Here is a 52,656-nt window from a genome sequence, read left to right as displayed (position 1 = left end):
CCTCCCGGCCCTCTGCCGCCTCTCTCACCTCTGCCGCCTCTTCGGCCCCTTCCGCCCCTTCCGCCCCTTCCGTCACGGCCGCGGCGCCGGGGGTGGCCGCCGCCACGGTCACGGCCGCGGGGGCCGCCACCGGACCGAACAGGACCGCCGTCCAGCGCAGGTAGTAGTACAGCGCGACGGCGACGTTGGCCGCCATCACCACCGCCAGCACGCCGAGGTCCGCGTCCACCGCCGCCTCGAAGACCGCCACCTTGGCGAAGAGCCCGACCACCCCCGGCGGCAGCCCCGCCAGGCAGAGCAGGAAGAACGCCAGCGCCAGCGCCGCGAACGGCTGCCGCGCCCACAACCCCCGGTAGTCCGCGATCCGGTGGGCCTCCGCGTGCCGGGCCACATGAGCCGCCACGCCGAACGCGCCGAGGTTCACCACCCCGTACATCAGCGCGTACGCCACCGCCGCGCCGACCGCGCCCTCGCCCGTGTACGCGGCGGCGGCCAGCGGCACCAGCAGATAGCCCGCCTGCCCGACCGAGGACCAGGCCAGCAGCCTGACCGCGCTGTGCGGCGCCTCCGGGTCGGTCGCCAGCGCCGCGACGTTGCCCACGGTCATGGTCAGCCCGGCCAGCACCGCGAGGACCGGGCCCCACAGGTCGCCGTAGCCCGGGAACGCCTCGGTGGTGACCAGCGCGAGCCCGGCCAGCCCCGCCGTCTTGCCGACCACCGACAGGTACCCGGCGACCGGCAGCGGCGCGCCCAGGTAGGTCTCCGGCACCCAGAAGTGGAACGGCACCGCCGCCACCTTGAACGCGAACGCCACCAGGGTCAGCGCCACCCCCGCCTCGGCCAGCGTGGCCAGCCGGGGATCGGCCTCGGGCAGCGCCTCGGCGATCGCCGTCAGGTGGAGGCTGCCCGCGCCCGCGTAGACGAAGCTGATGCCCAGCAGCCCCACCGCCGTCGCCGTCACCGACGACAGGAAGAACTTGAGCGCCGCCTCGGGCCCGGCGTTCCCCCCGCCGCCCGCGCCCGCGCGAGCGCCGGGGCCCGCGCCCCGGCGCAGGCCCACCAGCGCGTACGCGGGGAGCGTGGTCACCTCCAGCGCGATCACGAGGGTGGCCAGGTCCCTGGCGGCGGGCAGCAGCGCCGCCCCGGACGCCGAGGACAGCAGCAGGAACCAGAACTCCCCGCTCGGCGGTGTCCTCCCGTCCTCGCCGCCCGGCAGGGAGAGCAGGGCCACCAGGAACGCCCCGCCCAGCACGAGCAGTTGAAAGATCACGGCGAACCGGTCCGCGCTGTACGAGCAGAGCGCCGCGTCGCCCGCCGCGCCCCCCGGCAGGCAGAACGTGGCGCGGTCCCCGTTCCGCAGCGGCAGCAGCGCCAGCGCGGACAGGGCCAGGCCGCCCGCGGCCAGCAGGCCCAGCACGGCCTTGCGCCCCGCGGGCAGGAACAGGTCGGCGACCAGCACGGCCACCGCGGCCACCGCGGCGATCAGCGGGGGCGCGATGACGGCCCACTCGACGGATTGGATGACGTTCATCGGACGGCTCCCGGCAGGAGGTTCTGCACGGCGGGATCGGTCAGGTCGAGCAGCACCGCGGGCCAGAGCCCGGCCAGCAGCGTCAGCGCCACCAGGGGCGCGAAGGCGGCGTACTCGTGCGCGCGCAGGTCGGGCAGCGCGGCGTCCGCGCCCGGCGCGTCCCCCATGCACACCCGGCGCACAACCAGCAGCAGATAGGCGGCGGTCAGCAGCGTGCCGAACCCGGCGACCGCCAGATAGGTGAGGAACGCCGGGCGGCTGAGCCCGTCGGCGGGGTGGAAGGCGCCCATCATCGTGAGGAGTTCACCCCAGAACCCGGCGAGCCCCGGCAGCCCGAGCGAGGCCACCGCGGCGAACGCCAGCACCCCGCCGAACCGCGGCGAGCGCCCGTACAGCGCCGCGCCGCCCGCCCCCGCGAGCCGGTCGAGGTCGGTGGACCCCGTCCGTTCCTTCAGGGCCCCCACCAGGAAGAACAGCAGGCCCGTGATGAGGCCGTGCGCGACGTTCGCGAACAGCGCCCCGTTGACGCCGGTCGCCGTCAGCGTGGATATGCCCAGCAGCACGAAGCCCATGTGGCCGACGGAGGAGTACGCGATCAGCCGCTTGAGGTCGCCGCCCGCGCCCCGCCGCCCGAGCGCCAGGCAGGCGAGCGACCCGTAGACGATGCCGGTGACGGCGAACGCGCCGAGGTAGGGCGCGAACGTCTCCATCCCCTCGGGCGCCATGGGCACGGCGATGCGCACCAGGCCGTAGGTGCCCATCTTCAGCAGCACCCCGGCCAGCAGCACCGACCCGGCCGTGGGCGCCGCGGTGTGGGCGTCCGGCAGCCAGCTGTGCAGCGGCCACATCGGCGTCTTGACGGCGAGCCCGAGGCCGATGGCCAGGACGGCGATCAGCTGCGTGGTGTGGCCGATGCCCTCCCCGTTCGCCCGCGCGAGCTCCACCATGTCGAACGTGCCGCCCTCCAGGCCGATCAGCAGCAGCCCGAGCAGCATCACCACCGAGCCGGTGACCGTGTAGAGCACGAAGCGCCAGGCCGCCGCCTCCCGTCCCGCGCCGCCCCAGCGGGCGATGAGGAAGTACATCGGGATGAGCACCATCTCGAACGCCAGGAAGAACAGCACCAGGTCGAGCACCGCGAAGGTGGCCAGCGTCCCGCCCTCCAGCAGCAGCAGGAACGCGGTGAACGCCGCGGGGCGCGGCCCCTCGGGCGGCCGGACGAGGGTGTGCAGCGCGCACAGGAACGTCAGCAGCGCGGTCAGCACCAGCAGCGGCAGCGAGATGCCGTCGACGCCCAGGTGCATCCGGACGTCCAGCGCCGGTATCCAGCTGACGTCCGTCTCGGCCTGGACGGCGCCCGGGTGGTCGTGGTCGAACGCGGCGGCCAGCACCAGCGTTCCCGCGAGGGTCGCGCCGCTCACGGCCACGCCGGCCCAGGCCGGGACCCTCGGCAGCAGCACCGCCACGGCTCCGAGCAGCGGGAGCGCCACGATGGCGACGAGGAGGAGCTGCGTCGTGGTGTCGTTCAGCGTGATCACGGATCACCCTCCGGCGGCGACGAGGACGGCGGCGACGGCCAGCACGAGGGCCCCGGCGACCAGGGCGCTGAGATAGGTCTGGACGTTGCCGGTCTGGGCGCGGCGGGTGAGGGCGCCGAGCAGCCCCGGGGTGCCACCGGCGCCGCGCACGTAGGTCTCGATGACGGCCGCGTCGAGGAAACGGACCAGGCGGGCCGCCCCCCGCACGGGCCGGACGAACGCCGCCGCGTAGGCCGCGTCCAGGTGGAACCCGTCCGCCGCGTGCCGGTGCAGCCGCCCGAGCAGCGCGGGCGCGGGGTCCACGGGCCCGTCGGACTCGTAGGCGCGGCGCCAGCCCGCGTAGGCGACGACCCCGCCGAGGACGGCGGCGCCGGTGGCCAGCACCGAGGTGGTGAGCGTCGGCGCGAGGTCGCCGCCGTCGAACCAGTCGGGCAGCACCCGGTAGCCGAGGCCCAGGACCAGGGCGGGCACGGCCAGCAGCCAGAGCACCGCGGACATCTGCGGGGGCGTGCCCTCGCCGGGCGGCACCGGCTCGGCGCGGGCGCCGACGGGGTCGTGGAAGGCGACCAGCCAGAGCCTCGCGGCGTAGGCGGCGGTCAGCAGCGCGGTCGCCAGACCGGCGGCGAGCACGATCCAGCCCGCGGCGGCGGGGATGCCGTGGCCCGGATCGAGCGCGGCGTGCTCGGCCGCGCCGATGATGGCCTCCTTGGAGAAGAACCCGGAGAACGGGGGGATCGCGGCCAGCGCCAGCAGTCCGATCGTCATGGTCCAGTAGGCGTCGGGCACGCGCTGCTTGAGCCCGCGCATCCGCGAGAGGGCGGCCAGGGAGCCGGTGCCCGCGCCGTGGATGAGCACGCCCGCGGCGAGGAAGAGCAGCGCCTTGAACGCGCCGTGCGTGAGCAGGTGGAAGACGGCCGCCTCGCGGTCGGCGACGGCCAAGGCGCCGGTCATGAAGCCGAGCTGGCCGATGGTCGAGTAGGCCAGGACCCGTTTGACGTCGTCCTGGGCGAGGGCGGCGACGGCGGATCCGAGCATGGTGAGCGCGGCCACGACCGCCAGCACCACCAGGGCGGCGGCGGAGGCGGCGAAGACGGGCAGCAGGCGGGCGATGAAGTAGACGCCCGCGGCGACCATGGTGGCGGCGTGGATCAGGGCGGAGACCGGCGTGGGGCCCGCCATGGCGTCCGGCAGCCAGGTGTGGAGCGGCACCTGCGCGGACTTGCCGGCCACCCCGGCGAGCAGGAGCAGCGCGATGAGCGTGGGGTGGTCGAGCTCGGTGGGCGCCAGCGTGGAGGTGAGCCGGGTCGCGATGGTGGAGATGCGGAACGTTCCCGCGTCGGCGGCCAGGGCCAGGATGCCGATGAGGAACGGGACGTCGCCGAGTTTGGTGACGAGGAACGCCTTGAGCGACGCGGCGCGGGCGGCCGGGGTCTCCCAGTAGTGGCCCACCAGGAAGTAGGAGCAGATGCCCATGGTCTCCCAGCCGACGAGCAGCACCACCAGGTCGTCGGTGTAGACGACGAGCAGCATCGCGGCGGTGAAGAGGGAGACCAGCGCCGCGTACGAGGTGTAGCGGGGGTCGTCGCGCAGGTAGCCGGTGGAGTAGAGCTGGACGCAGCCGGCGACGACGGTGACGAGCACCGCGACCAGGACGGCGAACCCGTCGAGGTGCAGGGCGAGTTCGATCGGGAGCGCGTCGTTGCCCGTGGGGGCGAGGGGCGTCGCCGCCCTGAGGGGCTCGCCGCCGTCCTGCCGCACCGCGACCAGGACGGCCAGCGCGGCCGAGGCCAGCGTGGGCAGCACGGCCAGCGGCCTGACGAAGCCGGGTGCGCGCCGCCCGCCCAGCAGGATCAGCGCCGCGGCGGCGAAGGGCAGCAGCGGGACGAGAACGGCTGCGGTCGTGGTGTTCACGGTCTCTCCTGGGCTTCCCCGCTCGCGCGTGAGTCGGTCACGTGACGGTGTTCTCGCGGCGCTCCGGCTCCCCGCCCGGGCGAGCGCCGTCCCCGGCGTGCTCGCGCAGCTCGGTGAGCCGGTCGACCGCGGAGACGCCGCGGTTGCGGTAGATGAGCAGCACGATGGCCAGGCCGATGCCGATCTCCGCGGCGGAGAGCGCGATCAGGAAGAGCGTGAAGACCTGCCCCGAGTGCAGGGTGTCGCGCAGCCAGACGTCGAACGCGACGAGGTTGAGGCTGACGGCGGCGAGCATCAGCTCGACCGACATCAGCAGCAGGATGGCGTTCCTGCGGGCCAGCACGCCGTAGACGCCGACGCAGAACAGCAGCGCGGACAGCACGGCGGGGTACACCAGATGCATCAGGACTCACCATCCCCGCGTCGGCGCGACAGCACGATCGCGCCCACCAGCGCGGCGAGCAGCAGCACGGACAGGGCCTCGAAGGGCAGCACCCAGACGCGGAACAGGCTGTCGCCGATCTGCTCCGAGGTGCCGTGCGGGGTGTCGAGGTCGATCCACGCCGTGCGGAACGCGTCCACCACGAGCGTGACCAGGACGGCGGCCGAGGCGAGCGCGATGCCCAGCGCGACCGGCCGGTTCTTCGAGTCGGCCTCGGGCGAGGGCCCGATGGGCGCCTTGGTGAGCATCAGCCCGAACAGCAGCAGCACCACGACCGAGCCCAGGTAGATCAGGACCTGCACCCAGGCGACGAACTCGGCGGTGAGCAGCAGGTACTGGACGGCGAGCCCGCCGAGGGCGACGACCAGCCACAGCGCGGCGTGCACCAGCTGCTTGCTGGTGACGCACAGCACCGCGGCGCCGAGTATGACCAGGCCGGTCAGGAGGAAGACGACCTCCTGGCCCGAGGGCGAGAGGTAGCCGTTGCCACCGCTCACGCGTCCTCCCGCCCGGCGGACCGCTCGGACGCCTTCCTCGCGGCGGCGACCTCCTTGGGCTCCTCGGCCGCCGGGTCGAGCGGCGGCGGCTCGGGGACGGTCCACATCCACTCCCGCAGCCGGTCGCGTTCGTGGGTGAGGTCGAGGATGTCGGTCTCGGCGTACTCGAACTCCGGGCTCCAGAAGAGCGCGTCGAACGGGCAGACGTCGATGCAGATCCCGCAGTACATGCAGAGCGAGAAGTCGATGGCGAACCGGTCCAGCACGTTCCGCGTGCGCTCCCGGCCGCCGGGGACGGCGGGCGGCTGGGTCTCCTTGTGGGAGTCGATGTAGACGCACCAGTCGGGGCACTCGCGGGCGCAGAGCATGCAGACGGTGCAGTTCTCCTCGAAGAGCGCGATGACGCCGCGGCTGCGCGAGGGCAGTTCGGGCTGGCGCTCGGGGTACTGCCGGGTGACCGCGCGCCGCGTCATCGCGCGGAAGGTGACGGCGAGGCCCTTGGCGAGCCCGGATCCCAGAGTCATCAGATCACCACCTTGAGGGTTCCGGTCAGCGCGATCTGCGCGAGAGCGAGCGGCACGAGCACGGTCCAGGCGAACTTCTGTATCTGGTCGGCGCGCAGCCGCGGCCAGGCGACCCGCGCCCAGATGACGAGGAAGCACAGCGCCGCGGTCTTCAGCAGCATCCACAGCCAGCCGAACTGGTCGGCGAACGGGCCGTGCCAGCCGCCGAGGAACAGCACGGCGGTCAGCGCGGAGAGGACGACGATGCCGGCGTACTCGGCGAGCAGGAAGAACGCGAACCGCAGCCCCGAGTACTCGGTGTACGCGCCGAAGACGATCTCCTCGGCGGCGATCGGGGCGTCGAACGGCGGGCGTTGCAGCTCGGCGAGGCCCGCGGTGAAGAAGACGAACGCGCCCACCAGCTGCCAGGGCACCCACCACCAGCTGAACTCGGCCAGGATGCCGGTGAGGGAGAGCGTTCCGGCGGCCATCGCGACGGAGGCGGCGGCGAGCAGGAGCGGCAGCTCGTAGGCCATCAGCTGGGCGGCGGTGCGCAGGCCGCCCAGGAGCGAGTACTTGTTGGCCGAGGCCCAGCCGCCCATCAGCGAGCCGAGGACGACGACGCCCAGGACGGCGAGGACGAAGAAGATCCCGGCGTCGAGGACCTGCCCGACCATGCCGTCGGGGCCGATGGGGATGGCGACGAGGACGACCAGGTACGGGATGAGCGCGACCGCGGGCGCCAGCTGGAAGACGCGGCGGTCGGCGCCGGCCGGGACGGTGTCCTCCTTCTGGACGAACTTCACGCCGTCCGCGACCAGTTGGGCCCAGCCGTGGAAACCGCCCGCGTGCATGGGGCCGACGCGGCCCTGCATGTGCGCCATGACCTTGTGCTCGCTCTGCCCGACGAGCAGCGGCAGCAGCAGGAACGCCAGCAGCACCGCGAGCAGCCGGACGGCGACGTCGAGCGGGTCCATCAACGTTCCCCCCCCTCGCCGGACCCCGGCGCCTCCCGCGACGCGGACGCCTCGGACGAGGCTTCGGGCGTTGCCGCCTCGGGCGATGCCTCCGGCGGCGCCTCCGGCGAGGCTTCGGGCGTTGCCCCGGACGGCGCCTCGGGCGATGCTTCGCGGGACGCTCCAGACGACGCCCCGGACGGCGCCTCCGGCGGCGACGGCTTCTCCGCCGCGCGCCGGCTCGCCGAGCCGTCGCCCGCGGTGCGGGCCCTGCGCGGCGGGCGGGCCTCGGCCGCGGCTTCGAATGGCGCCCCGGACGACGCCTCGGACGGCACTCCAGGCGGCGCTTCGAACGACATCTCGGGCGGTGCCTCGGGCGTTGCCCCGGACGGCGCCTCCGGCGAGGCATCGAGGGACGCTTCAGACGACGCCCCGGGCGGCGTCTCCGGCGGCGATGGCGTCTCCGCCGCGCGCCGGCTCGCCGAGCCGTCGCCCGCGGTGCGGGGCCTGCGCGGCGGGCGGGCCTCGGTCGCGGCTTCGAGGGACGCCTCCGGCGGCGACGGCTTCTCCGGCGTGCGCTGGCTCGTCGAGGCGGCGTCCGTGGTGCGGGTCCTGCGCGGGGGGCGGGCCTCGGTCGCCTTCCGGGCGCGCCGGGCGGGGCCGGCGGGCAACTGGCCCTTGAGCGGGCCCCACTCGTTCGGGTCGGGCACCCCGGGCGGCAGGATCCTGCGGCGCGCGGGGCCGCCGTGCCCGGACTCGCCCGGCTCCTTGGCGCCCGGCCACGCCTTCGCGACCCGGGCCGCCAGCACGAAGTCCTTGCGCAGCGGGTGGCCCTCGAACGCGTCGGGCAGCAGCAGCCGCGTCAGCCCCGGGTGGCCGGGGAAGTCGACGCCGAACATCTCGTGCGTCTCCCGCTCGTGCCACGAGGCGCCCGCGTACACGCCCGTCGCGGTCGGCAGCGAGGGCGCCTCGTGCGGCACGGTGGCGCGCAGCAGCAGCCGGCGCGGCGGCGTGCCGACGGCCACCACGTGCGCGCAGATCCTGAAGCCGGTGTCCGGCTCGTCCACCGCGCTCAGCCAGTCGAAATAGGTGCAGCCCAACGTGTCGCGCGCCGTGGTCAGCGCGGCCTGCCAGGCGGCGGCCGGCACGTCGACGGTCAGCACCTCGTAGGCCACGGCCGCCTCGGCGCCCTCCCCGAAGAGTTCCGCCGGCTCCCCCGGCAGCCAGCCCACCGTCACCGGCCGCCCTCCTCGGGCGCGACGAGCGGGCTGGTCAGCGCCGCGGGCGGGGCGGACGGGGCGTATCGCCCGGGGACCGACTCCTCGGCGATCTTCTCCTGGAGCTTGAGGATGCCGTGGAGCAGCGCCTCCGGGCGCGGCGGGCAGCCGGGCACGTAGACGTCCACGGGGATGATCTGGTCGACGCCCTTGGTGACCGCGTAGGAGTCCCAGTAGGGGCCGCCGCAGTTGGAGCAGGCGCCGAAGGAGATCACGTACTTGGGCTCGGGCATCTGCTCGTAGAGCCGCTTGACCGCGGGCGCCATCTTGTCGGTCACCGTGCCGGAGACGACCATCAGGTCGGCCTGCCTCGGCCCCGGCGCGAACGGGATCACGCCCAGCCTGATGAAGTCGTGGCGCGCCATCGAGGCCGCGATGAACTCGATGGCGCAGCAGGCGAGGCCGAAGTTGAACACCCACAGGCTGTAGCGGCGGCCCCAGTTCAGGACGACCTTCATGGGCTCGGGCGCCAGGCGGGCCAGCGGCCCCAGTTTCGCGGCGGGCCGCGCGGGTCTCACGTCCATGTCAGAACGCCCTTCTTCCAGGCGTAGAGCAGTCCCACGGTCAGGAATCCGAGGAAGACGAACATCTCCACCAGCGTGGTCGCGCCGAAGCCGTCCGCGTCGAAGACCGTGGCCCAGGGGAAGAGGAACACCGAGTCCACGGCGAAGATCACGTACAGGAACGCGTACACGTAGTACCGCACCTGGGTGTGCGCCCACCCCTCGCCGACCGGGTCCACCCCGCACTCGTAGGTGAGCAGCTTCTCCTCGGTGGGCACCGAGGGCCGCAGCAGCGCCGCGGCACCGAACGCGACCGTGACGAACAGCACACCGACCACCGCGACCAGACCGACGACCGCGTAGCCGTGGAAATAGTCGGGCACGATCGGCCTCCGGCGACCAAAGGGGCGGGCAGGGGGGCGGGATGGAACGACTGGACGGGAGTCTAGGGGGTGCCGGGCCCGTTGTGACCACTGCGCCCGCGCTGGAACTGGTGGGGATAGCCCTACCGTCGTTCACCGACCCACCCCATGGCGGCCACCTCCGCACCCCGGCACTCTTGGGGCCATGACCAGCAGTCCCATCCTCGCGCCGCCCCCGGAGCCGGAGCCGCTGCCGCCTCCCCGGCCGCCGCTGTCCCGGCAGACGTGGCGCGAGTGCGCGTACCTGGTGGGGAGCTGGCCGCTGAGCCTGCTCGCGTTCGTGTACATCATGGTCTGGCTCTACGTCGGCGTTCTGCTGTCGGTCACCGTCGTCGGCCTGCCCGTGCTCGCCCTCGGCCTGCTCGGCTGCCGCCGCCTCGGGGCGTGGGAACGGGCCCGCGCCCGCCGCCGGCTGCGGGTCACCGTGGACGAGCCCAGCCCGTTGCCTGGCCGCGGGGGCGCCGGGTTCTTCGGCTGGCTCTGGGCGCGGCTGAGGGACCCGGTGGGGTGGCGCTCGGCGCTGTTCTTCGTGCTGCGGCTGCCGCTGACCACGCTGACGTGCTGGCTGACGGTGATCTGCCTGCTGACCTTCCTCTGGCCCGCGCTGCCGTGGCTCGCGCGCTGGATGACCAACGTGGACCGGGCGCTGGTCGTGGGCCTGCTGTCGCCCTCGGACGAGATGGAGCGGCGCATCGCCGAGCTGGAGACGGACCGCGCGTCGGTCACCGACACCGCCAGCGCCGATCTGCGGCGGATCGAGCGGGATCTGCACGACGGGGCGCAGGCGCGGCTGGTCGCGCTCGCCATGGATCTCGGGCTGGCCAAGGAGAAGCTCACCGAGGACCCGGAGACCGCGGCCAGGATGGTCGACGAGGCCCACGGCGAGGTCAAGCTCGCCCTCCAGGAGCTCCGCGACCTCGCCCGCGGCATCCACCCCGCCATCCTCACCGACCGGGGCCTGGGCCCCGCCCTCTCCTCCGTCGCCTCCCGCTGCACCGTCCCCGTCCGGGTCACCGCCGAGTTGCCGGCCCGCCCGGCGCCCGCCATCGAGGGCATCGCCTACTACACCGTCTCCGAGCTCCTCCAGAACGTGAGCAAGCACAGCGGCGCCCGGCGGGCCGCGGTGGAGGCGTGGCGGGCCGGGGACCGGCTGATGCTCCAGATCACCGACGACGGCCACGGCGGCGCCGACGCCACCGCGGGCTCCGGACTCGCGGGCCTGGCCGAACGCCTCACCGCCGTCGACGGCGTCCTCGTCGTCACCTCCCCCGCCGGGGGCCCGACCACCATCACCGCCGAGCTTCCCTGGCGGGACCGCACGCATCGCCCGACCCGAGAGAAGGGGGCTCCCCGATGAACGTCCTGCGCCTGCCGTTCGCGGCCCGTACCTGGCGCGAGGGCCTGCACCTGCTGCTGAACCTCCCGCTCGGGATCGCGGGCTTCGTGGTGGCCGTGACCGGCATCTCGGTCAGCGCCGGGCTGCTGGTCACCTTCGTGGGGCTGCCGCTGATGGCGGTGGTGCTCCTGCTGCTGCGGTTCTTCGGCCGCTTCGAGCGGGGCAGGGCCAGGCTCCTGCTCGGCGCCGAGGTACCCGAACCGGAGCCGCTGCGGCTGCGCGAGGGCCGCAGCGGGCCGCTGGCCTGGATGGGCGCGATGCTGCGGAGCAACGTCTCGTGGCGCTCCACCGCCTACGCGCTGCTGCGCCTGCCCTGGGGCGTTCTCACCTTCTCCGCGGTGACGGCGCTGTGGGCGGCGGGCTGGGGCGCGCTGACCCTGCCGCTGTGGTCGTGGACCATCCCCCGGTACACGGACGATCCGGGGGTGGGGATCAACACCGACGGCGAGGGCGGCGGGTGGATCTGGGACGCGCCGTGGGAGCTGGCCCTGGTCGCCGTGGTCGGCCTGCTGCTGCTGATCCTGGGCGCCTGGGTGGTCAGGGGTCTCGCGGTGGTGGACCGGGTGCTGGTCGGCGGCCTCCTGGGCCCCTCGTCCGCGGCGACGCGGATGTGGCAGCTGGAGTCGGACCGTTCGGTCGTGGTCGACGCCTCGGCCGCCGATCTGCGGCGGATCGAGCGGGATCTGCACGACGGGGCGCAGGCGCGGCTGGTCGCGCTCGCCATGGATCTCGGGCTGGCCAAGGAGAAGCTCACCGAGGACCCGGAGACCGCGGCCAGGATGGTCGACGAGGCCCACGGCGAGGTCAAGCTCGCCCTCCAGGAGCTCCGCGACCTCGCCCGCGGCATCCACCCCGCCATCCTCACCGACCGGGGCCTGGGCCCCGCCCTCTCCTCCGTCGCCTCCCGCTGCACCGTCCCCGTGGCGGTGGACGTGGAGCTGGCGCACCGGCCGGCCCAGGCGATCGAGGGGATCGCGTACTTCACCGCCTCGGAGCTCCTCCAGAACGTGAGCAAGCACAGCGGCGCCCGGCACGCGAACGTGGACGTGTGGCGGGCGGGGGACCGGCTGATGCTCCAGATCACCGACGACGGCCACGGCGGCGCCGACGCCACCGCGGGCTCCGGTCTCGCGGGCCTGGCCGAACGCCTCGCCGCCGTCGACGGCCTGCTCGCGATCACCTCCCCCGCCGGGGGCCCGACCACCGTCACCGCCGCCCTCCCCTGGCGCGACCGGAGTGCCACCGCGGCGCCCGCGAGGTGAGATCCTTCAGGTGCCTTCCCGGAAGGGAACGCGCGGCGGTATGCGAACGGGCAGAAGGCGACGGGGAGTAGAGCGTGCGGGTAGTCATCGCGGAGGACTCGGTACTGCTGCGGGAGGGCCTGACCCGGCTGCTGAACGACCGGGGGCACGAGGTCGTGGCCGGTGTCGGGGACGGGGAGGCGCTGATCGCGGCGGTGGGCGAACTCGCCGACGGCGGCGCGCTGCCCGACGTGGTGGTGGCGGACGTCCGGATGCCGCCCACCCACACCGACGAGGGCGTGCGGGCCGCGGTCAGGCTGCGGGAGCGGTTCCCGGCGCTCGGCGTGCTGGTGCTGTCGCAGTACGTGGAGGAGCAGTACGCCACGGAGCTGATCGCCGGGTCCTCGCGCGGGGTCGGCTATCTGCTGAAGGACCGGGTCGCCGACGTCAGCGAGTTCGTGGAGGCGGTGACCCGCGTCGCCTCGGGCGGCACCGCGCTGGACCCCGAGGTGGTGGCCCAGTTGCTCGGCCGCAGCAGAAAACAGGACGTTCTCGTCGGTCTCACCCCAAGAGAAAGGGAAGTCCTAGGACTAATGGCGGAGGGCCGCACCAACTCGGCGATCGCGCGGCAACTCGTCGTGAGTCACGGCGCCGTCGAAAAACATGTCAGCAACATCTTTATGAAGCTCGGCTTGGCGCAGAGTGACACAGATCACCGGCGCGTTCTGGCGGTTCTGACCTATCTCAATTCCTAGCCCACCTGACACTCTGGGGCGAGGGGGGCTTCAGGCGTCACAAAGCACGCTGTGGAAGCGTGCGGCTGGGCGGCACCGTCCATGATGCGATCAGCATCAGGAAGGTAAGCCTTACCCGCGTACCATGGCAGGCAGGAGTCGCCTCGAAGGAGGGCCAAAGCAGTGACCACTGAGGTCAACCAAGCGAGCCTGGACAATAAGGACGTCAGGCGTCTGGACCGGGTGATCATCCGGTTCGCGGGGGATTCCGGCGACGGAATGCAGCTGACGGGAGACCGCTTCACCTCGGAGACCGCCTCTCTGGGCAATGACCTGTCCACTCTGCCGAACTTCCCGGCCGAAATCCGCGCTCCCGCCGGCACGCTGCCGGGAGTCTCCTCCTTCCAGGTGCACTTCGCCGACCACGACATCCTCACTCCGGGTGACGCCCCCGATGTGCTCGTCGCCATGAACCCGGCGGCCCTCAAGGCCAATCTGGCGGACGTCCCGCGCGGCGCGGAGATCATCGTCAACACCGACGAGTTCACCCCCCGTGCCCTGGCCAAGGTCGGCTACGCGGCCAACCCGCTGGAGGACGGCTCCCTCGACGGGTACAGCGTCCACCGGGTGCCGCTGACCACGCTGACGGTCGAGGCGCTCAAGAGCTTCGGCCTGTCCCGCAAGGACGCCGACCGCTCGAAGAACATGTTCGCGCTCGGCCTGCTCTCGTGGATGTACCACCGGCCCACGGCGAACACCGAGCGCTTCCTGCGGACGAAGTTCGCCAAGCGGCCGGAGATCGCGGAGGCGAACATCACGGCGTTCCGCGCCGGGTGGAACTTCGGGGAGACCACCGAGGACTTCGCCGTCTCCTACGAGGTGGCGCCCGCCTCCTCGGCGTTCCCCGCGGGCACCTACCGCAACATCTCGGGGAACCTGGCGCTCGCCTACGGCCTGATCGCCTCGGCGCACTGCGCCGACCTGCCGCTGTTCCTCGGCTCCTACCCCATCACGCCCGCCTCCGACGTGCTGCACGAGCTGTCCCGTCACAAGAACTTCGACGTGCGCACGTTCCAGGCGGAGGACGAGATCGCCGGCATCGGCGCCGCCCTGGGCGCGGCCTTCGGCGGCGCGCTCGGCGTGACCACCACCTCGGGCCCCGGCGTCGCGCTGAAGTCGGAGACGATCGGCCTCGCCGTCTCGCTCGAACTGCCGCTCCTCATCATCGACATCCAGCGCGGCGGCCCCTCCACCGGGCTGCCCACCAAGACGGAGCAGGCCGACCTGCTCCAGGCGATGTACGGCCGCAACGGCGAGGCCCCGGTGCCGATCGTGGCGCCCGCGACCCCCGCCGACTGCTTCACCGCCGCCCTGGACGCGGTCCGCATCGCGCTGACCTACCGCACCCCGGTCTTCCTGCTCTCCGACGGGTACCTGGCCAACGGCTCCGAGCCCTGGCGCATCCCCGAGGTGGAGGAACTGCCGGACCTCCGCGTCCAGTTCGCCACCGGGCCGAACCACACGCTCGACGACGGCACCGAGGTCTTCTGGCCCTACAAGCGGGACGAGGCCACCCTCGCCCGCCCCTGGGCCGTGCCCGGCACGCCGGGGCTCGAACACCGCATCGGCGGCATCGAGAAGCAGGACGGCACGGGCAACATCAGCTACGACCCGGCCAACCACGAGCTGATGGTCCGCACCCGCCAGGCCAAGACCGACGGCGTCGCCGTCCCCGACCTCGTCGTCGACGACCCCTCGGGGGCGCCGGGCGAGGGCGCCAAGGTGCTGGTCCTCGGCTGGGGTTCGACCTACGGGCCGATCACCGCGGCCGTCCGCAGGATCCGCCGCGCCGGCGGCTCCATCGCCCAGACGCACCTGCGCAACCTCAACCCCTTCCCCCGGAACCTCGGGGAGGTGCTGCGCGCCTACGACCGGGTCGTCGTCCCCGAGATGAACCTCGGTCAGCTCGCCACGCTGCTCCGCGCGAGGTACCTGGTGGACATCCGGTCCATCACCCAGGTCACCGGCCTGCCGTACAAGGCCGAGCAGCTCGCATCCGCTTTCAAGGAGGCTCTCGACGATGCCCACTGAGGCTCCCCTTCAGCCCCGTACAGCGCTGTCGCTCGTCCCCACCGCGGAATCGCCCCAGACCGCCAAGGACTTCAAGTCGGACCAGGAGGTCCGCTGGTGCCCCGGCTGCGGCGACTACGCCGTGCTGGCCGCCGTCCAGGGCTTCATGCCCCAGCTGGGTCTGGCGAAGGAGAACATCGTCTTCGTCTCCGGCATCGGCTGCTCCTCCCGCTTCCCGTACTACATGAACACCTACGGGATGCACTCGATCCACGGCCGCGCCCCGGCGATCGCCGCCAGCGCGGCCGCCACCCGCCGCGACCTGTCGGTGTGGGTCGTCACCGGCGACGGCGACGCGCTGTCCATCGGCGGCAACCACCTGATCCACGCCCTGCGCCGCAATGTGAACCTCAAGATCCTGCTGTTCAACAACCGGATCTACGGCCTCACCAAGGGCCAGTACTCGCCGACCTCCGAGCCGGGCAAGATCACCAAGTCCACGCCCATGGGCTCCCTGGACACCCCGTTCAACCCGCTCTCGCTCGCGCTCGGCGCCGAGGCGTCCTTCGTGGCCCGCACGATCGACTCCGACCGCAAGCACCTCACCTCGGTGCTGCGCGCCGCCGCCGACCACCACGGCTCCGCGCTGGTCGAGATCTACCAGAACTGCAACATCTTCAACGACCACGCCTTCGAGGCCGTCAAGGACAAGCAGCGCGCCCAGGAGGCCGTGATCCGCCTGGAGCACGGGCAGCAGCTGCGCTTCGGCGCCCCGGCCGAGGACGGGCTCGGCAGCAAGGGCGTCGTCCGCGACCCGGCGACCGGCGACCTCACGGTGGTCGACGTGGCCGAGGCGGGCACCGACGGGCTCGTCGTCCACGACGCCCACGCCGCCTCCCCCACCACGGCGTTCGCCCTGAGCCGCCTGGCCGACCCGGTCACCCTGCACCGGACGCCGATCGGCGTCTTCCGCAGCGTCCAGCGGCCCGCCTACGAGGACCTGATGGCCGAGCAGCTGGAGGGCGCCGTCGAGCAGCGGGGCAAGGGCGACCTGGCCGCGCTCCTCGCCGGCAACGACACCTGGACCGTCGCCGGCTGACCCGGCCGGCCCATCCCGCCCGCCGGCCCCACCTGTCAGGACCGTAACGCTGAAACGGGAATGACAACGCACCCGCCCGGCGCTACCTTCGTGGTGGCGTCGGCGGGGCAGCGGGAGGCAGTGATGGCGGCAGGCGGGGGCACGGCGAGCCGGGCCGGACTGGTCTACGGCTTCGCGGCGTTCGGCATGTGGGGGCTGATCCCGCTCTACTGGGACCTGCTGGCCTCCACCGGCGCCTCCGAGGTGCTGGCCCACCGCATGGCGTGGTCGCTCCCCACGGCCCTCCTGCTGCTGGCCCTGGCGCGCAGCTGGTCGTGGATACGGCCGCTGCTGCGCCGGCCCGGGCGTCTGGCGCTGGTCGGGCTCTCGGCGACGCTGATAGCGGTCAACTGGTGGGTCTTCATCTGGGCCGTCTCCGAGGACCGCGTGCTGGAGGCGTCCCTCGGATACTTCGCCAACCCGCTGCTGAGCATCGCCCTGGCCGTCGTCCTGCTCAAGGAGCGGCTGCGGCCCGTCCAGTGGGTGGCCGTCGGCATCGGCGCCGTCGCGGTGCTGGTGATGAGCCTCGCCTACGGCAAGGTGCCCTGGGTCGCCCTCGTCCTGAGCGTCAGCTTCGCGCTCTACGGCCTGGTGAAGAAGCAGACCGGGCTCGACGGACTCCAGGGCTTCTCGGCCGACTCGGCGCTCCAGTTCCTCCCCGCGCTCGGCTTCCTCGTCGTCCTCACGGCCCGCGGCGACTCCACGTTCGCCTCGGAGGGAACGAGCCACACGCTGCTGCTGATGCTCAGCGGGCTCGCCACCGCGCTGCCGCTCATCCTCTTCGGCGCCGCCGCCGTGCGCATGCCGCTGTCCACCCTGGGGCTCCTCCAGTACCTCGCGCCGACGACGATGTTCGTCCTCGGACTCACCGTCTTCCACGAGGAGATGCCGCCCGAGCGCTGGGCCGGGTTCCTGCTCGTGTGGACCGCCCTCTCCCTCCTGACCTGGGACGCGCTGCGCCAGGCCGCCAGGAGGCGGCGGACCGTGGCCCGCCACACCCCCGCCCCCCGCGAGACCTCGGCCGCCCTCACCGACTGAGCCCGGCCCCGGGACGCCGGACCCGGGTTGCGGCTCACCCGAGCGGCGGCGTACGTTGGGAGCGGATTTGGAACGGAACAGTCTCGTTCAATAAGTACGCTCGTCGCACTCGTATGACTGGAGGCCCGCCATGGCCGGCGCCGACGACACCCCGGTCCGCCGCCCGCGGATGACACCGGACCGCGAGGCCGAAGTGCTGTCGGCCGTCGTGGAGTCGCTGCGCGAGACCGGCTACGAGGCGCTGACCATGGACGCCGTCGCCGCCCGCGCCCGGTGCGGCAAGGCCACCCTCTACCGCCAGTGGCACGGCAAGCACGAGCTGGTCGCCGCCGCCCTCCTCGCCCACCGCCCGCTGCCCGCCGACGCCATCGACACCGGCTCGCTCCGCGGCGACCTCCACACGATGTTCGCCCGCGTCTCGGAACAGGCCCGCGAGGACACCGCCCTGATGGCGGGGCTCGCCCGCGCCACGCTGGAGGACCCGCAGCTCGCCCGCGCCCTGCGCCAGACCCTGGTCGAGCCGGAGATCCGGGAGTTCACGGCGTTCATAGACCGCGCCGTGGAGCGCGGCGAGCTGGCCCGGCGCCCCGCCGCGATGGCCTTCCTGCCCCAGATGCTCTTCGCCACCGTCCTGAGCCGCCCCCTCTTCGAGGACGAGTACGCCGACGCCCAGTACCTCTTCCGCTTCCTCGACAGCGCCCTGCTGCCCGCCCTGCTGCACAGCTGACCGGAGCCCGACCGACATGTCCCAGTTCCCGACAGCCACCGAGCGCCCCACCCCGCGGCCGGCGAGTCCGGCCGGGGCCCGGCGCCCCGACCGCCGCTGGTGGATCCTCGCCGTCATCGCGGTCGCCCAGCTGATGGTGGTCCTCGACGCCACCATCGTGAACATCGCCCTCCCCAGCGCCCAGGAGGACCTGGACTTCTCCAACGGCGACCGCCAGTGGATCGTCACCAGCTACGCGCTCGCCTTCGGCAGCCTGCTGCTCCTCGGCGGCCGGATCGCCGACCTCTTCGGCCGCAAGGTCACCTTCCTGACCGGGCTGACCGGCTTCGCCGCCGCCTCGGCGCTCGGCGGCGCGGCGCCCACGTTCGAGGTCCTGGTCACGGCGCGGGCCCTCCAGGGCGTGTTCGGCGCGCTCCTGGCCCCGGCCGCGCTCTCCCTGCTCACCACGACGTTCACCGACGCCAGGGAACGCGCCAAGGCGTTCAGCGTGTACGGCGCGGTCGCGGGCGCGGGGGGCGCGATCGGCCTGCTGCTGGGCGGGGTGCTCACCGAGCAGCTCACCTGGCGCTGGACCCTCTACGTCAACCTGGTGTTCGCCCTGGCCGCCTTCGCCGGCGGCGCCCTCCTGCTGGCGCGCACCGCCCGCGACCGCGGGGCCACCCTCGACATCCCCGGCACCGTCCTGGTCTCGGCCGGGCTCTTCGGCCTGGTCTACGGGTTCTCCAACGCAGAGACCCACGACTGGGACCACCCCGCCACCTGGGGCTGGCTGCTGGCGGGCACGGCGCTGCTGGCCGCGTTCGTCGGGTGGCAGACCAGAGCCGCGCACCCCCTGCTGCCGATGCGCGTCCTGCTGGACCGCGACCGCGGCGCCTCGCACGCCGCGGTGCTGCTGAGCGGCGTCGGCCTCTTCGGCGTCTTCCTCTTCCTGACCTACTACCTCCAGGGGTCGCTGGCGTATTCGCCGATCGAGACCGGGCTCGCGTTCCTGCCGATGATCGGCGCGCTGATGCTCAGCGCCACGGTCCTCGCCACCTCGCTGCTCCCCCGCGTCGGCCCGAGGCCGCTGGTCTCCGCGGGGATGGGCCTGGCCGCGGCGGGCCTCGCCTGGCTCACGGGGCTCGGCCTGGACAGCGGCTACGCGGCCGACGTGATGCCGCCGACGATCGTCGCCGGTCTCGGCATCGGCCTGGTGATCGCCCCCGCGATGAACCTGGCGACCGCCGGGATCGCCCCCGAGGACGCGGGCGTCGCCTCCGCCACGGTCAACACCATGCAGCAGATCGGGGGTTCGATCGGCACCGCCGTCCTCAACACCCTGGCGGCGAGCGCCGCGCGGGACCACCTGGCGAGCGGGGACCCGACCGACCCGGCGGTACAGGCCCAGGCGGCGCTGGAGAGCTATGCCACGGCGTACTGGTGGTCGGCCGGGTTCTTCGCCGCGGGCCTGGTCGTCTCGTTCGCCCTCTACCGGCGCGGGGTCCCCCGGGCCGCGCTCCAGGACGGGCCGGGCGCCGTGCACCTGTGAGAGGCCGTTCCTCCGCCCTCCTCAGCCGGGCCGCCGCTCCGGGCGCTGCCCCGGCTCCTCCCGGGGGGCGCGGCGGGCGCGCAGGGTACGGACCTTGTGGACGTTGCCGCAGTGCTCCATCGAGCACCAGCGGCGGCGGCCGGGGCGCGAGGTGTCCACGTAGATCAGGAGGCACCGCTCCCCCTCGCACTGGCGGATCCGGCCCGCCAGCGGCCCCGTGAACAGCTCGACGGCGTCCCGCGCCACCGTGGCGACCAGGGCCGCGCCCGTCGGGGAGCCCGCCCAGACCCGGGTGGAGTCGGGGGCGATGGCCGGGGCCAGCGGTTCCCTGGCCGCGGCCCCGTTCACCGTGGCCAGATCCTCCGGCGCGGGCGGCGCGCCCTCCGTGTGGGCGCGCGCCAGGCGCCAGAGCGCGTCGCGCAGCGCCCTGGCCGCGCGCACGTCGTCCTCGGACACGGCGAGGGACGGGGTGGGGGCCAGCCGCGAGCGGCCGGCCCAGTCGGTCAGGTCGGCGGGCGTGTGCAGGCTCTGATAGCGCGGTGGCGCGCCGGGCCCTCCCGTGGTCAGCAGTTCGAGACAGAGCGCGCCGGGGTCGAAACGGTAGGACGCTCCCGTGTGCGACCGCAGGACGAGCCCTGGACTTGCCTCAGAGGCCATGTAACTACTATAACCAGTTACATGGCACTGAACTGGAAGCTGGTCATCGACACCCAGGACGCGTTCACGCTCGCCGACTTCTGGGCGGAGGCGCTGGGTTACGAGCCCGAGGACCAGGCGACGCTGATCAAGGGGCTGCTGGCGGCCGGGCACCTGACGGAGGACCAGGTGGCCGAGCACCGCGGCCGCACCCTCTTCCGGGGCTTCGCGGGGATCAGGCACCCCGACGACCCGTACGACGAGCGGTCGGGCATCGGCCTGGGCCGCAGGCTCCTCTTCCAGGACGTCCCCGAGGGCAAGACGGTCAAGAACCGCCTGCACATCGACATCCACGGCGAGTCCGGCGACCTGGAGGGGCTCGTGTCCCGCCTGGAGGCGCTGGGCGCGAGCCGCGTCACCGAGCAGGACCAGGGCCCCGCGGGCCACTGGTGGGTCATGCGGGACCCCGAGGGGAACGAGTTCTGCGCGAGCTGAGCGCGCGGGCCCCCGGGCGCCCGACGGCGAACGGGCGGGCGGGCACCGTGGCCCGTCCCGCCCGCTACGCGCGCTGTCGCGCTACCGCCTTCCGGGGATCACCTGAAGACGTCGGGGAGCATCTCCGGCAGCGCGCCGCCGAAGGGGTCCCGCGGGTCGATCTCCAGCACCTCGGCGTCGCTGGGCGGCGTGAAGTCGAAGACCGCGCCCGGCGGCTGCGCGTAGTCGATCTGCGAGAACGCCACGTCCAGCGCCCTCCCGTCGGGGCCGTCGGCCGTGATCGCCAGCGGCACGCCGGTCTCGCCGTCCACCGATATGCGGGTCTCGCCGACCTGGCCGTCCTCCGCCTTCGGCGTCACGACCAACTGGTAGGCGCTGCGCCCGGCCACCTGGGCCGTGCCGTCCACCGAGATGTCCGCGTGCTCCCCGGCCGCCTCCAGCAGCCGCTCGGCCAGCTCGTGCGGCGTCAGCGTGGACGTCCAGCCCTCCGCGCCCCCGTCCCCGTGTGCGGCGTCCCGCGCCTCCTCGGGCACCTGGGCCTCGTACACCGTGTTGGTCTCGGAGTCGTACGCCCACACCCGGTCACCGTTGCGGATCACGCTGAACTCATCCGAGCCGCTCTCCACGCTCACCCGCTGCCGGTCCTGGCCGTCGACCGCGACCTCCAGCGTGCTGTCCCCGGTGGCCAGCTCCGCGAGCCGCCCCGCGGGCCCCTCGATCCCGCTCAGCACGCCGTCCAGCATGCCTCCCAGGTCGGGAACGCCGAGGTCGGCGTCCACCTGCACGGTCCCGGACAGCTGCGCCGTGTCCGCCTCCGCGATCCGGACGATCAGCTCCTCGGCCGTGACCTCCGGCAGATCCGGGCTCCCGTCGCTCGCCAGAGCGGGCCACAGGCCCGCCCCCACCGCGGCGATTCCCGCCACGATCGCCGTCGGCACGACCGCCCGCCGGATAGTGCTGTTCCCTGCCATCGCATGCCCCTCCACTCGGCTTCAGCACCACCAATTGCACCAGGCCGGGCGCAATCCGGCATCCGCCCACGGGAGTCCCCCGGCCTACACCCACGGGATGACCGCACCCACCACGCGGCCCCGCCATCCCGTAGGGGTTGTACCCACCGCGAAGGCAGGGTTCACCCGCGGGTCACTAGGCGGTACGGTCCGCGACCGCGTCGCACAGCTCGGCCAGCGCCGACTTCGCCGGGCCCGCGGGGAGCGGCGCCAGCGTTCTCCTGGCCTGCTCCGCGAACGACAGCGCGTCGCGCTGCGCCGCCCTCAGCGCCGGGTGGGCGCGCATCGCCGCCAGCGCCTCCGCGTGCCGCCCGTCGTCCGTCAGGTCGCCCTCCAGGAGCGCGCACAGCGCCAGGTCCTCCGGTGAGCCGCCCTTGGCCGCCATCTCCCGCAGCCGCAGCACCGGCAGCGTGGCGACGCCCTCGCGCAGATCGGTCCCCGGCGTCTTCCCCGACTCCCCGCCGTCGCTGACGATGTCCAGCACGTCGTCGGCGAGCTGGAAGGCGATGCCGATCCGTTCGCCGTACTGGGCCAGCACGCTCACCATGGAGTCCGGGGCCCCCGACATCAGCGCGCCCATCCGGCCGGCCACGGCGATCAGCGAGCCGGTCTTGCCGGCCAGCACGTCCAGGTGGTGGGCGATGGGGTCCTCCCCCTCGCGCGGCCCCGCCGTCTCCAGGATCTGACCGGTCACCAGCCGCTCGAACGCCTCGGCCTGGATGCGCACCGCGGCCGGGCCCAGGTCCGCCACTATCGTCGAGGCCCTGGCGAAGAGGAAGTCGCCGGTGAGCACCGCCACGGAGTTGTTCCAACGGGCGTTGGCGCTGGGCACCCCGCGCCTGATCTCGGCCTGGTCCATGATGTCGTCGTGATACAGCGTCGCGAGGTGCGTCAGCTCGACGACCACCGCCGAGGGCACCACGCCGGGCGCGTGCGGGTCGCCGAACTGCGAGGCCAGGAGCAGCAACAGCGGCCGGAAACGCTTCCCTCCGGCCCGTGCCAGGTGCCGGGCCGCCTCCGTCATGAAGGGGACATCGCTCTTGGTGGCCTCGGCGAGACCCGCCTCCACAGCCGCGAGACCGGCCTGAACATCGGCCTCCATGGCCTGGTCCCGCACGCTCACCCCGAAGGGCCCCACGACGGTCACGAGCGTTCTCCCTGTCTCACGTGCGTTGTCTTTCGGCAGCGTAGCCGGTCGCCAGTGGATCACAGCCGAAGGGCCGCCCACCCGGGGCCCGTCACCTAGGGTGTGGGCCATGCCCGACCCCAGCCTGTTCGGCATCGACAACCTGCCCTACGGCGTCTTCAGCACGGCCGGTGACCCCGGCACGCGCCGCATCGGCGTCCGCTACCACGACCGGGTCCTCGACGCCGCGGGGGCCGCCCGCGCCCTCGGCTCCCGGCACGCCCAACTGCTCGCCGCCCCGGGGCTCGACCCGCTGCTCGCCGCGGGCCGCCCGGTGTGGCGCGCGGTCCGCGCCGAGCTGCGCGCCTGGCTCGGCTCCCCCGAGCACCGCGAGGCCGTCGAGCCGCTGCTCCTCCCGCTGGCCTCCGTCACGCCGCACCTGCCGTTCGAGGTCGCCGACTACGTCGACTTCTACGCCAGCGAGCACCACGCGGCGGCCGTGGGCCGGATCTTCCGCCCCGAGACGCCGCCGCTGCCGCCCAACTGGAAGCACCTGCCGATCGGTTACCACGGCCGCGCGGGCACGGTCGTCGTCTCCGGCACCCCCGTCGTCCGGCCGAACGGCCAGCGCCGCCCCTCCGCGCCCGGCGAGGCGCCCCGGTTCGGGCCCTCCCTGCGGCTGGACATCGAGGCCGAGGTCGGCTTCGTCGTCGGCACCCCGTCCCCGCTCGGCACCCCCGTGCCCCAAGGGGCGTTCCGCGACCACGTCTTCGGTCTCTGCCTGCTCAACGACTGGTCCGCGCGCGACATCCAGGCATGGGAGTACGTGCCGCTCGGCCCGTTCCTCGGCAAGTCCTTCGCCACCTCGGTCTCGCCGTGGATCACCCCGATCGACGCCCTGGACGCCGCGCGGACCGCGCCGCCCCCGCGCGACGAACCGCTGCTCCCCTATCTGGACGACGGCCCCGGAACCGGCGTCGAACCCGGCGGGTTCGACCTGCGCATCGAGGTGCGACTGGGGGGCAGGGTGATCTCCGAGCCGCCGTTCTCCGCCATGTACTGGACGGCCGCACAGCAGTTGGCCCACCTCACGGTCAACGGGGCACGGCTGCGCACCGGCGACCTGTACGCCTCGGGAACGGTCAGCGGCCCCGGCGCGCACGAGCGCGGCTCCCTGCTCGAACTGACCTGGGGCGGCCGGGACCCCCTCCCCCTGCCGGGCGGCCCGCGCACGTTCCTGGAGGACGGCGACGAGGTGGAGATCACCGCGTGGGCGCCGGGTCCCGCCCCCGGCTCGCGCATCGGCCTGGGCGCGGTGACGGGCCGGATCGAACCGGCCGTCCCCCTGACGCACTGACGCACTGACGCACCGGGAGGCCGGTTGGTGCCCGAGCGCGGCAGAGGAGGTATCAGTCCCGTGGCGAATGCCACATAGGCGTAACACTTCGGACTACCCCACTATCCGCCGGGATAACCTGCCACGACCACGTTCGACATTTGAGGGGAACCCATGCGTAGGTCCATACGGCTCGTCGCCCCGGCAGCCGCGGCGGCAGCCGCGCTGCTGTTGAGCGGCTGCGGCGGCGACAAGGAAGGCAGCCCGTTCGGGAGCGGCGCATTCGACCCGGAGGATGTTCCCGAAGCCCCCGAGATGCCCGAGTTCGACGAGAGCGTCGAGGGTGCCGACGGCGGCGAGATCGAGGTCCCCCCGCCCTCCGGCGACAGCGGCGGTGACAGCGGCGGCGACTCGGGCGGTGACAGCGGTGGCGCCACCGGCGGCGGTGGCGGCGACGGCTCGTACGACGGGATGTGGATCACCACGGCCGCCGACGGCGGCGAGGCCACGTTCATCATCTCGGCCGGGAGCGTCTCCTTCGAGGAGAGCGACAGCATGGAGGGTGACCTGTGCTCGGGCACCCTCTCGGGCGACGCCCTGACCATGACCTGTACGCAGATCGGCGACAGCGCGTTCACCGAGACCTCGGCGACGTTCGCCATGAACGGCGAGACGCTCAACGTGGCCTGGGGCTCGGGCGCCTCCCAGGAGTACACGTCCGCGTACTGACGCGGAAGGGGTGCCGACGGCACCGAGGAGGCAAGGCAACGCAAGGCCGGAGGGCCGGACCCGCGGGTCCGGCCCTCCGGCCTTGCGCGTGCGGGCGTGCGCGCGTCAGCGCACGAACACCCCGGCGTCGCTCGCCAGATCGAGGAAGTACTGCGGGGCCACGCCCAGCACCACCGTGACCGCCGCCGCGAGGCCCACCACGGACATCGTCAGCGGGGACGGGATGACGACCGAGGGCCCGTCGGGCTTGGGCTCGCTGAAGAACATCAGCACGATCACCCGGATGTAGAAGAACGCGGCGATGGCCGAGGCCAGCACGCCCACGATCACCAGGCCCATCGCGCCCGCGTCGGCCGCCGCCCTGAAGACCGCGAACTTCCCCGAGAAGCCGGAGGTCAGCGGAATCCCGGCGAACGCCAGCAGGAACAGCGCGAAGACCGCCGCCAGCAGCGGCGAACGCCGCCCGAGCCCGGCCCACTTCGACAGGTGGGTCGCCTCGCCCCCCGCGTCCCGCACCAGCGTCACCACGGCGAAGGCGCCCAGCGTCACGAACGAGTACGCCGCCAGGTAGAACAGCACCGAGGACACGCCGTCCTCGGTCACCGCCACCACACCGGCCAGGATGAACCCGGCGTGCGCGATGGAGGAGTACGCCAGCAGCCGCTTCACATCGGTCTGCGTGATGGCGATGACGGCGCCCGCCACCATGGAGGCGATGGCCACGCCCCACAGCACCGGCTCCCAGTCCCAGCGCAGCCCCGGCAGCACCACGTACAGCAGCCGCAGCAGCGCCCCGAAGGCCGCCACCTTGGTGGCCGCGGCCATGAACCCGGTGACCGGCGTCGGCGCGCCCTGGTAGACGTCGGGCGTCCACATGTGGAACGGCACCGCGCCCACCTTGAACAGCAGCCCCATCGAGATCATCGCGCCGCCGATCAGCAGCAGCGCGTCGTTGCCCATGGTGGAGGCGAGCCCCGCGTTCACGGCGGCGGGCTGGCCGCTGACCACGTCCGCGATGCCCGAGTAGCTCACCGTGCCCGCGTAGCCGTAGATCATCGCGATGCCGAAGAGCAGGAACGCCGAGGCGAACGCGCCCAGCAGGAAGTACTTCAGGGCCGCCTCCTGCGACAGCAGCCGCCGGCGGCGGGCCAGCGCGCAGAGCAGGTAGAGCGGCAGCGACAGGACCTCCAGCGCGATGAACAGCACCAGCAGGTCGTTGGCCATCGGGAAGAGCAGCATGCCGCCGATGGCGAAGAGCAGCAGCGGGAAGATCTCGGTGGTGGTGTGCCCCGCCTTGGTCGCCTCGAACTCGGCCGGGCCGCCGGGGACCGCCGCGGGCTGCGCCGCGAACGAGTCCACGAGGGCGCCGTGCGCGGCGGGTTCGAGCCGCCGCTCGGCGAAGAGGAACACCGACGCCAGGCCGACCAGCAGGATCAGGCCCTGGAGGAACAGCGCCGGGCCGTCCACGGCCAGCGATCCCATGCCCGCGATCTGCGCCTCGCTCGTCGCGTGCCCGTCGGAGGCGAGCACCACCACGGCGGCGAACGCGGCCACCAGCGCAGCCGCGCCCAGCACCACCTCGGCGGTGTGCCGGACGGCGCGCGGCGCGAACGCCTCGATCAGGACGCCGATGACGGCCGCGCCGAACACGATCAGGCTCGGTGACAGCGCGGCCCACTCAATGACCGGAGCCTCAAGCTCCCCCGGATTCATACTGCGCCGCCTCCGTTCGCTTCTCCGCCCGCGCGGCAGCGTGCGGCCATCGTACGAGTCTGCGGCTCGGCAGCCGCACTGGGGGAACCACCCGGACGAAGTCTGGGGGAGTCGCTCACCGACCCGCCTCCACTTCGTCTGCGTCCGCGATCTGCGGTTCCGGATCCGTCTGGTCGACGTCCGACAGGGTGTGCTCCACCGCCGGGTTGACGATGTCGGTCAGCGGCTGCGGGTAGACGCCGAGGAAGATCAGCAGCGCGATCAGCGGCGCCACCACGGCGAGCTCCCGCACCCGGAGGTCGGGCAGCTTCTCCAGACCCGGCTTCACCGGCCCCGTCATCGTCCGCTGGTACAGCACCAGGACATACAGCGCCGCCAGCACTATGCCGGCGCTCGCGATGATCCCGGCCACCTCATACCGGCTGAACGTGCCGACCAGCACGAGGAATTCACTGATGAACGGGCCCGTGCCCGGCAGCGAGAGCGTCGCGAGCCCGCCGATGAGGAACGTCCCGGCCAGCATCGGCGCCGTCTTCTGCACGCCCCCGTAGTCCGAGATCAGGCGCGAGCCGCGGCGGGAGATCAGGAACCCGGCCACCAGCATCAGCGCCGCCGTGGCGATGCCGTGGTTGACCATGTAGAGCGTCGCGCCGCCCTGGCCCTGGCTGGTCATCGCGAAGATGCCCAGCACGATGAACCCGAAGTGGCTGATCGACGCGTAGGCGATCAGCCGCTTCATGTCCCGCTGGCCGAGGGCCAGCAGCGCGCCGTACAGGATGCTGACCAGCGCGAGCGTGATCACCACCGGCGTCGCCCACTCGCTGGCCTCGGGGAAGAGCCCGAGGCAGAAGCGGAGCATGGCGAACGTGCCGACCTTGTCGACCACGGCCGTGATCAGCACGGCCACCGGCGCCGTCGACTCGCCCATGGCGTTGGGCAGCCAGGTGTGCACCGGCCACAGCGGCGCCTTGATGGCGAACGCCACGAAGAAGCCGAGGAAGAGCCAGCGCTCGGTCCCGGTGGCCAGCTCCAGATCGCCCGAGGCGCGCGCCTCCAGGATTGCCTGGAGCGAGAACGTTCCCGTCTCCAGCTGGTCGGAGGTGGCGACGAACAGGCCGATCACCGCGGCCAGCATCACCAGGCCGCCGACCAGGTTGTACAGGAGGAACTTGACGGCCGCGTACGACCGCTGGCGCGCCTGCCCCTCCTCGCCCTGCTCCCCGGCCCGGTCCCCGAAGCCGCCGATGAGGAAGTACATCGGGATGAGCATGGCTTCGAAGAAGATGTAGAAGAGGAAGATGTCCGTGGCCGCGAAGGACACGATGACCATCGCCTCGACCGCGAGGATCAGCGCGAAGAAGCCCTGGGTGGGCCGCCACCGCCGGCTCGCCGGGGCCTCGTCGCCCTCCCTGGGGTCGGCGTCGTTCCAGCCGGCGCCGATGAGGAACGGGATCAGCACGGCCGTCAGCGCGATCATCGCGACGCCGATGCCGTCCACGCCCAGCTCGTACCGGACCCCGAAGTCCTCGATCCAGCTGCGGGACTCGGTGAGCTGGTAGCGGTCGGCGCCGTCGCCGGTGTCGAACCGCAGCAGCACGGCGGCGGCGAAGCCGACCGTGGCCAGCGAGAACAGCAGCGCCAGCCACTTGGCCGCGCCGGTCCGCGCCGCGGGCACCGCGGCCGTGAGGACGGCGCCGATGGCGGGGGTGAGGGCCGTGGCCGTCAGCAAGGGAAATGACATATCAGACTCCTCAGACCGCCCTCATCAGCAGGGTCGCGGCGACGAGCAGAGCCGCGCCGCCGAACATGGAGACCGCGTAGGAGCGGGCGAAGCCGTTCTGGACCCGGCGCAGCCGCCCGGACAGACCGCCGAACGAGGCGGCGGTGCCGTTGACCACCCCGTCCACCAGCTTGTGGTCGACGTAGACGAGGCCGCGGGTCAGGTAGTTGCCCGGCTGGACGAAGGCGGCGTGGTTGAAGTCGTCCTGGAGCAGGTCGCGCCGGGCGGCGCGGGTCAGGAACCGGCCCCGCGGCGCCACCACGGGCACCGGGCGGCGGCCGTACTGGAACCAGGCCCCGGCGACGCCGACCACCATCACCGCGGTGGCGGCGAGGCCGACCGTGCCGTGGCTGACGGGCGAGTCGCCGTGTTCGAGGCCGGTCACCGGCTCCAGCCAGTGCACGAAGTTCTCGTTGAAGTCGAAGAAGTAGCCCGCCCCGACCGAGCCGATCGCCAGCACGACCATGGGGATCGTCATGCTCAGCGGGGACTCGTGCGGGTGCGGCTCGTGCCCGTGGGCGTCCGGCTGCCACCGCTTCTCGCCGAAGAACGTCAGCAGCATGATCCGCGTCATGTAATACGCGGTCAGCGCGGCGCCGAGCAGCATCACGCCGCCGAGGATCCAGCCCTCGGTGCCGCCCTTGCTGAACCCGGCGTAGATGATCTCGTCCTTCGAGAAGAAGCCCGACAGGTACGGGAAGCCGATGATGGCCAGATAGGCGAGGCCGAAGGTGACGAACGTGACGGGCATGTACCTCCGCAGCCCGCCGTAACGCCTCATGTCCACCTCGTCGTTCATGCCGTGCATGACCGAGCCCGCGCCCAGGAAGAGACCGGCCTTGAAGAAGCCGTGGGTGACCAGGTGCATGATCGCGAAGACGTAGCCGATCGGGCCGAGCCCGGCGGCCAGCATCATGTAGCCGATCTGCGACATGGTCGAGCCGGCCAGCGCCTTCTTGATGTCGTCCTTGGCGCAACCGACGATCGCACCGAAGAGCAGCGTCACCGCGCCCACGACGATCACCACGGTCTGCGCGTCGGGCGCCGCGTTGAAGACGGCGCCGGAGCGGGTGATGAGGTAGACGCCCGCGGTCACCATCGTCGCCGCGTGGATCAGCGCGGAGACCGGGGTCGGGCCCTCCATCGCGTCGCCCAGCCAGGACTGGAGCGGCACCTGGGCCGACTTGCCGCAGGCCGCCAGCAGCAGCATCAGGCCGATGCCGGTCAGCGTGGCCTCGCTCGCGCCCGTGGCCTCGGCGAACACCGGCTCGAACGCGAACGTGCCGAACGTGGTGAACATCAGCAGGATCGCGATGGACAGGCCCACATCGCCGACCCGGTTGACGATGAACGCCTTCTTCGCCGCCGTCGCCGCGCTCGGCTTGTGCTGCCAGAAGCCGATCAGCAGGAACGAGGCGAGGCCCACGCCCTCCCAGCCGACGTACAGCAGCAGGTAGTTGTCGGCGAGGACGAGCAGCAGCATCGCGCCGAGGAACAGGTTGAGGTAGGCGAAGAAGCGCCGCCGCCGCTCGTCGTGCTCCATGTAGCCGACCGAGTAGAGGTGGATCAGCGTGCCCACGCTCGTGATCAGCAGCACGAAGGTCATCGACAGCTGGTCGAGCTGGAACGCGACATCCGCCTGGAAGTCGGCGACCGGCACCCAGCTGAAGAGGTGCTGGTGGAGCGCGCGGTCCTCGCCCTCCTTGCCCAGCAGGTCGAAGAAGAGCACCGCGGCCAGGACGAAGGACACGGCGGCGAGCAGCGTCGCCAGCCAGTGCCCCACACGGTCGAGACGCCGCCCGCCCACCAGCAGCACGGCGGCGCCGAGCAGCGGCGCGCCGACGAGCAGTCCGATCAATGACTCCACTGGTTTCGTCCCCTTACAGCTTCATCAGGCTGGCGTCGTCGACCGAGGCCGAGTGGCGGGAGCGGTAGACCGTCACGATGATGGCGAGCCCGACCACGACCTCGGCGGCGGCCACGACCATCACGAAGAACGCCACGATCTGCCCGTCCAGGTTGCCGTGCATCCGGGAGAAGGTGACCAGCGCCAGGTTGGCGGCGTTCAGCATCAGCTCGACGCACATGAAGACGACGATCGCGTTCCGCCGCAGCAGGACCCCGCAGGCGCCCAGCGTGAACAGCAGGGCGGCGAGGTAGAGGTAGTTCTCGGGGCTCACGGACGGTCCTTCCCGGCCTCGTCGCCGTTCTCGGCGGGGCTGCCGTCGGCGCCGTTCCCGTTGGCGTTCGCGCCCAGCGCCTTCTTCTCGTCCACGTACTCCTGGCCGTGGTACCGGGCCACGCGGCTTTCGAGCGTCGCCACGTCGGCCACGGACTCGCGGTGCACCTCGCGGACCTGGCCGCGGCTGCGGAGCGTGGCGTTGACCGTCAGTTCGGACGGCGTCCCGTCGGGCAGCAGGCCGGGCAGGTCGACCGCGTTGTGCCGGGCGTAGACGCCCGGCGCGGGCAGCGGCGGGAGCTGCTTGCCGCCCCGCACCCGCTCCTCGGCCTGCTCCCGCTGCGTCTTGATGCGCTCGACGCGCTCGCGGTGGGTGAGCAGCGTGGCGCCCACGGCGGCGATCGTCAGCAGGATGCCGGTGACCTCGAACGCCACCACGTAGCGGGTGAACAGCAGCGAGGCCAGGCCCTGGACGTTGCCCCCGGAGTTGGCCTGCGTCAGGCCGGTGAAGGAGCCCACGGACGTCTGGCCGATCCCGGCGATCAGCAGGATGCCGAGGCCGAGCCCGCAGGCGGCGGCCAGCCAGCGCTGGCCCTTGAGGGTCTCCTTCAGGGAGTCCGTGCTGCTGACGCCGACGAGCATCAGGACGAACAGGAAGAGCATCATCACGGCGCCGGTGTAGACGACGATCTGCACCATGCCGAGGAAGTAGGCGCCGTTGGCGAGGTAGAACAGCGCCAGGATCACCATCGTTCCGGCCAGGCAGAGCGCGGAGTGCACCGCGCGCCGCATCAGCACGGTGCCGAGGCCGCCGGCCACGGCCAGCGGTCCGAGCAGCCAGAACTGGACGGCCTCGCCGTTGGACGTCGAGGTCTCGGCCGCGAGGGCGGCGAGGGAGCTCATTTCTCCCCTCCGGACGGATCGTGGAGGCGGGTGGCGGCCAGCACCGCGTCGTCCTCGGCCAGCTGCTCGCCGGTGACGCGCTGCCGGGTGGTGCCGGGCGCGGCGCCCCGCACCTCGCCCCGGTAGTAGGACTGCTCGTCGGTGCCCGGGTACAGGGCGTGCGGCGCCTCGACCATGCCGTCCGTCAGGCCCGCGAGCAGCTCCTCCTTGGTGTAGATCAGGGAGGCGCGGCTGGTGTCGGCGAGCTCGTAGTCGTTCGTCATGGTGAGCGCCCGGGTGGGGCACGCCTCGACGCACAGGCCGCACAGGATGCAGCGCAGGTAGTTGATCTGGTAGACGCGGCCGTAGCGCTCGCCCGGGGAGTAGCGCTCCTCCTCGGTGTTGTCCGCGCCCTCGACGTAGATCGCGTCCGCCGGACAGGCCCAGGCGCACAGCTCGCAGCCGATGCACTTCTCCAGGCCGTCCGGGTGGCGGTTGAGCTGGTGGCGGCCGTGGAAGCGGGGCGCGGTGGGCTTCTTCTCCTCCGGGTACTGCTCGGTGAGCCGCTTCTTGAACATGGCCTTGAAGGTCACGCCGAAGCCGCCCACGGGATTGCGGAACTCAGCCATCGTCGCCCTCCCTTCCTTCGGGGCTTCCTTCGGTGGAGCCTGCGGTGCCGCCCGGCGCGTCAGCAGCGACCGACGCCGTCGCCCGCTCGGCCCGCGACGGGCGGCGCGGCACCGGCGGCAGGGTCTGTCCCGGCAGCGGCGGAACGGGGTAGCCGCCCGCCATCGGGTCGAACGGCGCCTCGCGCGCCTCGGTCTCCGTCTCGTCGCGGCGCTGCTCGGCCCGGTCGCGGAAGACGTCGACCACGAAGGAGAGCAGCAGGAGCACGAGGCCCCCGCCCAGCACCCACATCACGATGTCGCCGAAGGCGTAGTCCTCGTTCTCCATCGCGCGCACGGTGGCGACCAGCATCAGCCACACCAGCGCGATCGGGATGAGGACCTTCCAGCCGAGCACCATGAACTGGTCGTAGCGCACGCGCGGCAGGGAGGCGCGGATCCAGACGAAGAAGAAGATCACCGCGACGAGCTTCACGGTGAACCAGAGCATCGGCCACCAGCCGGAGTTGGCGCCCTCCCAGAAGCTCAGCGGCGCCGGGGCCCGCCAGCCGCCGAGGAAGAGGGTGACCATCAGGGCCGAGACCGTCACGGTGTGGATGTACTCGGACATCATGAAGAAGGCGAACTTGATCGACGAGTACTCGGTGAGGTACCCGCCGACGAGGTCACCCTCGGACTCCGGCATGTCGAACGGCGGGCGGTGCGCCTCGCCGACCATCGACACCATGTAGATGAGGAACGAGACGGGCAGCAGGATCATGAACCACCGGTCGTCCTGCGCCTCCACGATGGCCGAGGTGGACATCGACCCGGAGTACAGGAAGACGGCCGCGAAGGACAGGCCCATCGCGACCTCGTAGGAGATGATCTGCGCCGTGGCCCGCACGCCGCCGAGCAGCGGGTAGGTGGACCCGGAGGACCAGCCCGCGAGCACCGTGCCGTAGACCGCGATGGCCGCGGTCGCCAGCACGTAGAGCAGCGCGACCGGCAGGTCGGTGAGCTGGAGGACGGTCTCGGTCCCGAAGATGCTGACCGGGTCGTCCTTGGGGCCGAAGGGGATCACCGCGATCGCCATCAGGGCGGGGATCGTGGCGAGCATCGGCGCCAGGATGTAGAGCACCTTGTCGGCGCCCTTGACGACGACGTCCTCCTTCAGCATCAGCTTGATGCCGTCGGCCAGCGACTGGAGCATGCCCCAGGGGCCGTGCCGGTTGGGGCCGATGCGCAGCTGCATCCAGCCGAGCACCTTGCGCTCCATCACGATGCAGATGAGCACGGTGACCAGCAGGAACGCGAAGCAGAAGACCGCCTTGAGCAGGATCAGCCAGAACGGGTCGTTCCCGAACATGGACAGGTCCGGTTCCTGGGCGAGCGCCATCACGCGTTCACCTCCTCAGACTCGGCGTCCCCGGCGGCCTCGGCCGTCACGGGGGAGACGCGGACGACGCTGCCCGGCACGCTGCCGAGGTCCTGGTAGGCGCCGCCGCCCACGGAGTTGAGCGGGATCCAGACCACCCGGTCCGGCATCTCCTCGGTGACCGCGAGCGGCAGGGCGAGGGAGCCCGCGGGTCCCGCGACGGAGAGCGGGTCGCCGTCCTCGACCCCGGCCTCGCGGGCGGTCGCGGGCGAGAGGCGGGCGACGGCCGCGTGGCGCGTTCCGGCGAGGGCCTTGTCGCCGACCTGGAGCGTTCCCTGGTCGAGCAGGAGCCGGTGACCGGCGAGAACGGCCTCGCCCTCGCCGGGGCTCGGCAGGTCGGCGGGCGTCGCGGTCGGGCCGAGCGGCAGGTCGCCGCGCCAGTCGGCGAGGGAGCCGAGCTCCCGCCTGATGGTCTGCACGTCGGGCAGGCCCAGGTGCGCGTCCATCGCGTCGGCCAGCATGTTCAGGGCCCGCGCGTCGGTCTGCACCAGGCGGCGGGTCATCTGGTCGGGCTTGATCGCGGCGGTGAACGGGCGGGAGCGCCCCTCCCAGTTGAGGAAGGTGCCGCTCTTCTCGACCACGGCGGCGACCGGCAGGACCACGTGGGCGCGCCGGGTGACCTCGGTGGGCCGCAGCTCCAGGCTGATCAGGAAGCCGCTCTCCGCGACGCGGTCGAGGGCCGCGGCGGCGCGGGCCGGGTCGGGCAGGTCGGCGATGTCCACGCCGCCCACCACCAGGGCCCCGATCAGCCCCTCGGCCGCGGCCTCGACGATCTTCCCGGTGTCCCGGGCGGGCCGCTCGGGCAGCGCGCCCAGGCCCCAGGCGCCCGCGACCTCCTGGCGGGCCCGCCGGGAGGACTCGGGCCGCCCGCCGGGCAGCAGCCCCGGCAGCGCGCCCGCCTCGACGGCGCCGCGCTCGCCGGCCCGGCGCGGAATCCACACCAGGGTGGCTCCGGTGGCGGCGGCAGCGGCGACGGCGGCGGTGTAGCCGCCGGGGACGGCGGCGAGCCGCTCGCCCACGATGATCAGCGCGCCCTCGGCACGCAGCGCCTCGGCGGCGCCGCGCCCGCGGTCGTCCAGGCCCTCGCCGTCGGCCAGCGCGTTCAGCCAGGCGGGCTCGGTCCCCGGCGCCGCCGCGAGCAGCGTGCCGCCGGTCTTGGCCAGGCCGCGGGTGATGTGCGTGGCGACGGAGAAGACCCGGGTGCCGCGCTTGCGGTTGCCCTTCCGCAGCCGCAGGAAGACGCCGGGGGCCTCCTCCTCGGACTCGAAGCCGACCAGCAGCACGGCCGGCGCGGTTTCGAGCGACGCGTGGGTGGGCCCGCTCCCGTCGAGGTCGAGCCCGTGCCCCGCGACGCGGGAGGCTAGGAACGCCGCCTCCTCCGCGCTGTGCGGCCTGGCCCGGAAGTCCACGTCGTTGGTCGACAGGGCGACCCGCGCGAACTTGGCGTAGGCGTAGGCGTCCTCGACGGTCAGCCGGCCGCCGGTGAGAACCGCCGCGTCCCTGTCCCCGACCCGGGCGAGGCCCTCGGCGGCGACGCGCAGCGCCTCGGGCCAGCTGACGGGCGCCAGTTCGCCGGTCTCCGCGTCCCGCACCAGCGGGGAGGTGAGCCGGTCGGGCTGCTGGGCGTAGCGGAACGCGAAGCGGCCCTTGTCGCAGATCCACTCCTCGTTGACCTGCGGGTCGTCGGCGGCCATCCGCCGCATGACCTTGCCGCGCCGGTGGTCGGTGCGGGTGGCGCAGCCGCCGGCGCAGTGCTCGCAGACGCTCGGCGAGGAGACCAGGTCGAACGGGCGCGAGCGGAACCGGTAGGCGGCGGAGGTGAGCGCGCCGACCGGGCAGATCTGGATGGTGTTGCCGGAGAAGTACGACTCGAACGGGTCGCCCTCGCCGGTTCCCACCTGCTGGAGCGCGCCCCGCTCCAGCATCTCGATCATGGGGTCGCCCGCGACCTGGTTGGAGAAACGGGTACAGCGGGCGCAGAGCACGCACCGCTCGCGGTCGAGCAGCACCTGCGCGGAGATCGGCACCGGCTTGTCGAACGTCCGCTTGACGCCGTCGAACCGGGTCTCGGGGGCGCCGGTGCTCATCGCCTGGTTCTGCAAGGGGCACTCGCCGCCCTTGTCGCAGACCGGGCAGTCCAGCGGGTGGTTGATCAGCAGCAGCTCCATCACGCCGCGCTGCGCCTTCTCGGCGACGGGCGAGCTGAGCTGCGTCTTGACGACCATGCCGTCGGTGCAGGTGATCGTGCAGGAGGCCATCGGCTTGCGCTGGCCCTCGACCTCCACGATGCACTGCCGGCAGGCACCCGCCGGGTCGAGCAGCGGGTGGTCGCAGAACCGCGGGATCTCGATGCCCAACTGCTCGGCGGCGCGGATGACCAGGGTGCCCTTGGGCACCGAGATCTCGATGCCGTCGATCGTCAGCGTCACCAGGTCTTCGGCGGACTTGGCGGCCTCGGCGGCCTCGGCCGTCATGCGTTCACCTCCTGGTGAGCTTCGGTGCCGTTGTCCGCCCAGGCGGTGGACTTGGCCGGGTCGAACGGGCAGCCGCCCTGGGTGACATGCCGCTCGTACTCCTCGCGGAAGAAGTTCAGCGAGGAGAAGATCGGGCTGGCCGCGCCGTCGCCGAGGGCGCAGAACGACCTGCCGTTGATGTTGTCCGCGATGTCCGCGATCTTGTCGATGTCGCTGAGCAGGCCCTTGCCCGACTCGATGTCGCGGAGCAGCTGGACGAGCCAGTACGTGCCCTCGCGGCAGGGCGTGCACTTGCCGCACGACTCGTGCTCGTAGAACTCGGTCCACCGGGTGACGGCGCGGACCACGCAGGTGGTCTCGTCGAAGCACTGGAGCGCCTTGGTGCCGAGCATCGACCCGGCGCTCAGCACGCCCTCGTAGTCGAGGGGCACGTCCAGGTGCTCCTCGGTGAACATCGGCGTCGAGGAGCCGCCCGGCGTCCAGAACTTGAGCCGGTGGCCGGGGCGGATCCCGCCGCTCATCTGGAGCAGCTCGCGCAGCGTGATGCCGAGCGGCGCCTCGTACTGGCCGGGGCGCGCGACATGTCCGGAGAGCGAGTACAGCGTGAAGCCCGGGGACTTCTCGCTGCCCATGGAGCGGAACCACTCCTTGCCGCGGTCGATGATGGCGGGAACCGAGGCGATGGACTCGACGTTGTTCACCACGGTGGGGCAGGCGTACAGGCCGGCGACCGCGGGGAAGGGGGGCCTGAGCCTTGGCTGTCCGCGACGTCCCTCCAGGGAGTCGAGCAGCGCGGTCTCCTCGCCGCAGATGTACGCGCCGGCGCCGGCGTGCACGGTGAGTTCCAGGTCGCCGCCCTCGCCCAGCGCGCCCTTGCCGAGGTAGCCCGCGGCGTACGCCTCGGCCACCGCGGAGTGGAGGCGGCGCAGCACGGGGACGACCTCGCCGCGCAGGTAGATGAAGGCGTGGTTGGAGCGGATGGCGTGGCAGGCGATCACGATGCCCTCGATGAGGGAGTGCGGGTTCGCCAGCAGCAGCGGGATGTCCTTGCAGGTGCCGGGCTCGGACTCGTCCGCGTTCACCACCAGGTAGTGCGGCTTGTTGTCGCCCTGCGGGATGAACTGCCACTTCATGCCCGTGGGAAAGCCCGCGCCGCCGCGCCCGCGCAGCCCCGCGTCCTTGACGTAGGCGATCACGTCGTCGGGCGGCATGGCCAGGGCCTTGTCCAGGCCCCGGTAGCCGCCGTTGGCCCGGTAGACGTCCAGCGTCCAGGACCTCTCCTGGTCCCAGAACGCGGAGAGCACCGGGGTCAGAAGCTTCTCCGGACTGGTCTCGTCGACGGTGCCGTTCATCGCTCACCCTCCTCGGTCACCGGGCCGGCGGGGTGGTTCGGGTCGGACGCCGAGCTCGGCTGCGGGGCGTCGTGGCGGCTCTCGTGCGTCGACGGGGGCCGGTCGTGCGGGAGGCTCGGGTTCCGCGGGGCGACCACGGTGGCGGGGCCGGTCTCGCCCTTGGCCAGCCGGAGCCCGGCCAGCGAGGCGGGCCCGGCGCTGCCGCCGGCCTCGGTGGCGCCGGGGCGCTCATCGGGGAACCCGGCCAGCAGGCGGGCGGTCTTCTTGAAGTCGCACAGCGGGGCGCCCCGGGTGGGGGTCACCTCGGCGCCGGCGCGCAGCTCGTCGACCAGCCGCTTGGCGGACTCGACGGTCTGGTTGTCGAAGAACTCCCAGTTGACCATGAGCACGGGCGCGAAGTCGCAGGCCGCGTTGCACTCGATGTGCTCCAGGGTGACCTTGCCGTCCTCGGTGGTCTCCCCGTTGCCCACGCCCAGGTGGCTCTTGAGGGCGTCGAAGATGGCGTCGCCGCCGAGCACCGCGCACAGGGTGTTGGTGCAGACCCCCACCTGGTACTCGCCCGAGGGCTTGCGCCGGTACATCGTGTAGAACGTGGCGACCGCGGACACCTCGGCGGTGGTCAGGTCCAGCACCTCGGCGCAGAACTGCATGCCGGTGCGGGTGACATGGCCCTCCTCGGACTGCACGAGGTGGAGCAGCGGCAGCAGGGCCGAGCGGCTGTCCGGATAGCGGGCCACCACCTCGGCGGCGTCCGCCTCCAGCCGTGCCCTGACCTCGGCCGGGTAGTCGGGCGCCGGCATCGGCGGGATGCCGAGCTGCACGTCGGTGCCGCCCGCGGTGGACGGTGTCTCGTTGACGCTCACCGGTCGACGCCTCCCATCACGGGGTCGATGGACGCCACCGCGACGATGACGTCGGCGAACATGCCGCCCTCGCACATCGCCGCCATGGACTGGAGGTTGGTGAAGGAGGGGTCGCGGAAGTGGACCCGGTAGGGCCGGGTTCCGCCGTCGCTGACGATGTGCACCCCGAGCTCGCCCTTGGGGGACTCGACCGCCGTGTAGACCTGCCCCGGCGGCACGCGGAACCCCTCGGTGACCAGCTTGAAGTGGTGGATCAGCGCCTCCATGGAGGTGCCCATGATGTTCTTGATGTGGTCCAGCGAGTTCCCCAGGCCGTCGGGGCCGAGGGCGAGCTGGGCGGGCCAGGCGATCTTCTTGTCGGCCACCATGACCGGTCCCGGCTCCAGGCGGTCGATGCACTGCTCGACGATGCGCAGCGACTGCCGCATCTCCTCCAGGCGCAGCAGGAACCGGCCGAACGAGTCGCAGGTGTCGGTGGTCGGCACGTCGAACTCGTAGTTCTCGTACCCGCAGTAGGGGTCGGTCTTCCGCAGGTCGTGCGGGAGCCCGGCGGACCGCAGGATGGGGCCGGTGGCGCCGAGGGCGAGACAGCCGGCGAGGTCGAGGTGGCCGACGTCCTTCAGCCGCGCCTTGAACACCGGGTTGCCCGTGCAGAGCTTGTCGTACTCGTCGATGTTCTTGCGCATCTTGGTGATGAACTCGCGCAGCGAGTCGACCGCGCCCGGCGGCAGGTCCTGGGCGAGGCCCCCGGGGCGGATGAACGCGTGGTTCATGCGGAGCCCGGTGATCAACTCGAAGATGTCGAGGCAGAGTTCGCGGTCGCGGAACCCGTAGATCATGACCGTCGTGGCGCCGAGCTCCATCCCGCCGGTGGCGATGGCCACGAAGTGGGAGGAGAGCCGGTTGATCTCCATCAGCAGGACGCGGATGATGCTCGCCCGGTCCGGCACGTCGTCGGTGATGCCGAGGAGCTTCTCCACGCCGAGGCAGTACGCCGCCTCGTTGAAGAACGGCGTGAGGTAGTCCATGCGCGTGACGAACGTGGTGCCCTGCGTCCAGGTGCGGTATTCGAGGTTCTTCTCGATCCCGGTGTGCAGGTAGCCGATGCCCGCCCTGGCCTCGGTGACCGTCTCGCCGTCGATCTCCAGGATCAGCCGCAGCACGCCGTGTGTGGAGGGGTGCTGCGGGCCCATGTTGACGATGATCTTCTCGTCGTCGCCGCGCTCGGCGACCTCCTGGGCGATCCCGTCCCAGTCGCCGCCGGTGACGGTGTAGACGGTGCCTTCCGTGGTCTCCCTGGCCCCCGCGGGCCGGGTCGCGTGTGTGGTCATCAGCTGTACGACCTCCGCTGGTCGGGTGCCGGGATCTGGGCGCCCTTGTACTCGACGGGGATGCCGCCGAGCGGGTAGTCCTTGCGCTGCGGGAAGCCCTGCCAGTCGTCGGGCATCATGATCCGCGTCAACGCGGGGTGACCGTCGAAGACGAGGCCGAAGAAGTCGTAGACCTCGCGCTCGTGCCAGTCGTTGGTCGGGTAGACCTCGACGACGGACGGGATGTGCGGATCGGCGTCGGGCGCGCTGACCTCGACCCGGATGAGCCGGCCGTGGGTGAGCGAGCGCAGGTGGTAGACGGCGTGCAGTTCGCGGCCCGCGTCGGCGGGGTTGTGCACACCGCTGACGCCGGTGCACAGCTCGAACCGCAGCGCCGGGTCGTCCCTGAGGGTCCGCGCGACGGCGAGCAGGTGCTCGCGGGCGATGTGGAACGTGACCTCGCCGCGGTCCACGACGGTCTTCTCGATCGCCGTCCCGGGGTCGATCCCCTGTTCCTCCAGGGCCCCTTCGAGTTCGTCGGCGACCTCGTCGAAGTACCCGCCGTACGGCCGCGAACCGGCCCCCGGCATCCGGACCGTCCGGGCCAGCCCGCCGTAGCCGGTGGTGTCACCGCCGTTGTCGGCGCCGAACATCCCCCGCCGCTGGGCGATGGCCTCTCCGGCCTCCCCACGCGGCGCGGGAACGTCGTTTGTGCTTGTGTTCCCGTTCACCTGCACATCTCCCTAGCAGGTCCATTCCCAACACGACCATCCCCCACCAGACGCCGAACACCGACCCCAAGCCCACCCCGACCTGCGGAGATCGGACGTCGAGACACAAGCCCGTACGGCCCTGCGGAGGCCCGACACAGAGGCACAAGCCCGTCCCGCCCTGCGGAGGCCCGGACACCGGGCGTGAGACCGCCCCGCCCCGCCAAGGTCCGGATACCGGGCGCAAGCCCGTCCCGGTCTGCGGGGGTCCGGCGTGGAGGCGCAAGCTCGGGGGCGCTCGCGCGACGAAGTCCGCGTGGCGGCACCGGCGTCGCGCCGGAGCGCCCCGCCCGGCCCGCGCGGCCAGCGCACCTCATCGGAGCAGCCCCTTCATCTCGATCGTCGGCAGCGCCTTGAGCGCCGCCTCCTCCGCCTCGCGGGCCGCCTGCTCGCGGTTGATGCCGAGCTTCTCCTCGCGGATCTTCGCGTGCAGCTTGAGGATCGCGTCCATCAGCATTTCCGGCCGCGGGGGGCACCCGGGCAGGTAAATGTCCACGGGGACGACGTGGTCGACACCCTGGACGATCGAATAGTTGTTGAACATGCCGCCCGACGAGGCGCAGACGCCCATGGAGATAACCCACTTGGGATTCGGCATCTGGTCGTACACCTGTCGCAGCACCGGAGCCATTTTCTGGCTGACCCGGCCGGCCACGATCATCAGGTCGGCCTGGCGCGGCGAGCCACGGAACACTTCCATGCCGAAGCGGGCCAGGTCGTAGCGGCCCGCCCCCGTGGTCATCATCTCGATGGCGCAGCACGCCAGCCCGAACGTCGCGGGGAAGATGGATGATTTCCGCGCCAGCCCCGCCAGATTCTCGACGGTGTCGAGCAGAAATCCACTGGGCAGCTTTTCTTCGAGACCCATCAGGATTGCCTCTCTCTCAGTCCCATTCGAGTCCTCCACGGCGCCAGTCATAAGCGAAGGCAACGCCGATGAGGCCGACAAAAATCAGCATCTGCACCAGACCGAACATCCCCAGCGAATCGAAGTGCACGGCCCAGGGATAGAGAAAGACGATCTCGATGTCGAAGATGATGAACAGCATCGCCGTCAGGTAGTACTTGACGGGGAACCGACCGCCGCCCTCGGGCTGTGGGGTCGGCTCGATGCCGCACTCGTAGGCCGACAGCTTCGCCCGGTTGTACCGCTTGGGGCCGACGAGGGCGGCCGTAACCACGGAGAAGACGGCAAAGGCCGCCCCGAGGGCGCCCAGCACGAGGATGGGAACGTACGCGTTCACCGCACTCGCTCCTTCCAGTCGACGGCGACTGCTGCTACCGAAAGATCAACGCTATGTGAGTCAGTTCACAAGGCAAGAGGTATCTTATGCCTCGGCTCCTGTGACCCACGACACGGGCCCCCCATCAATGCTGTGATCTCTCCCACCCGGGCATCGGATCAAGCCACTTGGTCCGGGACGTTCCCGGCAATGCCGTTGATCGCCGGGCCGCTCGCGGCCAAGCTCATCCGGTGCCCGACATCGCTCTCACCACCGCCGTCGCCCTCTGTCTCGCCGCCGCGCTCGCCGGGTGGGTGGACGCGGTCGTCGGCGGCGGGGGGCTGCTCCAGCTGCCCGCACTGCTGATCGGGCTGCCCGACCTCTCCCCCACCTACGCGCTGGGCACCAACAAGGCCGTCGCCGTGACCGGCACCTCGATCGCCGCGGTCACCTTCGCCCGCGAGGCCCCGCTGGACCGGCGGCTCGCGCCGCGGCTCGGCGCGCTGGCCCTGGCCTCGTCCGCGGGCGGCGCCCTGCTCGCCTCGGCCGTGGACAAGCGCCTGCTCCAGCCGTTGATCATGGTGATGCTGCTGGCGGTGGCGGCGTTCGTGGTGCTCAGGCCGCGGTTCGGCGCCGCGGGCGCCGACCGCGTCCCGACCCGCCGCAGGGTCGGTGCGGCACTGCTGGTGGCGGGCGTCGGCATCGGCTTCTACGACGGCGTCCTCGGCCCCGGGACCGGCACGTTCCTGGTCATCTCGCTGGTGGCGCTGCTGCACATGAACCTGCTCAAGGCATCGGCCACCGCGAAGGTCGTGAACGTCGGCACAAACCTCGGCGCCCTGGCCGTCTTCACCGCCCACGGCACGGTGCTGTGGGGGCTGGCCGCGCTGATGGCGGTGTTCAACATGGCCGGCGGCTGGGCGGGCGCGCACATGGCGCTGCGCAGGGGCAGCGGCTTCGTCCGCGTGGTGCTGCTCGTCGTGGTCGCGGGACTGGTCGCCAGGCTCGCCTACGACCAGTGGTGGCCGTGAGGTGCGCCACAGTGGACGGCGGGGTTCCGGGGTGACCATTGATGGACGGAAGGGCCGCGTGGTAGTCCGCCGGGGGCCCGCGACATTCCGGACAACACGCAGGACACGACGGCACACCGGCCGGAAGGACCGACTCCCGGAGGAAGCGGCACTCCGGACAAAAGGGCCACCAAGTCGTCGCGCACCTGTCAAATGTGGCCTATCACACGAACATTGAGATCAACCGCGTCTGCTGGTAGCCGTTATCTGCATGTCCCCAATTCGTTACCGAGGTCGGCACCGAAAACCCCGGCCCTCCCGCACCGGCGGTCTGATCCGCGGCGGCGTCCTCACCGGCGTCGTCGGCACGGTGGCCGTCACCGGCTCCAGCGCCCAGGCGCTCGCCGCCGAGAAGCCCACCGAGTCCACCGGTGAGCTCCCCGCCCTCGACCTGGCGCTCGCCCACGGCGCCGACCGAGCCAGCCAGGCCACCGCGGCCTATGTCTCGGAGGCCGAGACCCAGCAGAACCGGCGGCTCGCCCAGAGCCGCGCCGCCACCGAGGCCAGGAGCGCCGCGGCCGACCGCCGCGCCGAGGCCGAGGCCGCCGCCGAGCGCCGCGCCCAGGAGGAGGCCGAGCGCCGGGCCGCCGAGGAGGCCGCCGCACGGCAGGAGGCCGAGGAGGCCGCCCAGGAGCCCCGGACGCTCTCCGCGCCCGCCTCCGCCCCCGCCACGGGCGGCAGCGCCGCCGCCGTGGTGGACTTCGTGACCTCGCAGCTCGGCGACGCCTACTCCATGGGGTCCTCAGGGCCCGGCGCCTGGGACTGCTCCGGCCTCACCCAGGCCGCGTTCGCCGGCGTCGGCGTCTCCCTGCCCCGCACCGCGGCCGAGCAGTCGGTGGCGGGCACGCAGGTCTCCCTGGACGCCCTCCAGGCCGGGGACATCCTCTACTGGGGCGGGGCGGGAAGCGCCTACCACGTGGCCGTCTACACCGGCGACGGAACGTTCATCGGCGCGCAGAACCCCTCCAGCGGCGTCGTCCAGCAGACGCTCGACTGGGACCCGCCGACCGGCGCGGTCCGCGTCCTCTAGAACGCCTCAAGAACGCCGCTGGAACGCCGCGTTCGGCGAGGGGCGCCGCACCCGCGGCGCCCCTCGTCGCGTCTCACGCCCGCGGCGCGACCTTCGTCAGGCCGTTGATGACCCGGTCCATGGCGTCGCCGCCGGTCGGGTCCGTCAGATTCGCCAGGAGCTTCAGCAGGAAGCGCATGAGCACCGGGTGGCTCAGCCCGCGCTCGGCGGCGATCCTCATCACCCGCGGGTTGCTGATGATCTGCACGAAGGCGCGGCCCAGCGTGTAGTACCCGCCGTAGGTGTCGCGCAGCACCTTCGCGTACGCGCGCAGCGCCACCTCCCGCTGGGCGGGCGTCTGCCGGGCCAGCGCCTGGCTGATGACCTCGGCCGCGATCCGCCCGGACTCCATGGCGTACGCGATGCCCTCCCCGTTGAACGGGTTCACCAGGCCGCCCGCGTCGCCCACCAGCATGAGCCCGCGCGCGTAGTGCGGCTTGCGGTTGAACGCCATGGGCAGCGCCGCGCCCCGGATCGGCCCGGTCATGAACTCGGGGGTGAACTGCCACTCGGTGGGCATCGAGGCGCACCAGGTGCGCAGCACCTCGCGCCAGTCGAGCTCCTTGAAGGAGGGCGAGCTGTTCAGCACGCCGAGGCCGACGTTGGAGGTGCCGTCGCCCATGCCGAAGATCCAGCCGTAGCCCGGCAGCAGCCGCTCGCGGCCCTCGCGCCGGTCCCACAGCTCGAACCAGGACTCCAGGTAGTCGTCGTCGTGGCGGGGGGAGGTGAAGTACGTCCTGACCGCGACGCCCATGGGCCGCCGGTCGTCCCGGTGCCGCCCCATGGAGAGGGAGAGGCGCGAGGAGTTCCCGTCGGCGGCGACGATGACGGGCGCGGTGTAGGTGACGCGCTTCTTCTCGTCGCCGAGCTTGGCCTCGACGCCGGTGATCCGGCCGGTCCTCTCGTCCCTTATCGGCCCCGAGACGGCGCACCGCTCGGTCAGCCGCGCGCCCGCCTTCTGGGCGGCGTGGGCGAGCTGCTGGTCGAAGTCGTCGCGCTTGCGCACCAGTCCGTAGTCGGGGAACGAGGCGAGCTCGGGCCAGTCGAGCTGGAGCCGCTGGCCGCCGCCGATGACCCGCAGCCCGCGGTTGCGCAGCCAGCCCGCCTCCTCGGAGACGTCGATGCCCATGGCGATCAGCTGCTTCGTGGCCCGCGGGGTGAGGCCGTCGCCGCACACCTTCTCGCGCGGGAAGCCGGTCTTCTCCAGCAGGGCCACGTCGAGACCGGCCTGGGCGAGGTGGTAGGCGGTCGTGGAGCCGGCGGGTCCGGCCCCGACGACGATCACATCAGCGGACTCGGGCACGGTGGCTCTCCCATCGATAAGGGCGGGGTGGACAAAAGTCTATTGGTCGCGGCTCTTGACCCCGCGGTGCAGGGCCACGATCCCGCCGGAGAGGGTCCGCCAGGCCACGTGCCGCCAGCCGGCCGACCCGAGCCGCCGGGCGAGCTCGGCCTGATCCGGCCAGGCGCGGATGGACTCGGCGAGGTAGACGTAGGCGTCGGGACTGCTGGAGACGCGGGTGGCGACGGCGGGCAGCGCCCGCATCAGGTACTCGGAGTAGACGGTGCGGAACGGCGCCCACGTGGGATGGCTGAACTCGCAGACCACGAGCCGTCCTCCGGGCGCGGTCACGCGCAGCATCTCGCGCAGCGCGCCCTCGGTGTCCTGCACGTTCCGCAGGCCGAAGGAGATGGTCACGGCGTCGAACACCCCGTCGGCGAACGGCAGTCGGGTGGCGTCGCCCGCGACGAACGGCATCCACGGCTTGCGGCGCTTGCCCTCGGCCAGCATGCCGAGGCTGAAGTCGCAGGGCACGGTGAACGCCCCCGCCGCGGCGAACGGCTCGGCCGAGGTCCCGGTCCCGGCCGCGAGGTCGAGTACCCGCTCCCCGGGCCGGGCCGCCACGGCGCGGGCCACCGCGGCGCGCCACCGCCGGTTCTGGCCGAGGGCCAGGACGTCGTTGGTGAGGTCGTAACGGGCCGCCACGGCGTCGAACATGGCGGCGACCTCGCGGGGCTTCTTGTCGAGGGAGGCACGAGTCACGGACCCATTCTCGCCGATGGCCCATTGCCCCGTTCGGGGGACATGGCCCGTCACGGCGTGAACCCCGCGCACCGGAGCAACTACCGTGCCGGGCATGACTCAGCTCTCCCGTGTCCTGTTCACCACGACGGCGGCCACCGGTGCCGTGCTGGCCGGCGCGGGCGGCGCCTCGGCGGAGATCGTCTCGGACCAGGCCGTCGCCGCGGCCGTCCCGGTCGTCTTCGACTCCCTGGAGGCCGCGGTGGACCCTGCCCTCGACCTCAAGCTCTACCCGCTGGGGAACACGGCGGCCGACATCCTGGACAACTCGGTGGGCACCACCGTGGCCGACTTCCAGCCGGTGGGCACCCACATGGTCACCGGCCCGATCAGCGACGGCGCCTCGGCCCGCGAACTGCCGGGCGCCCTGGTGGGGGGCCTGCTGGGCGGGCTCCCGGTCTCCCTCCTCCCGCCCGGCTCGACCGGCTCGACCGGCTGACCGGCCCCCTCACCCCGCCACCTCGTAGGGGACGGCCTCGCGGGCGGCGTGGAGGGCCCCGGCCCACCAGGCGAGCTGGTCGAGCATGAGCGTGGCCGAGCCCCGGTGGCCCTCGGCCTCGGTGAGGCGCCCCTCGCCGTCGAAGAGCTCCCAGTACCGGGTGAACGAGACCGCCTCGCTGACCGTGACCGCGTGCATCTCGGAGAAGACGGGCCGCAGTTGCTCGACGGCGCGCAGGCCGCCCGCCGCCCCGCCGTAGGAGACGAAGCCGACCGGCCTCGCGCGCCACTCGGCGTAGTGCCAGTCGATGAGGCTCTTCACGGACGCCGGGAAGCTGTGGTTGTACTCGGGCGTCACCACCACATAGGCGTCGGCCGCCGCCAGCGCCTCGGAGAGGTCCCTCATCCCCGGCGGGCGGCCCGCGGGGACGGTGGACGGGTCGGGACCCGGCAGCTCGATCGGCAGGGCCGTGTCGGCGAGGTCGATCAGGTCCACCTGGAAGCGGTCGTCCCGGCGGGCCTCGGCGAGGAACCAGTCGGCCACCACGGGGCCGAACCGTCCCTGCCTGACGCTGCCGAGGATGACGGCGAGCCTGAGCCGCGGCTGGGGGGTCGGGGACATGCGCAATCCACTCCTCGGTGACAACGGACGAACGAAGCGAACATCGTTCGTTGCAAACAGCGTACGACACGAACGGTGTTCGTCCAACGTTATGCTGAGCCCATGCACCGAGCCGATCAGCCCGTCAGCCGCCGCACCCGCCCGGCCAAGGCCGCGTTGACCCGGGACGGCATCGTGGACGCCGCCCTCGCGGTGCTGGACGCGGACGGCCTGGACGCGGTCAGCATGCGCCGCGTCGCCCAGCTCCTGGACACCGGGGCGGCCAGCCTCTACGTCTACGTCGGCAACCGCGACGAGCTGCTCGCCCTCATGCTCGACCGGGTCCTGGCGGCGGTCCCCCTCCCCGGCGCCCCCGCCGCCCCCCAAGACGGCGCGCGCGACTGGCGCGAACGCCTGCTCGCGCTTCTGTACGACGTCACCGTGACGCTGAGCCGCCGGCGCGGCATCGCCTCGGTCGCCTTCGCCCGGGTCCCCGACGGGCCGCACGCGCTGGCCATCGCCGAGCGGGTGCTGGACCTGCTCGCCGAGGGCGGCGTCGAGCCGCGCACCCGCGCCTGGGCGCTGGACACGCTGATGATGTACGTCTCGGCCACCGCCCTCGAACTCTCCCTGCTCCAGGAGGGTTCGACCGCCGGCGAGCCCGCCGGGGAGCCCCTCGCGGTACCGGCCGACCGTTACCCCCGCATCGCCGAGGCCACCCCGTTCCTCGGCGACGACTGCGGCATGGCCCGCCTGTCGTGGGCGCTGAACGCCCTGGTGAACGGCGTTCTGGCCACGGCCGTCGAGGACGACCCCAGATAACGGCGAGGTAAATCCCCGCTCCCCCAGCCTTGACAGGGATCGCTCGATGGGCAACATTTCCGCTCACGACTGAACATCACGGTAGCGGTCGGCACAAGGAGGTGCATGTCGTGGCTGTGGCCGATGGCATACCCAAGCGCAACGATGTTCCGGCCTGGCGCAAGAAGGAGACCGGCGTCGCCCTCGTCTTCCTCGCGCCCGCGCTCCTCGGCTTTCTCACGTTCTACGCCTGGCCCACGGTCCGCGGCCTCTACCTCAGCTTCACCGACTACGACCTCCTGAGCGCCCCCGAGTTCTCCGGCCTGGACAACTACCGGCGGCTGATGGAGGACGAGGTCTTCTGGAACTCCCTCTGGGTCACGCTCCAGTACGTCTTCATCAACATCGGCGCGCAGACCGTGATCGCCCTCGGTCTCGCGGTGCTCATCCACCGCCTCACCCGGTCCACGGTGATCCGCGGCGTCATCCTGCTGCCCTACCTGATCTCCAACGTCGTCGTCGCCCTCGTCTGGTACTGGATGGCCGACTTCAACCTCGGCATCGTCAACGAGGCGCTCGGCTGGGTCGGGTTCGACGCCATCAGCTTCTTCGGCGATCCCGACTGGGCCATCCCCACCATCGCCGGCATCAACGTCTGGCGCCACATGGGATACACGGCGCTGCTGATCTTCGCCGGGCTCCAGACCATCAACCGCGACGTCTACGAGGCCGCGGCCGTCGACGGCGCGGGCGAGGTGCGGATCTTCTTCAGGATCACGCTCCCGCTGCTGCGCCCGGTGCTCGCCCTCGTCCTGGTCCTCACCGTCATCGGGTCCTGGCAGATCTTCGACACCGTCGCCGTCACCTCCCAGGGCGGCCCGGTCGACTCGACCCGCGTGATCCAGTACTACATCTTCGACCAGGCGTTCACCCGCTTCGACTTCGGCTACGCCTCGGCGATCGCGGTGGTCCTGTTCGTCATCCTCGCCGGCATCGCCCTCGCGCAGCTCAAGCTGCTGCGCGCCGGCGAATCCGACCAGTCCTGAAGGGGGCCCATCGATGACCGCCGTCGTTCAGCCCGCCACCGCGGAGCCGGGCGGGGAGTCCCGCCCCGGGGAGAACCTCCCCGGCGGACGCGCGCGCCGCCCGTTCAACCCGGGACGCCTCCTGGCCTGGGTCGTCCTGTTCCTCTTCGTCGTCCTCACCCTCGCGCCGTTCCTGTGGATGCTGCGCACCGCGCTCTCCAACAACCGGGTGCTGTTCACCGAGCCGGGATCGCTGCTCCCGGTGGACTTCACCTGGGGCCCGTTCGAGCGCGTGCTCGGCACCGCCACCACCGCGGAGGCGCAGGCCGAGGGCGGCTCGGGCGCCTCGATGCGCTTCTGGACCTATCTGCGCAACTCGGTGATCGTCTCGACCCTGATCACCGTCGGGCAGGTCTTCTTCAGCGCCCTGGCGGCCTACGCGTTCGCCCGGCTGCGCTGGCCGGGGCGCGACAAGGTGTTCTTCGTCTTCCTCACCGCGCTGATGGTGCCGCCGGTCTTCACCATGCTGCCCAACTTCGTGCTGATCAAGAACCTCAACCTCATCAACACCTACCCCGGCATCGTGGCGCCGTTCTTCTTCATGACGCCCTTCGCCGTCTTCTTCCTGCGGCAGTTCTTCCTCGGCATCCCCCGCGAGCTGGAGGAGGCCGCGATGATCGACGGCGCCGGCTACTTCCGGGTCTTCTTCCGGATCATCCTGCCGATGAGCTCGGCCCCGATGATCACGCTCGGCATCCTCACGTTCATCAACGCCTGGAACGAGTACTTCTGGCCCCAGCTCGTCGGCCAGGAGGAGAGCGTCCGGGTGCTGACCGTCGCGCTCAGCGCCTTCCGCACCGCGACGCCCCAGACCGGACCCGACTGGGCCGGGCTCATGGCGGCCAGCCTGATCGCGGCCATCCCCACGGTGCTGATCTTCCTGATCTTCGGCCGCAAGATCGTCAACTCCATCCAGTTCACCGGCATGAAGTAGGAAACAGGAGGCGGAAGCGATGAGAACCACCATGCGACGCGCCCGCGTCCTCGCGGCCGGCGCCACGGCCGCCGCCCTCACCCTGACGGCCTGCGGCAGCGGCGCGGTCGGCGGCGACGGGGGGACCACGATCACCTACTGGCTCTGGGACGCCAACCAGCAGCCCGGGTACCAGCAGTGCGCCGACGACTTCGAGGCGGCCAACCCCGACATCGACGTCAGGATCGAGCAGCGCGGCTGGGACTTCTACTGGACCGGCCTCGCCCTCGGCCTCGTCTCCGAGTCCGCGCCCGACGTCTTCACCGACCACCTCTCCTACTACCCGGAGTACGTCACCCGCGACCTGCTCCTCCCGCTGGACGAGTTCGTCGAACGCGACGACCTGCCCATGGACATCTACGAGGAGGGCCTGGCCGACCTGTGGGTCGGCCAGGACGGCAACCGGTACGGCCTGCCCAAGGACTGGGACGCGGTCGGCGTCTTCTACGACCGGGACATGACCGAGGAGGCGGGCATCACCGAGGACCAGCTCGCGAACATGACCTGGAACCCGGAGGACGGCGGCACCTACGAGGACATCATCGCCCGCCTCACCGTGGACACCAACGGCGTGCGCGGCGACGAGCCCGGCTTCGACAAGAACAACGTCGACACCTACGGCATCTGGATGCAGCTCGGCACCTCCTGGAACCACGGCCAGACCCAGTGGTCCATGTACGCCGCGGCCAACGGCTGGCAGGCCACCGACCAGAACCCCTGGGGCACCGAGTTCAACTTCGACGACCCGGCCTTCCAGGAGAGCATCGCCTGGTACAAGTCGCTCATCGACAAGGGCTACATGCCCAGCCTCGCCGCCCAGGAGGGCGTCCAGGCGCCGGACCAGTTCGCCGCGGGCAACACCGCCATGATCACCGACGGAAGCTGGATGACCGGCACCTACTTCGGCCTGGAGGGCAAGAACCCGGGCATCGCCCCCACCCCCGTCGGCCCCACCGGCGAGCGGGCCAGCATGTTCAACGGGCTGGCCGACTCCATCTTCGCGGGCACCGACCACCCCGAGGAGTCCTGGGAGTGGGTCAAGTACCTGGCCTCGCCCGACTGCCAGCGTGTCATCGGCGACCAGCACGTCGTCTTCCCCGCCATCACCGAGGCGTGGGAGATCGCCCAGGAGCGGTACGCGGAGGACGGCATCGACGTGAGCGCGTTCACCGATCACGTCACGGACGAGACCACGTTCCTCTTCCCCATCGCCGAGAACCCGGGCGCCATAGGGGCGCTCATGGTCCCGGCGTTCGAGCGGGTGATCTCGGGTCAGTCCCCCGTCGAGTCCTTCTCGGACGTCAACGAGGACATCAACGACCTCTTCAGAGAGCCGGCTGAATGACGTGGAGCTCCGGGTGGGCCGTGCCGCCCTCGATCGCCGTCGAGGACAGGTGCGACACCACCCGGTCGTCCACGGGGTCGTTCGCGGGGTCCTCGTGCACCACCAGGTGCTCGTAGGTGGTGGCCCGCTGCGCCGGCACCCGCCCGGCCGCCCGGATCAGGTGCAGCAGCTCCAGGCGGTTGGAACGGTGCCTGGCGCCGGCCGAGGAGACCACGTTCTCCTCCAGCATCACCGAGCCCAGGTCGTCCGCGCCGTAGTGCAGCGACAGCTGGCCGACCTCCTTGCCCGTGGTCAGCCACGAGCCCTGGATGTGCGCCACGTTGTCCAGGAAGAGCCGCGCCACCGCGATGATCCGCAGGTACTCGAAGAGCGTCGCCTGAGTCTGGCCCTTCAGGTGGTTGTTCTCCGGCTGGTAGGTGTACGGGATGAACGCCCGGAAGCCGCCCGTGCGGTCCTGCGTGTCCCGGATCATCCGCAGGTGCTCGACGCGCTCCGCGTTGGTCTCCCCGGTGCCCATCAGCATCGTGGACGTCGACTCCACGCCCAGCCGGTGCGCCGTCTCCATGATCTCCAGCCAGCGCTCCCCCGACTCCTTCAGCGGCGCGATGGCCTGCCGCGCGCGGGCGGGAAGCAGCTCGGCCCCGGCCCCGGCGAACGAGTCGAGCCCCGCCGCGTGGATGCGCGAGATCGCCTCCTGGGCGCTCACCCCGGAGATCCGCGCCATGTGCTCCACCTCGGAGGCACCCAGCGAGTGGATCACCAGCTGCGGGAACTCCCGCTTGATCGCGGCGAAGTGGCGCTCGTAGTACTCCACGCCGAAGTCGGGGTGGTGGCCGCCCTGGAACATGATCTGCGTTCCGCCCAGCTCCACCGTCTCCGCGCAGCGCCGCAGGATGTCGTCCAGGTCCCGCGTCCACGCCTTCTCGCTCTTGGGCGCGGCGTAGAACGCGCAGAACTTGCACGCCGTCACGCAGGCGTTGGTGTAGTTGATGTTGCGCTCGATGATGTACGTGGCGATGTGCTCCGTGCCGGCGTAACGCCGTCGGCGCGCGGCGTCGGCGGCGCGCCCCAGCGCGTGCAGCGGCGCGGAGCGGTAGAGCTCCAGCGCCTCCTCGTGGCTGATCCGCCCGCCCTCGGCGGCACGGTCGAGCACGGTCAGGAGCTCTGCACTCTGCCCCATCGAACCCATGGGAGGTTCCCTTCTCACAGCGGCGCGAACCAGCGTACGTCACCCGTTCTCAGGAGCTGGGGCGCAGTTCGCCGCTGATCACATCGCCCTGGGTGTTGCTCTCGTAGTGCAGGACGTCGTCCCCTTCCATGTTCCCCTCCATACTGACGAACGCCTGGAAGGGGTCCTGGGTGCACGCCTGCGGGCCCGCCGACAACTCCGTGTCCGGCACGGCGTCGAAGGTGATCCGGTCCTCGCCGACCTCGGCCAGCGTCAGCCGGTCCACGCAGGTGGCGAGCCCGAGCAGGTCCGTCCAGCTGACGGTGCCCACCTCGTCCCCGACCCCGCCGGGCTCCAGGGTGATCACCAGATCCCCCACGTCGAGCCCGCCCACGGCCTGGGAGCTGCCCTCCCACTCGCCGACGAAGGACTCGGGCAGCGCGTTCGCGCCGGGCTCGGGATCCTGCCCCCCGGTGCCGCCGTCGCCGCCCTGGGCGGTGCCTCCCGAGGCGCCGGGGTCCTCCTCCGCGCCGGCGAAGAGGCCGGACGCCCAGCCCGCGGTCAGCAGCGCGGCCACGGCCGCCGCGACCACGGCGAGCGGCCAGCGCCGCCGCCGTCCGGGAGACCCCTTGCCCGGCTCGGGGGTGGGA

The 52,656-nt window shown here is 72.1% G+C and carries 49 protein-coding genes and 1 pseudogene; 18 read left to right on the top strand and 32 right to left on the bottom strand.

Going from position 1 to position 52,656, the window contains the following annotated elements; translation table 11 throughout:
• The 10 genes from ADY01_RS02405 to ADY01_RS02360 form a co-directional block, all read right to left on the bottom strand.
• Window positions 1-1,531, bottom strand: a 1,531-nt coding sequence (locus tag ADY01_RS02405) for an NADH-quinone oxidoreductase subunit N (RefSeq protein WP_078899923.1), incomplete at its 3' end; no start/stop codon positions are given.
• Window positions 1,528-3,069: a complex I subunit 4 family protein gene (locus tag ADY01_RS02400; protein WP_049564719.1), complete on the bottom strand. Its 1,542-nt coding sequence runs from the start codon at window positions 3,067-3,069 to the stop codon at window positions 1,528-1,530. The genes ADY01_RS02405 and ADY01_RS02400, both read right to left, overlap by 4 nt.
• A 3-nt stretch (window positions 3,070-3,072) precedes the next feature.
• On the bottom strand, window positions 3,073-4,980 hold the full coding sequence (locus ADY01_RS02395) for an NADH-quinone oxidoreductase subunit L (protein ID WP_049564718.1): 1,908 nt from the start codon (window positions 4,978-4,980) through the stop codon (window positions 3,073-3,075).
• A gap of 37 nt (window positions 4,981-5,017) precedes the next feature.
• Window positions 5,018-5,383: an NADH-quinone oxidoreductase subunit NuoK gene (gene nuoK / locus ADY01_RS02390; protein ID WP_049564716.1), complete on the bottom strand. Its 366-nt coding sequence runs from the start codon at window positions 5,381-5,383 to the stop codon at window positions 5,018-5,020.
• Window positions 5,383-5,919 carry an NADH-quinone oxidoreductase subunit J gene (locus ADY01_RS02385; protein WP_049564714.1) on the bottom strand — a complete coding sequence of 179 codons (537 nt, stop codon included), beginning with the start codon at window positions 5,917-5,919 and terminating at the stop codon, window positions 5,383-5,385. The genes nuoK (ADY01_RS02390) and ADY01_RS02385 overlap by 1 nt, the downstream gene beginning before the upstream one ends.
• Window positions 5,916-6,443, bottom strand: coding sequence for a NuoI/complex I 23 kDa subunit family protein (locus ADY01_RS02380; protein ID WP_049564711.1), 528 nt, complete (start codon window positions 6,441-6,443; stop codon window positions 5,916-5,918). The genes ADY01_RS02385 and ADY01_RS02380 overlap by 4 nt, the downstream gene beginning before the upstream one ends.
• Window positions 6,443-7,399: a complex I subunit 1/NuoH family protein gene (locus ADY01_RS02375; RefSeq protein ID WP_420715561.1), complete on the bottom strand. Its 957-nt coding sequence runs from the start codon at window positions 7,397-7,399 to the stop codon at window positions 6,443-6,445. The genes ADY01_RS02380 and ADY01_RS02375 overlap by 1 nt, the downstream gene beginning before the upstream one ends.
• Window positions 7,399-8,616: an NADH-quinone oxidoreductase subunit C gene (locus ADY01_RS02370; protein WP_078899922.1), complete on the bottom strand. Its 1,218-nt coding sequence runs from the start codon at window positions 8,614-8,616 to the stop codon at window positions 7,399-7,401. The genes ADY01_RS02375 and ADY01_RS02370 overlap by 1 nt, the downstream gene beginning before the upstream one ends.
• A complete protein-coding gene (locus tag ADY01_RS02365; protein WP_049564705.1) occupies window positions 8,613-9,179 on the bottom strand; it encodes an NADH-quinone oxidoreductase subunit B in 567 nt (188 codons plus the stop codon). Before ADY01_RS02365 ends, ADY01_RS02370 begins: the two co-directional genes overlap by 4 nt.
• Window positions 9,170-9,544: an NADH-quinone oxidoreductase subunit A gene (locus ADY01_RS02360; protein WP_049564703.1), complete on the bottom strand. Its 375-nt coding sequence runs from the start codon at window positions 9,542-9,544 to the stop codon at window positions 9,170-9,172. The genes ADY01_RS02365 and ADY01_RS02360 overlap by 10 nt, the downstream gene beginning before the upstream one ends.
• A gap of 181 nt (window positions 9,545-9,725) precedes the next feature.
• On the opposite strand from ADY01_RS02360, the gene ADY01_RS02355 reads away from it, so the two are divergent.
• From ADY01_RS02355 to ADY01_RS02320, 8 genes are all read left to right on the top strand, one after another.
• Window positions 9,726-10,937 (top strand): sensor histidine kinase, encoded by a 1,212-nt coding sequence (locus tag ADY01_RS02355; protein ID WP_049564701.1) that lies wholly within the window; start codon window positions 9,726-9,728, stop codon window positions 10,935-10,937.
• Entirely contained in the window at window positions 10,934-12,238 is a 1,305-nt protein-coding gene (locus ADY01_RS02350) for a sensor histidine kinase (protein WP_049564699.1), read from the top strand. Before ADY01_RS02355 ends, ADY01_RS02350 begins: the two co-directional genes overlap by 4 nt.
• A gap of 74 nt (window positions 12,239-12,312) precedes the next feature.
• A complete protein-coding gene (locus ADY01_RS02345) occupies window positions 12,313-12,972 on the top strand; it encodes a response regulator transcription factor (RefSeq protein ID WP_049564697.1) in 660 nt (219 codons plus the stop codon).
• A gap of 162 nt (window positions 12,973-13,134) precedes the next feature.
• Window positions 13,135-15,042 (top strand): 2-oxoacid:acceptor oxidoreductase subunit alpha, encoded by a 1,908-nt coding sequence (locus ADY01_RS02340; protein ID WP_049564695.1) that lies wholly within the window; start codon window positions 13,135-13,137, stop codon window positions 15,040-15,042.
• Window positions 15,032-16,120 (top strand): 2-oxoacid:ferredoxin oxidoreductase subunit beta, encoded by a 1,089-nt coding sequence (locus ADY01_RS02335; protein WP_049564693.1) that lies wholly within the window; start codon window positions 15,032-15,034, stop codon window positions 16,118-16,120. The genes ADY01_RS02340 and ADY01_RS02335 overlap by 11 nt, the downstream gene beginning before the upstream one ends.
• A 123-nt stretch (window positions 16,121-16,243) precedes the next feature.
• A complete protein-coding gene (gene rarD, locus ADY01_RS02330; RefSeq protein WP_049564690.1) occupies window positions 16,244-17,197 on the top strand; it encodes an EamA family transporter RarD in 954 nt (317 codons plus the stop codon).
• Between the two features lie 130 nt (window positions 17,198-17,327).
• Entirely contained in the window at window positions 17,328-17,924 is a 597-nt protein-coding gene (locus ADY01_RS02325) for a TetR/AcrR family transcriptional regulator (RefSeq protein ID WP_049564688.1), read from the top strand.
• Between the two features lie 16 nt (window positions 17,925-17,940).
• A complete protein-coding gene (locus ADY01_RS02320; protein ID WP_049564686.1) occupies window positions 17,941-19,452 on the top strand; it encodes an MFS transporter in 1,512 nt (503 codons plus the stop codon).
• Between the two features lie 21 nt (window positions 19,453-19,473).
• On the opposite strand, the gene ADY01_RS02315 is transcribed toward ADY01_RS02320, so the two are convergent.
• Window positions 19,474-20,109 carry a CGNR zinc finger domain-containing protein gene (locus tag ADY01_RS02315; protein WP_049564684.1) on the bottom strand — a complete coding sequence of 212 codons (636 nt, stop codon included), beginning with the start codon at window positions 20,107-20,109 and terminating at the stop codon, window positions 19,474-19,476.
• A 21-nt stretch (window positions 20,110-20,130) separates the two neighbouring features.
• On the opposite strand from ADY01_RS02315, the gene ADY01_RS02310 reads away from it, so the two are divergent.
• Entirely contained in the window at window positions 20,131-20,583 is a 453-nt protein-coding gene (locus tag ADY01_RS02310; RefSeq protein WP_049564682.1) for a VOC family protein, read from the top strand.
• Between the two features lie 98 nt (window positions 20,584-20,681).
• Here the strand turns inward: ADY01_RS02310 and ADY01_RS02305 are convergent, their stop codons facing one another.
• The gene (locus tag ADY01_RS02305) at window positions 20,682-21,521 is read right to left on the bottom strand and encodes a LolA family protein (RefSeq protein ID WP_053170436.1); all 840 of its coding nucleotides are present in this window, start codon (window positions 21,519-21,521) and stop codon (window positions 20,682-20,684) included.
• A 208-nt stretch (window positions 21,522-21,729) separates the two neighbouring features.
• Window positions 21,730-22,740, bottom strand: a complete 1,011-nt coding sequence (locus ADY01_RS02300) for a polyprenyl synthetase family protein (protein ID WP_049564680.1) — start codon at window positions 22,738-22,740, stop codon at window positions 21,730-21,732.
• Window positions 22,741-22,849: 109 nt separating this feature from the next.
• Between ADY01_RS02300 and fahA the strand changes: the two genes are divergently transcribed.
• On the top strand, window positions 22,850-24,076 hold the full coding sequence (fahA, locus tag ADY01_RS02295) for a fumarylacetoacetase (RefSeq protein WP_049564678.1): 1,227 nt from the start codon (window positions 22,850-22,852) through the stop codon (window positions 24,074-24,076).
• Between the two features lie 153 nt (window positions 24,077-24,229).
• Window positions 24,230-24,784 (top strand): hypothetical protein, encoded by a 555-nt coding sequence (locus ADY01_RS02290; protein WP_049564676.1) that lies wholly within the window; start codon window positions 24,230-24,232, stop codon window positions 24,782-24,784.
• Window positions 24,785-24,889: 105 nt separating this feature from the next.
• Here ADY01_RS02290 and nuoN read toward each other — a convergent pair whose 3' ends face one another.
• From nuoN to ADY01_RS02220, 14 genes are all read right to left on the bottom strand, one after another.
• Complete coding sequence (gene nuoN / locus ADY01_RS02285; protein WP_049564674.1) at window positions 24,890-26,497, bottom strand: NADH-quinone oxidoreductase subunit NuoN; 1,608 nt, start codon at window positions 26,495-26,497, stop codon at window positions 24,890-24,892.
• A 115-nt stretch (window positions 26,498-26,612) separates the two neighbouring features.
• On the bottom strand, window positions 26,613-28,238 hold the full coding sequence (locus ADY01_RS02280; RefSeq protein ID WP_049564672.1) for an NADH-quinone oxidoreductase subunit M: 1,626 nt from the start codon (window positions 28,236-28,238) through the stop codon (window positions 26,613-26,615).
• Between the two features lie 10 nt (window positions 28,239-28,248).
• On the bottom strand, window positions 28,249-30,144 hold the full coding sequence (gene nuoL / locus ADY01_RS02275) for an NADH-quinone oxidoreductase subunit L (protein ID WP_049564669.1): 1,896 nt from the start codon (window positions 30,142-30,144) through the stop codon (window positions 28,249-28,251).
• 13 nt (window positions 30,145-30,157) lie between these two features.
• Window positions 30,158-30,457, bottom strand: a complete 300-nt coding sequence (gene nuoK / locus ADY01_RS02270) for an NADH-quinone oxidoreductase subunit NuoK (RefSeq protein WP_049564667.1) — start codon at window positions 30,455-30,457, stop codon at window positions 30,158-30,160.
• Window positions 30,454-31,359, bottom strand: a complete 906-nt coding sequence (locus ADY01_RS02265; RefSeq protein ID WP_049564666.1) for an NADH-quinone oxidoreductase subunit J — start codon at window positions 31,357-31,359, stop codon at window positions 30,454-30,456. The genes nuoK (ADY01_RS02270) and ADY01_RS02265 overlap by 4 nt, the downstream gene beginning before the upstream one ends.
• Window positions 31,356-31,967, bottom strand: a complete 612-nt coding sequence (gene nuoI / locus ADY01_RS02260) for an NADH-quinone oxidoreductase subunit NuoI (protein WP_049564663.1) — start codon at window positions 31,965-31,967, stop codon at window positions 31,356-31,358. Before nuoI ends, ADY01_RS02265 begins: the two co-directional genes overlap by 4 nt.
• On the bottom strand, window positions 31,960-33,342 hold the full coding sequence (gene nuoH, locus ADY01_RS02255; RefSeq protein WP_049564661.1) for an NADH-quinone oxidoreductase subunit NuoH: 1,383 nt from the start codon (window positions 33,340-33,342) through the stop codon (window positions 31,960-31,962). The genes nuoI and nuoH overlap by 8 nt, the downstream gene beginning before the upstream one ends.
• Entirely contained in the window at window positions 33,342-35,855 is a 2,514-nt protein-coding gene (locus ADY01_RS02250; RefSeq protein ID WP_049564659.1) for an NADH-quinone oxidoreductase subunit G, read from the bottom strand. The genes nuoH and ADY01_RS02250 overlap by 1 nt, the downstream gene beginning before the upstream one ends.
• Window positions 35,852-37,207: an NADH-quinone oxidoreductase subunit NuoF gene (gene nuoF / locus ADY01_RS02245; protein WP_049564656.1), complete on the bottom strand. Its 1,356-nt coding sequence runs from the start codon at window positions 37,205-37,207 to the stop codon at window positions 35,852-35,854. Before nuoF ends, ADY01_RS02250 begins: the two co-directional genes overlap by 4 nt.
• Window positions 37,204-38,007 carry an NADH-quinone oxidoreductase subunit NuoE gene (nuoE, locus tag ADY01_RS02240; RefSeq protein WP_049564731.1) on the bottom strand — a complete coding sequence of 268 codons (804 nt, stop codon included), beginning with the start codon at window positions 38,005-38,007 and terminating at the stop codon, window positions 37,204-37,206. Before nuoE ends, nuoF begins: the two co-directional genes overlap by 4 nt.
• 59 nt (window positions 38,008-38,066) lie before the next feature.
• The gene (locus ADY01_RS02235) at window positions 38,067-39,404 is read right to left on the bottom strand and encodes an NADH-quinone oxidoreductase subunit D (RefSeq protein ID WP_078899924.1); all 1,338 of its coding nucleotides are present in this window, start codon (window positions 39,402-39,404) and stop codon (window positions 38,067-38,069) included.
• The gene (locus ADY01_RS02230) at window positions 39,401-40,111 is read right to left on the bottom strand and encodes an NADH-quinone oxidoreductase subunit C (protein ID WP_234320011.1); all 711 of its coding nucleotides are present in this window, start codon (window positions 40,109-40,111) and stop codon (window positions 39,401-39,403) included. The genes ADY01_RS02235 and ADY01_RS02230 overlap by 4 nt, the downstream gene beginning before the upstream one ends.
• A 352-nt stretch (window positions 40,112-40,463) precedes the next feature.
• Window positions 40,464-41,018 (bottom strand): NuoB/complex I 20 kDa subunit family protein, encoded by a 555-nt coding sequence (locus ADY01_RS02225; RefSeq protein ID WP_049564650.1) that lies wholly within the window; start codon window positions 41,016-41,018, stop codon window positions 40,464-40,466.
• A gap of 16 nt (window positions 41,019-41,034) precedes the next feature.
• Complete coding sequence (locus tag ADY01_RS02220; RefSeq protein WP_049564647.1) at window positions 41,035-41,394, bottom strand: NADH-quinone oxidoreductase subunit A; 360 nt, start codon at window positions 41,392-41,394, stop codon at window positions 41,035-41,037.
• 230 nt (window positions 41,395-41,624) lie between these two features.
• Here ADY01_RS02220 and ADY01_RS02215 point away from each other — a divergent pair, with 230 nt between their 5' ends.
• Window positions 41,625-42,404, top strand: a complete 780-nt coding sequence (locus ADY01_RS02215; protein ID WP_049564645.1) for a sulfite exporter TauE/SafE family protein — start codon at window positions 41,625-41,627, stop codon at window positions 42,402-42,404.
• Between the two features lie 250 nt (window positions 42,405-42,654).
• Entirely contained in the window at window positions 42,655-43,473 is an 819-nt protein-coding gene (locus tag ADY01_RS02210; RefSeq protein ID WP_049564643.1) for a C40 family peptidase, read from the top strand.
• A gap of 73 nt (window positions 43,474-43,546) precedes the next feature.
• On the opposite strand, the gene ADY01_RS02205 is transcribed toward ADY01_RS02210, so the two are convergent.
• Together ADY01_RS02205 and ADY01_RS02200 are read right to left on the bottom strand one after the other, a co-directional pair.
• On the bottom strand, window positions 43,547-44,815 hold the full coding sequence (locus ADY01_RS02205) for a geranylgeranyl reductase family protein (protein WP_234320010.1): 1,269 nt from the start codon (window positions 44,813-44,815) through the stop codon (window positions 43,547-43,549).
• Between the two features lie 39 nt (window positions 44,816-44,854).
• Entirely contained in the window at window positions 44,855-45,556 is a 702-nt protein-coding gene (locus ADY01_RS02200; RefSeq protein ID WP_049564638.1) for a demethylmenaquinone methyltransferase, read from the bottom strand.
• Window positions 45,557-45,650: 94 nt separating this feature from the next.
• Between ADY01_RS02200 and ADY01_RS02195 the strand changes: the two genes are divergently transcribed.
• Window positions 45,651-46,034, top strand: coding sequence for a hypothetical protein (locus ADY01_RS02195; RefSeq protein WP_063784087.1), 384 nt, complete (start codon window positions 45,651-45,653; stop codon window positions 46,032-46,034).
• Window positions 46,035-46,043: 9 nt separating this feature from the next.
• On the opposite strand, the gene ADY01_RS02190 is transcribed toward ADY01_RS02195, so the two are convergent.
• Complete coding sequence (locus ADY01_RS02190; RefSeq protein ID WP_049564633.1) at window positions 46,044-46,655, bottom strand: NADPH-dependent FMN reductase; 612 nt, start codon at window positions 46,653-46,655, stop codon at window positions 46,044-46,046.
• Window positions 46,656-46,757: 102 nt separating this feature from the next.
• Between ADY01_RS02190 and ADY01_RS02185 the strand changes: the two genes are divergently transcribed.
• The 4 genes from ADY01_RS02185 to ADY01_RS02170 all read left to right on the top strand — a co-directional run bounded on the left by ADY01_RS02185 (window position 46,758) and on the right by ADY01_RS02170 (window position 50,838).
• A complete protein-coding gene (locus ADY01_RS02185) occupies window positions 46,758-47,456 on the top strand; it encodes a TetR/AcrR family transcriptional regulator (protein ID WP_053170432.1) in 699 nt (232 codons plus the stop codon).
• Between the two features lie 116 nt (window positions 47,457-47,572).
• Window positions 47,573-48,481, top strand: a complete 909-nt coding sequence (locus ADY01_RS02180; RefSeq protein ID WP_234320013.1) for a carbohydrate ABC transporter permease — start codon at window positions 47,573-47,575, stop codon at window positions 48,479-48,481.
• A gap of 13 nt (window positions 48,482-48,494) precedes the next feature.
• Window positions 48,495-49,454: a carbohydrate ABC transporter permease gene (locus ADY01_RS02175; RefSeq protein WP_078899920.1), complete on the top strand. Its 960-nt coding sequence runs from the start codon at window positions 48,495-48,497 to the stop codon at window positions 49,452-49,454.
• 19 nt (window positions 49,455-49,473) lie between these two features.
• Entirely contained in the window at window positions 49,474-50,838 is a 1,365-nt protein-coding gene (locus tag ADY01_RS02170; protein WP_199826144.1) for an ABC transporter substrate-binding protein, read from the top strand.
• Here ADY01_RS02170 and mqnC read toward each other — a convergent pair.
• Window positions 50,819-52,018, bottom strand: a complete 1,200-nt coding sequence (gene mqnC / locus ADY01_RS02165; RefSeq protein WP_049564721.1) for a cyclic dehypoxanthinyl futalosine synthase — start codon at window positions 52,016-52,018, stop codon at window positions 50,819-50,821. The genes ADY01_RS02170 and mqnC overlap by 20 nt on opposite strands.
• 58 nt (window positions 52,019-52,076) lie before the next feature.
• Window positions 52,077-52,656: pseudogene (locus ADY01_RS02160) on the bottom strand (hypothetical protein); the annotation flags it as partial.

This window comes from Streptomyces sp. SBT349 (assembly GCF_001083795.1).
Taxonomy (GTDB): domain Bacteria; phylum Actinomycetota; class Actinomycetes; order Streptomycetales; family Streptomycetaceae; genus Streptomyces.
The sequence above is the reverse complement of the archived record's forward strand: the minus strand, read 5'-3'. Positions and strand labels throughout refer to the sequence as shown.

Bases quoted from the DNA above. Each gene is read 5' to 3' on its own strand.
- ADY01_RS02310 (WP_049564682.1), top strand. From the start codon at position 20,131: ATGGCACTGAACTGGAAGCTGGTCATCGACACCCAGGACGCGTTCACG.
- ADY01_RS02325 (WP_049564688.1), top strand. From the start codon at position 17,328: ATGGCCGGCGCCGACGACACCCCGGTCCGCCGCCCGCGGATGACACCG.
- ADY01_RS02250 (WP_049564659.1), bottom strand. From the start codon at position 35,855: ATGACGGCCGAGGCCGCCGAGGCCGCCAAGTCCGCCGAAGACCTGGTG.
- ADY01_RS02280 (WP_049564672.1), bottom strand. From the start codon at position 28,238: ATGTCATTTCCCTTGCTGACGGCCACGGCCCTCACCCCCGCCATCGGC.
- ADY01_RS02365 (WP_049564705.1), bottom strand. From the start codon at position 9,179: ATGGACGTGAGACCCGCGCGGCCCGCCGCGAAACTGGGGCCGCTGGCC.
- ADY01_RS02380 (WP_049564711.1), bottom strand. From the start codon at position 6,443: ATGACTCTGGGATCCGGGCTCGCCAAGGGCCTCGCCGTCACCTTCCGC.
- ADY01_RS02375 (WP_420715561.1), bottom strand. From the start codon at position 7,399: ATGGACCCGCTCGACGTCGCCGTCCGGCTGCTCGCGGTGCTGCTGGCG.
- nuoN (WP_049564674.1), bottom strand. From the start codon at position 26,497: ATGAATCCGGGGGAGCTTGAGGCTCCGGTCATTGAGTGGGCCGCGCTG.
- nuoI (WP_049564663.1), bottom strand. From the start codon at position 31,967: ATGGCTGAGTTCCGCAATCCCGTGGGCGGCTTCGGCGTGACCTTCAAG.
- ADY01_RS02225 (WP_049564650.1), bottom strand. From the start codon at position 41,018: ATGGGTCTCGAAGAAAAGCTGCCCAGTGGATTTCTGCTCGACACCGTC.
- ADY01_RS02210 (WP_049564643.1), top strand. From the start codon at position 42,655: ATGTCCCCAATTCGTTACCGAGGTCGGCACCGAAAACCCCGGCCCTCC.
- ADY01_RS02350 (WP_049564699.1), top strand. From the start codon at position 10,934: ATGAACGTCCTGCGCCTGCCGTTCGCGGCCCGTACCTGGCGCGAGGGC.
- ADY01_RS02190 (WP_049564633.1), bottom strand. From the start codon at position 46,655: ATGTCCCCGACCCCCCAGCCGCGGCTCAGGCTCGCCGTCATCCTCGGC.
- nuoH (WP_049564661.1), bottom strand. From the start codon at position 33,342: ATGGCGCTCGCCCAGGAACCGGACCTGTCCATGTTCGGGAACGACCCG.
- ADY01_RS02170 (WP_199826144.1), top strand. From the start codon at position 49,474: ATGAGAACCACCATGCGACGCGCCCGCGTCCTCGCGGCCGGCGCCACG.
- ADY01_RS02335 (WP_049564693.1), top strand. From the start codon at position 15,032: ATGCCCACTGAGGCTCCCCTTCAGCCCCGTACAGCGCTGTCGCTCGTC.
- nuoK (WP_049564716.1), bottom strand. From the start codon at position 5,383: ATGCATCTGGTGTACCCCGCCGTGCTGTCCGCGCTGCTGTTCTGCGTC.
- ADY01_RS02355 (WP_049564701.1), top strand. From the start codon at position 9,726: ATGACCAGCAGTCCCATCCTCGCGCCGCCCCCGGAGCCGGAGCCGCTG.
- ADY01_RS02320 (WP_049564686.1), top strand. From the start codon at position 17,941: ATGTCCCAGTTCCCGACAGCCACCGAGCGCCCCACCCCGCGGCCGGCG.
- ADY01_RS02265 (WP_049564666.1), bottom strand. From the start codon at position 31,359: ATGAGCTCCCTCGCCGCCCTCGCGGCCGAGACCTCGACGTCCAACGGC.
- mqnC (WP_049564721.1), bottom strand. From the start codon at position 52,018: ATGGGGCAGAGTGCAGAGCTCCTGACCGTGCTCGACCGTGCCGCCGAG.
- nuoF (WP_049564656.1), bottom strand. From the start codon at position 37,207: ATGAACGGCACCGTCGACGAGACCAGTCCGGAGAAGCTTCTGACCCCG.
- ADY01_RS02185 (WP_053170432.1), top strand. From the start codon at position 46,758: ATGCACCGAGCCGATCAGCCCGTCAGCCGCCGCACCCGCCCGGCCAAG.
- ADY01_RS02290 (WP_049564676.1), top strand. From the start codon at position 24,230: ATGCGTAGGTCCATACGGCTCGTCGCCCCGGCAGCCGCGGCGGCAGCC.
- ADY01_RS02315 (WP_049564684.1), bottom strand. From the start codon at position 20,109: ATGGCCTCTGAGGCAAGTCCAGGGCTCGTCCTGCGGTCGCACACGGGA.
- rarD (WP_049564690.1), top strand. From the start codon at position 16,244: ATGGCGGCAGGCGGGGGCACGGCGAGCCGGGCCGGACTGGTCTACGGC.
- fahA (WP_049564678.1), top strand. From the start codon at position 22,850: ATGCCCGACCCCAGCCTGTTCGGCATCGACAACCTGCCCTACGGCGTC.
- ADY01_RS02195 (WP_063784087.1), top strand. From the start codon at position 45,651: ATGACTCAGCTCTCCCGTGTCCTGTTCACCACGACGGCGGCCACCGGT.
- ADY01_RS02175 (WP_078899920.1), top strand. From the start codon at position 48,495: ATGACCGCCGTCGTTCAGCCCGCCACCGCGGAGCCGGGCGGGGAGTCC.
- nuoE (WP_049564731.1), bottom strand. From the start codon at position 38,007: ATGCCGGCGCCCGACTACCCGGCCGAGGTCAGGGCACGGCTGGAGGCG.